We start from the raw sequence: 55,219 nt of genomic DNA on the forward strand, positions 1-55,219 counted from the left end.
TCGCCACCATGCACAACCTCGCCCTCGCCGCATGAACCAGCAGACCAGCCGCCCACTTCGCGCTGGGTGACCACGGCCTTCTGCAACACCCTTTACAGGCCGTCTCAGAACGCCAGCTGCGCGATCTCCTCCGCGACCACCGCGCACGCGTCCGCCGCCGGGTCGATCAGCGGGAAGTGCCCCACGTCTTCGAGGAGGGTGAGACCCACGACCTCGCCCGCCCTGGCCGCCGCGTCGGCGTACGCCTCGGCCACGGCGTGCGGCACGGTGATGTCGGCGCGGCCCTGTACGACGGTCGTGGCGATGCCCGTCGGGAGCAGCGCGGCCGGATCGGCGTACGGCAGCCGCTCCACGAACTTCTCCTCGCCCCCGAGGAGTTGGCCACAGGCGCCGCCGCAGACCTCCAGCTCCTCGGCGACCGCGAAGTCCGCGATCGGCGCGAGCGCGACGACACCGCGCAGCGGGGCCGGGCGCCCGGTGCGCCAGGGCGCGTCGGCGGGCAGCAGGTGCCGCGCCGCCGCCCACAGCGCGAGGTGGCCGCCCGCGGAGTGCCCGGTGACGACCGTGCGGCGCGGGTCGGCCGACGGGAGGGCACCGCGTACGAGCGAGGGAAGCGCGTCGAAGGCGGCGGCCACGTCGTCGAAGGTCTCCGGCCAGCGCCCGGCCACCGGGCTCGTACCGCCCTGGGCGGGGATGGGACGGCCCCTGCGGTACTCGACGTTGGCGACCGCGAAGCCGCGGCGCGCGAGGAAGTCGGCGAACGGCGTGAGGTGCCGCCGGTCGTACGGCGCGCGCCAGGCGCCGCCGTGCAGGGCGACGACCAGCGGCGCGGGCCGGGGCGTGTCGCCCCTCGGCGCGTAGAAGTCGATGACCTGGTCGGGGTGGTCGCCGTACGTGGCGGTGGCGTCCGGCTCCACGGCGGGATGCGAGAAGGCGGCTTCGGCCTCGGCGGCATCGCGGGCCACGGCGGCGTCGTCCGGCATGCGGCAACCTCTCGACAGCGGTTCGACAGCGGTGGGCGGTGGGCGGATCCGTCCCGTCCTCCGCAGTTTACGGAGGACGGGAACGGCATCACCGCACCGGCGTCACGCGTCCAGGATCTCCGCGAGGACGCGGGCCGCCCGCTCGGCGTCGGCGAAGGAGACGTACAGCGGGGTGAACCCGAAGCGCAGCACGTCCGGGGCGCGGAAGTCACCGACCACGCCCCGCTCGATCAGCCGCTTCATCACCTCGCCCGCACCCTCGCAGCGCAGTGCGACCTGGCTGCCGCGCTCGGCGTGCGCGTCCGGGGTGAGCGACTCCACCCGCCCCTTCGGTACGTACGCCTCGACGCACCGCAGGAAGAAGTCGGTCAGGGCGAGCGACTTGGCCCGCACCGCCTCGATGGAGACGCCCTCCCAGACGTCGAGCGCCGCTTCCAGGGCGAGCATCGACAGGATGTCGGGCGTACCGACGCGACCGCGCGCCGCGCCCCGCGCCGCCTCGAACTCGGGGCGCATCCCGAAGGGCTCGGCGTGCGAGTTCCAGCCGGGCAGCGGCGAGTCGAAGCGCTCCTGCAGCTCCTCGCGCACATAGAGGTACGCGGGCGAACCGGGGCCGCCGTTCAGGTACTTGTACGTACAGCCGACCGCCAGGTCCACGCCGTGCTCGTCCAGGCCGACCGGCAGGGCGCCCGCCGTGTGGCAGAGGTCCCAGACGGCGAGCGCGCCCGCCGCGTGGACGGCCGCCGTCAGACCGGGCAGGCCGTGCAGGCGGCCCGTGCGGTAGTCGGCGTGGTTGAGCAGCACGGCGGCCGTCCGGGGGCCCAGCGCCGCGGGCACCTCGGACGGGGCGAGCGGGATCAGCCGGCAGCCGGTGAGGCGGGCCGCCGACTGGGCGATGTAGCCGTCCGTGGGGAAGGTGGTGGCGTCGACGATGATCTCGTCGCGCGCCCCATCCGGGTTGCCCCGGCTCTCGCCCTCGCCCGCGCCGCGCGCCATACGTACGGCCGCCACCAGCGCCTTGAAGACGTTCACGCTCGTCGAGTCACCGACCACGATCCGGCCCGGACCGGCGCCGACCAGCGGCGCGATGCGGTCGCCGACGCGCTCGGGCGCCGTCCACCAGCCGCTCTCGCCCCAGGAGCGGATGCGCAGCTCGCCCCACTGGCGGGCGACGACGTCCGCGACGCGGCCCGGCACGTTGGCGGGCAGGGCGCCCAGGGAGTTGCCGTCCAGGTAGACGGTGTCGTCGAGGACGAACTCCGCCCGCTTGTCGCGCAGTCCGTCCCCGGCATCCAGAATTCGCGCCTGCTCACGCGGGTCGGTCGGGTGGTCACTCAGGTCAGACATGGCTCCTCGCCGTCCACAGCTCGGGGAACACGTTCTTCGTCGCGCGCTTCTCCAGCCAGGCCACGCCGGCGGAGCCGCCCGTGCCCGTCTTGGAGCCCATCGCGCGGCGCGTGGCGACCAGGTGGTCGTTGCGCCAGCGCCAGACCAGCTCGGCCACGTCCGTCAGCGTCTCGCCGAGGCGGGCCAGGTCACCGCTCTCGTCGCCGGAGTAGAGCTCCGTCCAGACGGCCTCGACCTCGGGCGACGGCTCGTACTTCTTCGAGAGGTCGCGCTCCAGGACGCCCGCCGGGACCGCGTGGCCCCGGCGGGCGAGGAGCCTGAGCACCTCGTCGTACAGGCTCGGCTCGTGCAGGGCCTTCTCCAGCTCCGCGTGGACGCGCGGCGCGCCCCGGTGCGGGACCAGCATGGACGCCGACTTGTCGCCGAGCAGGAACTCCATGCGGCGGTACATCGCCGACTGGAAGCCGGAGCCCTCGCCGAGCGCGCCGCGGTAGGAGTTGAACTGCGCGGGGGTCAGCTGGGCGAGCGGCGTCCAGGAGTGGTTCAGGGCCTCCAGCTCGCGGACGCTGCGCTTGAGCGCGGCCACGGCGACCGGGATGTCGTCGCGGCGCAGCGCCTGCGCGGCGGTCTCCCACTCGTGGACGATCACGGTGAACCACAGCTCCATGACCTGGGTGGTGACCAGGAAGACCATCTCGCCGGGATCGTCCGAGCGCAGATGCTGGAGGTGGGTGAGCACGTCCGCCTGGACGTAGTCCTCATACGGGGTGGTGCCCGCGAAGTCGAGGTTCGGACTCTCGGCCTCATGCGCTTCTGGGGACATCGCTGTCTCCTTGATACGTACTCCGGGTAGCGGTCCGCCCCTGCCGTTACCGGCACGGGGGCCCCGGTCCCCACCGGAATCCTCTGCAACTTTCCCCGAAACGGCAAGGCACACCCGTTCGGAAACAGCTCCTAACGCCTCACACTGCTGTCATCCCCGTACTTACTCCTGTACGCGGCGACGCTCCCGACAGGCTCGCAGGTGGGCGGCGTTCCCGCAGCCGCGCACGGAGTGCCAGACGCCGCTGTTGTTGCGGGAGCGGTCGTAGAACGCGGCGGCGCAGGACGCGTTGCGGCAGATCTTCAGGCGGCGCCAGACGCCCGAGGCCTGGGCGAGCAGCGCCTCGGCGAGCACGGCGGAGGCCAGCCAGCGGGCGCCCGCGCCCTCCGGCTCCACGGTCAGCGTGCCGTCGCCCGCGAGCCCGACGACGACGGGCGCGGAGGTGAAGCGCACCGCGTCCCCGCGCCGGTCGCCCGCGGCGAGCGCGCGCCGCACCTGGTCCCGCAGACAGCGCAGCTTCGGCAGATCCTCGTCCGTCAGGACGAGCTGCACGTCGGGCCGCCCCGTCTCGCGGGCCCAGCCGCGCACGGCCCGGTCGGCCCACTCCTGGGCGCCGCCGAGCGCGCCGTCACCCAGGAGATCGGGCAGGTCGGCGGTGCCCGGCCGGGCGGCGGGCGCGGTGTTCAGGAGCTCCTGGACGAGGGAGAGGCCGCCGGGCGCGGGGCTCAGGCAGTGGCGCTCGGTCGCTGGCCAGTTCATGCCTCTCAAGGTACCCGCCCTGAAGGAGACATTAGTAAAGGGCTTACATTGCTGTCAGCGTCGTAGGACGTCATGCGTACCGAGAGCCCGATCAAGAGCTCACCCGATTGCCAGGAGGCCCCCATGGAAGCCACGGAAGCCACGGAAGCAACGCACGCGACGGGGACGGACACCTCACGTGCCGCACGGATACTCGGCCGCCCCTTCGACATCAACGGCCTCACCCTCCCCAACCGGATCGCCATGGCTCCCATGACCCGGGAGTTCTCGCCCGACGGCGTGCCCGGCTCGGACGTCGCGGAGTACTACGCGCGCCGCGCGGCGGGCGGCGTCGGCCTGATCGTCACCGAGGGCACCTACGTCGACCACCCCTCGGCGGGCAGCAGCCACCGCGTCCCGCACTTCCACGGCGAGGCCGCGCTCGCGGGCTGGCAGCGGGTCGCCGAGGCCGTGCACACGGCGGGCGGGAAGATCGTCCCGCAGCTCTGGCACGTCGGCACGGCCCGCGACGAGGGCCAGGGCCCGATCCCCTCGGCGCCCCCGGCGGGTCCCTCCGGCATCGGCCTGGACGGCGGCGCCAAGGGCCGGGCGATGACGGGCGCCGACATCGACGCGGTGATCGCCGCCTTCGCGGACAGCGCGGCCGCCGCCGAGCGGATCGGCTTCGACGGGGTCGAACTGCACGGCGCCCACGGCTACTTGATCGACCAGTTCCTCTGGGGCACCACCAACCGCCGCACCGACGGCTACGGCGGCGACCTCGCGTCCCGCACCCGTTTCGCGCGCGAGATCGTCGAGGCGGTGCGCGCGGCCGTCTCGCCGTCCTTCCCCGTGATCTTCCGGCTCTCCCAGTGGAAGGCGTACGCGTTCGACGCGAAGCTGGCGGCGGACCCCGCCGAGCTGGATTCCCTGCTGGCCCCGTTGGCGGCCGCGGGCGTCGACGCCTTCCACGCCTCCACGCGCCGCTACTGGCTTCCCGAGTTCGAGGGCGACGACCTGAACCTCGCCGGCTGGGTCAAGAAGCTCACCGGCAAGGCCACGCTGTCCGTCGGCTCGGTCGGCCTCGACAAGGAGTTCGTGGGCCCGCAGGGCTTCGCCAAGGAGACCGCGTCCACCGGCATCGACCTGCTTCTGGACCGCATGGAGCGGGACGAGTTCGATGTGATCGCGGTGGGCCGCGCGCTGATCGCGGACGCGGAGTGGGCGAACAAGGCGCTCACTGACCGCCTTGCGGAGGCGGCGCCCTACGACGCGGGGCTGCTGGGCGAGCTGCGCTGACTGGTTCTTCTCTGCGGGCTGACTTCGGCTGGGCGCGCAGTTCCCCGCGCCCCTGTGGGGCGCGGGGACCACGTCAGTTCAGCGTCTCCGCCGCCGTCGCGGAGGAGTCCCGCAGGAAGCCCGCGCAGCGCTCGTACTCCTCCTGCTCGCCGATCGCCTGCGCCGCCCGCGCGAGGGCGTGCAGCGCCCGCAGGAAGCCCCGGTTGGGCTCGTGCTCCCACGGCACCGGGCCGTGGCCCTTCCAGCCGCTGCGGCGCAGGGAGTCCAGGCCGCGGTGGTAACCCGTACGGGCGTACGCGTACGACTCGACGACGCTGCCGCGCTCGAACGCGTCGTCGGCGAGCTGCGCCCACGCCAGGGAGGACGTGGGGTACTTGGCGGCGACGTCGGCGGGCGCCGTGCCGTTCGCCAGCAGCTCGCGCGGCTCCGGGTCGTCGGGCAGGTGGGTCGGGGGCGGTCCCCCGAGCAGATCCTTGTGAATGGCCATGGGTCCAAGTCTGCGGCATGCCGGTACGGCGAAGACCCCGGGTGCACGTCGAAGGCCCCGGGTCGGGTGACCCGGGGCCTTCACCTCGTACGCCTTCGCCTCGTACGCGAAGCCGCTGAAGGACTACTTCAGCTTCGTACCCGAGGAGCGCAGGTTCGCGCACGCCTCGGTGACGCGCTTGGCCATGCCCGCCTCGGCGAGCTTGCCCCACGTGCGCGGGTCGTACGTCTTCTTCGAGCCGACCTCGCCGTCGACCTTCAGGACGCCGTCGTAGTTGCGGAACATGTGGTCCGCGACGGGCCGCGTGAAGGCGTACTGCGTGTCGGTGTCGAGGTTCATCTTGACGACGCCGTTCTCCAGGGCGGTGGAGATCTCCTCGGCGGTGGAGCCGGAGCCGCCGTGGAAGACGAAGTCGAACGGCTGCGCGCCGGCGGCCTTGTTGTACTTGGCGGCGACGCCCTCCTGGAGATCCTTGAGTAGCTCGGGACGGAGGACGACGTTGCCCGGCTTGTAGACGCCGTGGACGTTGCCGAAGGACGCGGCCAGGAGGTAGCGGCCCTGCTCGCCCAGGCCCAGCGCCTCGGCGGTGCGCAGCGCGTCGTCGACGGTGGTGTACAGCTCGTCGTTGATCTCGTGCGTGACGCCGTCCTCCTCGCCGCCGGTCGGGGTGATCTCGACCTCAAGGATGATCTTCGCGGCGGCGGCCTTCGCGAGCAGCTCCTGGCCGATGGCCAGGTTGTCGGCGAGGGTCTCGGCGGAGCCGTCCCACATGTGCGACTGGAAGAGCGGGTTCAGGCCCTTGGCGACGCGCTCGGCGGAGACGTCGATCAGCGGACGGACGTACGTGTCCAGCTTGTCCTTGGGGCAGTGGTCCGTGTGCAGCGCGACCGTGACGTCGTACTTCGCGGCGACGATGTGCGCGAACTCGGCGAGCGCGACCGCGCCGGTCACCATGTCCTTGCTGTACTGGCCGCCCAGGAACTCCGCGCCACCGGTCGAGATCTGGATGATGCCGTCGCTCTCGGCCTCCGCGAAACCGCGCAGCGCGGCGTGCAGGGTCTGCGAGGAGGTCACGTTGATGGCCGGGTAGGCGAACTTGCCTGCCTTCGCCCGGTCGAGCATCTCGTTGTAGACCTCGGGAGTTGCGATGGGCATGTGTCCGCTCCTTGTGATGTGCGGGTGGGGTGCTGTGCTGCTTGACCCTGACCTGGGGGCGACGACATCGTCGCCCCCATCTTTCCAGACTCGGCCGCCGACCGGACTGGGACGTCGGCCGGCGGTCCGGACCGGTCGTCAGTCCAGTCCGAGATCGTCCTTCGAGTACGCGAAGAGGTACGGCACGCCCGCGCCGTCGGTGATCTTCTCGCCCGCCCCGGTGGCACGGTCCACGATGGTCGCGACGCCGACGACCTCGGCGCCCGCCTCGCGCACGGCCTCGACGGCGGTGAGCGGGGAGCCACCGGTGGTGGAGGTGTCCTCGACGACGAGAACGCGGCGCCCCTTGATGTCCGGGCCCTCGACGCGGCGCTGCATGCCGTGCGCCTTGGCGGCCTTGCGGACCACGAAGGCGTCCAGGCGCCTGCCGCGCGCGGCGGACGCGTGCAGCATCGCGCCGGCGACGGGGTCGGCGCCCATGGTCAGGCCGCCCACGGCGTCGAAGTCGAGGTCGGCGGTGAGGTCCAGCAGCACCTGGCCGACCAGGGGGGCGGCCTCGCCGTCGAGGGTGATGCGGCGCAGGTCGATGTAGTAGTCGGCCTCAAGACCCGAGGAGAGGGTCACCTTGCCGTGCACCACGGCCTTGTCCTTGATCTGCTGCAGCAGCGCGCCACGTACGTCGTCAGTCATGCCTGCCAGCTTAAAGCCGCGTCCAGGTCCAGGTCGTCGACGTCTCCAGGGGCTCGATGGGCGTGACCAGGCGGGGCGCGGTGTTGAGCCCGTTGGGCGGACCGGTCTGCGGCTCCACGCACACGGCGGGCTCCTGCTCGTCGTAGACGACGACCCACTGCTCGCGGCTCTTGACGTTCACGGCGAGCCGCTCGGGCCACGTCAGCGTCACGTCGACGCCCTCGGGCATGCCGAAGCAGTCGTCCCAGGGGCCCGGCTTCGGGTCGATGCGGCGGCCGGTGGGCAGGTGGTCGCCGCCGCGCTCCTCCTGCCAGGAGGGGGTGAAGTCGATGCGCACGGGGTCGCCGCCGCCGTCCAGGGCCCGGTTGAACCACGGGTGCCAGCCGGCCTGCGCGGGGAAGGAGTCGCCGTACGTCTCGACGCCGAGGCGCAGCGTCAACGCGTCGTCGGTGAGTTCCACGATCTGGGTGACGCGCCCCGGGTAGGGCCACGGGTCGGTGAGGTCGTACGTGAAGACGGCCTCGGTCCTCGAGACGCGCGCCGTGCGCCACTCGGCGTCGCGGGCGAAGCCGTGGATGGCGTGGGGCGGGGAGTTCAGCGGCATCTGGTGGACGGCCGCCCCGTCGCGGAACCGGCCGTTCTCGACGCGGCCGCACCACGGCACCATCGGGAAGCAGCCGTACCGCTCCCCCTGCCTCAGCAGCTCCACGCCGTCGATGCGCAGGCTTCCGATGCGGCAGCCGTTGCCCGGCTGCACGGTCACTTCCGCGGCGCCCGCGGTCAAGGTCACGTCTTTGGTACTCACGGGGCCGACCCTACGGCGTACGCGGTCAGCGGCGGCGGCGCAGGGCCCTGCCGACCACGATCGCCGAGGCGAGCGCGAGGGCGGCGGCGGGCGCGGCCCAGCGCAGGGTGGCGCCGGCGGACAGCGCCTCCGGGGCGGGCGCGGGGGCGTACCGGCCGCGGGGCGGGGCGTGGTCGACCTCCTCGGCGCTGCGGCCGATCATCGTGCGGCGGGCGTGCGCGGCCTCGGCGGGTGGTACGTCGATGTCGCTCACGTCGTCGTCGATGCCGTCGACGCCGTCGATGTCCTCGTCCTCGTCCATGTCGAGCACGTCGACGGCGTCGTCCACGTCATCCAGGTCCTCGGCGTCGTCCGCGTCGTCGACGTCGTCCGCCTCGTCGCTCAGCGGGTCCAGGGACGGCGGTGGCACCTCCGTCTCGAAGACGGTGGGCGCCGGGCGCCGCTCATCGGGCTCGGCCGGTCCGGAGTCCGCGGGCGCCACCGCCGCGAGCCCCTCCGCGAACCGTTCGAGGAGTCTGCGCACAGCGGATTCCACAGCCTGTGGAGAACTCTCCGTGATCCGGCCGTCGGCGGCGGCCGTCCCGCCGAAGACGACGGTCGTCCCCGCGACGGCCGGCACGAGCCGCACGGTCAGCGAGAGCTTCACGGAACCGGAGCCGCGCGCCTCCGTCCCCTCGCCCTCGATGACGTACGTCCCGTCGGCGCGGCCCTCGGCCCTCGCCGCACCCCGGTACGTGATGGTGTGCCCCCCGACGCGCACCTTGAGGCGGCCGGAGAGCGGCCCCGCCTTCTCCTCGACGTCGCGCTGGAGCGCGGGCACCGCCCCGGCGACCCGCACGGGGTCTGCCAGGACCTGCCGGAGACGCTCTGCCGAAACCGGAACGAACACCTCATGCTCCATGGCAGTCGAGCCTACCCACGCACTCGCCACTATGTGCGGCGGTTCGCCGGACTATGTGCGGCGGTTCGCCGGACCGCGTGCGTCAGTTCGCGTAACGCGGGTGCACCAGGGTGGACGCCGGGAGCCCCGCCACCCGGGTCCGCTCGGCCGGCCGCACCCCGGCGCGCACCACCTCGGACCGGGCCGCGCGCAGCACCGACGGACGCGTCCGCGAGGCCACCACGAACCCCCAGTCGCGCGGCGCCCGCGCACCCTCCGACGTGCGGTCGGGCCCGGCCGCGAACCCGGACCGCCGCCCGCCCAGGCGGTACGGCACGGTCTCGAGGCCCGCCGCCCGCAGCGTCGCCTCCACCGTCCAGAAGGCCCGCGGCCGCGCCAACACCGAGCCCCCGTGCACGGCGAGGCGGCCGCCGGGGGCGAGGACGCGGGTGACGAGGCCGTAGAACTCCTGGGAGTACAGCTTCGCGCTGGCGGTGATGCCCGGGTCCGGCAGATCGGAGACCACCACGTCGTACGTCGCGCGCGCCGAGCGCAGCCAGCCGAACGCCTCGGCGTTCACCACCCGCGCCCGGCGGTCCTCGAAGGCGTGGCCGTTCAGCTCGCTCAGGGCCGGGTCGTGCCGCGCCAGGTCGATGACGCCCGCGTCCATCTCGACGACGTCGACGCGGCGCACGCCCCGGTGGCGCAGGACTTCGCGCGCCGCGAGTCCGTCACCGCCGCCGAGGACGAGCACGCGCGCGTGGGGGCCTCGCATCGCCGGCCGGACGAGCCCCTCGTGGTAGCGGTGCTCGTCGCGTCCGCTGATGCGCAGGCGCCCGTCGATGAAGAGGTCGAGGGAGCGCAGCCGCCCTCCGGTGAGGACGACTTCCTGTACGTCCGTCTGCACGGCTACGCGGACCTCCGCGCCGTACACCGCCCGCCGCGCGGCCCGCTCGAAGTCGTCGACGAGCACGGCGGCCGAGGCGAGCAGGGCGAGCACCGCGGCGTTCGCGACGAGCAGCGCCCAGCGGCCGCGCACGCTCAGGTCCCGCCCGAACAGGCCGAGGACGAGCGCGCCGCCCGCCACCGCGTTGACCGCGCCGGTGAACAGGGCGCCCGTGAGCTGCCCGAGCACCGGAAGGAGCAGGAAGGGGAAGGCGAGGCCGCCGACCAGCGCGCCCACGTAGTCGGCGGCGAACAGGTCGGCGACGGCGCCGCCCGCGTCCTGGCGCCGGATGCGCTGGATGAGGACCATCAGGAGCGGCACCTCGGCGCCGATGAGGACGCCGATGGCGAGGGAGAACGCGACAAGGAGGTAGCGCGAGCCGCCCGCCCAGACCTCGCCCCGGTCACCGGTCCACGCGAACGCCGCGTACAGCGCCATGGCGCTGCCCCCGCCCACCAGCGCGAGCGTCGCCTCGACGACGCCGAACCAGACGGAGGCGCGGCGCCGCAGCCGCTTGGCGAGCAGCGAGCCGATGCCCATGGCGAAGACCATCACGGAGAGCACGACGGAGGCCTGGGTGACCGAGTCACCGATCAAGTACGCGGCGAGGGCGACGAGTTCGAGTTCGTAGACGAGCCCGCAGGCAGCGCAGACGAACACGCCCACCAGAACGAGGAACCGTCCTGCTCGGGGCGAGACCGGCAACCGCACCGTCGACTCGAGCACCCAAGAACGCTACGTCACCGCGCACTCACGCCGGGTCCCCCACAAGGGTGCAAAAGGACCGCCCGTCGCGGCGCGTCCCCCCGGTCACGCGTCACCGGTCACAGCGTCGCGGGCAGCGGCGTCCGCACGCCCACACGCGTCCGCGTGGCCACCAACTGGCCGTCCTGCGGATACGCGTGCCACGTGCGCCACATCACCGATGCCTCGTGCCGCTGCGCCAGCATGGCCGTGAAGGCGTGCGGGCTGCCGGGGAAGACTCCGGCCAGGCCATGCGGGTGCTCGGCGACCAGGGCGAGCAACTCCTGCGCGCGTCCGGCGAATTGGCCGGGCGAGAGGGTCTCGACGCGTGCGGCGAACTCGTACTCCCACTCGCCGAGCCGCTTGGAGACGCCGAGTGGCAGCGGCGTGCTGCTGCCGGGGATGCAGGCCACGGTCTCGGAACAGCTGCCCTGCTCGTCCTCAAGGAGCACTTGGTGCGAGGCCCCGAGGAGTCTCAACTGCATGGTGGCGTGGGTCAGTTCCACATCGAGCGTCGCCAGCGCGGGCAGGGGCTCGCGCCCCAGGGCCCAGGCCAGGTCCGCGGCGCGCGTGTCGGTATAGACAGTCTTCAGGGTCGTGAGCATGGGTCGGCTCCGCTAACACGCAATGGAGGTGGGGCCGGCGCACCCGGATCGGACACCGGGAGGTCGGAATACCGGCTCGTGCCCACGTGCACGTCACTTACGGGTCTCCAGACTTCGGCTGGCCAAACCCGTGACGGACGTCCGAGGGCGGTACTGACGTATAAGAGGGAATCATGGTAGACGGCAGTGCCACAGCGTTTTTACCCAACTTCGTAGGGTTTCCATCCCCCTGGGGGCCGCACAGTTCAACTGTTCAATGCCGCACAACGCCGAAGCACCCGGCGGGAGTTGTATCCCCGCCGGGCGCCCACTGGAATCGGTGGACCAGCTGCCCCGTGTCAGCTGCCTCCGCCGCATCCGCCCCCGCCACCACCGCACGAGGAGCCGCCGCCCCCGCACGAGGAACCACTGCCGCACGAGGAGCTGCCGCCACCGCACGAGGAGCCGCCGCTGTCGCCGCCCCCGGCCCACCAACTGCCCCCGCCCGCCGTGCTCGACGCGGTGCCCGAGCTCCAGCCCGAGCGGCCGCGGCGCCTGCGGCGCGCCCCGAAGTTGCCCGCCGCGACCACGGCGAAGATGAGTACCGCGACGAAGATGAAGGCCACGAACATGACCACCACGCCCCTTCCGTTCCCCCGAAGCGCGGTCCCCCGTGGGCCTCGCTTCCTGCGTGACAGGGGGATGCCCCCGGGCACGGCGGCCCAAAGCAGAGTTGAGGAAGTCCAGAGGTTCGGCGCAGGATGGCGGCCATGACCTCCACTTCCGGGAGCGGGCGCCCGCTGCTCAACCGCCGCCTCGCCGAGTTCGGTACGACGATTTTCGCCGAGATGTCCGCGCTCGCGGTCTCCACGGGCGCGATCAATCTGGGCCAGGGCTTCCCGGACACGGACGGCCCCGAGTCCGTGCGCGAGGCGGCCGTACGGGCGCTGCGCGACGGCCGCGGCAACCAGTACCCGCCGGGGCCGGGCGTCCCGGAGCTGCGCGAGGCGATCGCCGCCCACCAGCTCTCCCGTTACGGCCTCGCCCACGACCCCGACCGCGAGGTCCTCGTGACGGCGGGCGCGACCGAGGCGATCGCGGCGTCCCTGCTCGCCCTCGTCGAACCGGGCGACGAGGTCATCGCGCTGGAGCCGTACTACGACTCGTACGCCGCCTCGATCGCGCTGGCGGGCGGCGCCCGGGTCCCCGTCACGCTGCGCCCCGGCGACGGCCGCTTCCGCCTGGACCTCGACGAGCTGCGCGACGCGGTGACGCCCCGCACCCGGCTGATCCTCCTCAACACCCCGCACAACCCGACCGGCACCGTCCTCACCCGCGCCGAGCTGGCCGAGATCGCGAAGCTGGCGGTCGAGCGCGATCTGCTCGTGGTCACCGACGAGGTCTACGAGCACCTCGTCTTCGACGACGCCGAGCACATCCCGCTCGCCTCCTTCCCCGGCATGCGCGAGCGCACGGTCACGATCGGGTCCGCGGGCAAGACGTTCTCGTTCACCGGCTGGAAGGTCGGCTGGCTGACCTCCACGCCGGAGCTGGTCGCGGCGGTCCGCTCGGCGAAGCAGTTCCTCACGTACGTGTCCTCCGGCCCCTTCCAGTACGCCATCGCGGAGGCGCTCGCCCTCCCGGCCTCCTACTTCGACGACTTCCGCGCGGACATGCGGGCCAAGCGGGACCTGCTCTCCGAGGGTCTGGCGGCGGCGGGCTTCGACGTCTACCGCCCGGCGGGCACGTACTTCGTGACGACCGACATCACCCCTCTGGGGACGACCGACGGCTTCGCCTTCTGCCGCGCGCTCCCGGAGCGGGCCGGCGTCGTCGCCATCCCGAACGCGGTCTTCTACGACCACCGCGACGCGGGCGCCCCCTTCGTCCGCTTCGCCTTCTGCAAGCGGACCTCCGTACTTGAGGAGGCCGTGGACCGCCTCAAGTCACTGGCGGCCTGAGGCCCCCCGGCACGCCGAGAGCCCGGCCGGGGCGATGTGCCGCCCCGGCCGGGCTCTCGTGCGCGCAGGGACCCTCAGGCCTCGTCGTCGCCCGGCTTCTCGCCGGTCTCGCCCTCCGCGGAGTCGACCTCGGACTCAAGGCCCAGCTGCTCGACGAGCCAGCGGTCGAACTCGATCGCGGCGCGCACCCAGCTGACGGTCGACGACACGAAGTGCTCCAGGGAGACTCCGGTGCCGATCAGCATCTGGGCCTCGCCAATGAGGCGGACCGTGCCGTCGTCGTGCGTGTGGCTGTAGACCTTCGGCCACAGCGTGCGGCGGTTCCAGTCGTCGATCGACTCCAGAAGCTGCTGCTTCTGCTCGATCTGGTGGGGCCGGTCGTAGAACGTCCGCACCGAGAAGACCTGCTGGTCGTCCTCGCCGCGGAACATGAAGTACGTACGGAACTCCTCCCACGGCGCCGCGAGGTCACCCTCGTCGTCGACGACGTGCTTGAGCTCCATCTGGTCCAGGAGCTGCTTCACCAGGTCCTGGTCGGGGACGACGGGGCCCGCCGGTCCTGCGCCCTGCTGCGGTTCGGGCTGTCCCCCGAAATTCGGAATCGAGGACGGGTCGATGCTCACGTGCTTTGTCCCTTCGTACGGATTCCCGCCATCCTCCCCCACGATGGGGTGCCTCTAGCAACCCCGGCACCGCGTCTGCCCGGTTTCCGCCGTCGGCCGGGCAGACGGGACACCGTTACAGCGACTTACCCGTGGGGGGCTCTGTCGCCGGGCCCACGATCAGGCCGTTCTCGAAGCGGTCCACCCGGACCACGTCGCCGTCCTTCACCTCGCCCGCGAGGATCTCCTTCGCGAGGCGGTCGCCGATCGACGTCTGGATGAGGCGCCGCAGGGGACGCGCGCCGTAGGCCGGGTCGTTGCCCTCGTCGGCCAGCCAGGTCAGCGCCTCGGGGGTGATGTCCAGGGTGAGGCGGCGCTCGGCGAGCCGCTTGGCGAGGCGGTCGATCTGGAGCCGGGCGATGTGCGCCAGCTCGTCCTTGGTGAGCGCGGAGAAGACGACCAGGTCGTCGAGCCGGTTGAGGAACTCGGGCTTGAAGGACGCTCGTACGACCTCCAGGACCTGCTGCTTCTTCTCCTCCTCGGAGGTGAGCGGCTCCACCAGGTACTGGCTGCCCAGGTTGGACGTGAGGACCAGGATGGTGTTGCGGAAGTCCACCGTCCGCCCCTGCCCGTCGGTGAGGCGCCCGTCGTCGAGGACCTGGAGCAGGATGTCGAAGACCTCGGGATGCGCCTTCTCGACCTCGTCGAGGAGTACGACGCTGTACGGGCGCCGCCGCACCGCCTCGGTGAGCTGGCCGCCCTCCTCGTACCCGACGTAGCCCGGAGGGGCGCCGACGAGCCGCGCGACGCTGTGCTTCTCGCCGTACTCGCTCATGTCGATGCGGACCATGGCCCGCTCGTCGTCGAAGAGGAAGTCCGCGAGGGCCTTGGCCAGCTCGGTCTTGCCGACGCCGGTGGGGCCCAGGAAGAGGAACGAGCCGGTCGGGCGGTCGGGGTCGGCGATGCCGGCGCGGGTGCGGCGTACGGCGTCGGAGACGGCGCGCACGGCCTCTGCCTGGCCGATGAGCCGCTTGCCCAGCTCGTCCTCCATGCGCAGCAGCTTCTGCGTCTCGCCCTCCAGGAGGCGCCCGGCGGGGATGCCGGTCCACGATCCGACGACGTCGGCGATGTCGTCGGGGCCGACCTCCTCCTTGACCATGGTGTCCTTGGCCTGGACGGCCTCCTCCTCGGCCTCGGAGGCGGCTTCGAGGTCGCGCTCCAGGGTCGGGATCTCTCCGTAGAGCAGCTTGGACGCGGTGTCGAAGTCGCCGTCCCGCTGGGCGCGCTCGGCCTGGCCGCGCAGTTCGTCCAGCTTCTCCTTCAGCGCGCCGACGCGGTTGAGGGACTCCTTCTCCTTCTCCCAGCGTGCGGTGAGCCCGCGCAGCTCCTCCTGCTTGTCGGCGAGGTCGCGCCGCAGCTTCTCCAGGCGCTGCTTGCTCGCCGGGTCGGTCTCCTTGCCGATCGCCAGCTCCTCCATCTTCAGGCGGTCGACGGCGCGCTGGAGCTCGTCGATCTCGACGGGTGAGGAGTCGATCTCCATACGGAGCCGGGACGCCGCCTCGTCGACGAGGTCGATGGCCTTGTCGGGCAGGAAGCGGGAGGTGATGTACCGGTCGGAGAGGGTGGCGGCGGCCACCAGGGCGCTGTCGGCGATCTGGACCTTGTGGTGCGCCTCGTACCGCCCCTTGAGTCCACGCAGGATCGCGATGGAGTCCTCGACGGACGGCTCGGCGACGAGGACCTGCTGGAAGCGCCGCTCCAGGGCGGGGTCCTTCTCGATCCGCTCGCGGTACTCGTCGAGGGTGGTGGCGCCGACCATGCGCAGCTCGCCGCGGGCGAGCATGGGCTTGAGCATGTTGCCCGCGTCCATGGCCGAATCGCCGCCGGCGCCCGCGCCGACGACGGTGTGCAGCTCGTCGATGAACGTGATGATCTGCCCGTCGCTCCCCTTGATCTCGGAGAGGACGGTCTTGAGCCGCTCCTCGAACTCGCCGCGGTACTTGGCGCCCGCGACCATCGCGCCGAGGTCGAGGGAGACGAGCCGCTTGTTCTTCAGCGACTCCGGTACGTCGCCCTTCACGATGCGCTGGGCGAGACCCTCGACGACGGCGGTCTTGCCGACGCCCGGCTCGCCAATGAGCACGGGGTTGTTCTTGGTGCGGCGGGACAGCACCTGGACGACCCGCCGGATCTCCTGGTCCCGTCCGATGACGGGATCGAGGCGCCCTTCGCGGGCCGCCGCGGTGAAATCGGTGCCGAACTTCTCCAGCGCCTTGTACTGACCCTCGGGGTCGGGTGTGGTCACCCGGCGCCCTCCCCTTGTCGTCTCGAATGCGTTCAGCAGCTTCTTGTCGGTGGCCCCGTGCTTGGCGAGGGCCTCCCCGGCCCGGCCGCCCTTGGCTGCGATGCCGATGAGCAGGTGCTCGGTGGAGAGGAACTCGTCGCCCAGCTCCTTCGCGCGCTTGGCGGCGTCGGCGATGACGGCGAGCAGCTCGCGGTTGGGCTGCGGCGGCGCGACGGTGGACCCGGTCACGCTGGGCAGCGCGGCAAGGACCCGCTCGGTGTCCGCGCGCACGCCGGCCTGGTCGGCCTCGACCGCGGCGAGCAGGTCGGTGATGTTCTCGTTGTCCTGGCCCTCCAGCAGGGCGAGCAGCAGATGCCCCGGCGTCAGATCAGGGTGCCCGTCCTGTACGGCCCGGTCACCGGCCGCGTTGATCGCGGCCCGGCTCCTGTTGGTCAGCTCTGCGTCCACGTGCGCTTGTCCTCCTTACGGAATCCCACCACTGGTCGGGGGTCGGGTTCCCCTGACGCTGACTTCATCAACCTACACAAAGTTGAGTCTATTCCACTCAAGGAGAGCCCCGGAAGGCAGGGCGGCTATGTTCCGGTCCATGAGCCCGAACGCATCGCCACCGATCGACCCGCGCGATCCGCCCGCTTCCTACCTCAGCTTCTGGCGCGAACGGCACCTGTGCACCTTGACCACGCTGCGCCCGGACGGCACTCCGCACGTGGTGCCGGTCGGTGTGACGTACGACCCGGAGGCCGGGGTGGCCCGCGTCCTCGCGCGCAAGACGAGCCGGAAGGTCGTGCACATCCTCGCGGCGGCCGGCACGGCGGACGGGCCGGGGGCGCGGGTGGCGGTCTGCCAGTTCGCGGGCCGGCGCTGGGCGACGTTGGAGGGCCGCGCGACGATCAGGACGGAACCTGCGGCGATCGAGGCGGCGGAGCTGCGCTACGAGGCGCGCTACGAGCGGCGCCCCTCGCCGAACCCGGACCGCGTCCTGATCGAGATCGAGGTGACGCGGGCGCTGGGCAAGGCGTGAGCGCGAATGGCCGGGCACGGGCTTCGGCGCGGGTCTTCCGTGCACACACCACAGCGGCGCCACCGTGTTCAGGTCCACGGTGACGCCGCTGCTGGGGGAAGTGCCTGCGCGATTTACAACGACGGGGGAATCGCGTCAGGCACTGCGGGGGGTGGCTGTGATGCTGTCCGGGGCGCTCGTCATGGCGCCCGGATCCTGCTGTTCCTGCTCTCCGACGAGCTGGTGGTCGCGCCGGTCGAGATTGACGAACACCATCCCGTACCGGATGGCACACCGCACGGGCTGCGGCGCGCCTCGCGGCCGCCGCAGGCACCGGTAGGCCCGGATCTCCTCCTCGTCGTCACGGGTGACGACGATCGGCTCACCGAGAAGGGTCACCATCAACGAGTCGCCGCGATGGGGGATCGCGGTCACGAGATCGATGAAGTGCCATCCGGAGCGGTAGGCGGTGGCCATTTCCCGGCGGAAGGTGCGGTCGTCAGGAGGGGTACTCATGCCTCGACAACTCCCGTCCCGGAGAGACCGGCGTTGCTGTCGGCGCTGTCGGCGGGCACCGCGTTCCAGACGATGTCGTCCGTCGACAGGGCGCCCCAGACGATGTCGTCCGTCGAAGTGGAGGCCCAGACGATGTCTCCCATCGGCGTGGAGGACCCGACAATGTCCGGCGGCGCCGGCTTGGACTCCTGAACGACCGCCGTCGCGTTCCCGGTTTCCGCACCCAGTTCAAGACCACTGAACGCGCTGATGGCCAACCCGACGGAGAAGGCACCGACAAGTACCGAGCGAAGCTTTCCCTTGCACATAGCGGGCTTCGTCCTCACTTCCATAGCGACTCTCCCCCGGCCTTCCAAGACGATGGCTCATTCAGCCATCCGAACACCACAGAAGAGATGCATCATGTTCCTGCACGTTCAGGACCCTGGGGGGTGGAGGAATGACAATAAAAAGCCCAATTGGGACACATCCACACTCCGTGGTCGCACTCTGCGCCGAAGGCAAGCGTCTCTACGCCAGCGCACTGCGCTCCGGACGGGTCCGCCGCAGCGAAGCGGAGGCCGCACCATGTCTGATGGAGTTCGCCCTCCTGCACCCTGATCCGGAGGATGCCGACTGGCTCCTTCCGGCTCCGCCCACCTCGGTGTTGGCGCAGCGCCTCCATCCCCTCGAACGGGAGATCCTGGAGCGCAGGACGCTCGCCATCGAACTTACCGACGCTTTTGAGCCATTCATGGCCATCAGTGCCCAGGACCGGCCGACCGACCACGCGATCACGGTCCTGGAGGGCGCCACCCGCATCAACGCGGCGATAGACGCCGCCACCGCGGAGTGCCAGTCGGAGATCCTCACCGTGCAGCCCGGCGGCGGACGCAGCGAAGCGGTGCTCACCGAGGCCGTCCAGCGGAGCCAGGGCATCATCGAGCGCGGCATCACGATGCGCACGCTCTATCAGCACACCGCCCGGCACAGCCAGGGAACCATCGCCTACGCCGAGTACATGAGGCAGGGCAAGGTCGAGGTGCGCACCCTGGAAGAGCTCATCGAACGACTGATGATCTTCGACCGGACGGTCGCCTTCATACCTGCCCAGGACGACCGCCAGGTCGCCCTGGAGCTCCGCCACAGCGGCCTGGTCGGATATCTCGCCAAGGTCTTCGAACAGCTCTGGCGGCGCGCCTCCCCGCTCCTCGACGAGGCCCCCTACGACCCGCCGACCGGCGGCATCACGGGCGTGCAGCGCTCCATCGCCAAGCTCCTCGTCGAAGGCCACGTCGACGAGGCCATCGCCCGCCGCCTCGGCATGAACGTCCGCACCTGCCGCGCCCACATCGCCAAGATCGCCGCCGCCCTCGGCAGCGGCAGCCGCGCCCAGCTCGGCTACCTCATCGCCCAGTCGGGAATTCTCGACCACGACCGCCCGAGGTGACGATCCCCGCCCCACCACTGGACAGCCCCGCACGGAAGTAGACACTTCAATGAGGGGCCGTCCTCCCCTCCGCGTCCCCCTGCATACAATCGCCGCGCTTCAACTGAGCGGGAGGGAGCGCACATGACCAGCGAGCACGCGCCGCACACCGTGGAGGAACCCTGCGAACCCACCGCCACGGCCGCCCCTGAGATCACCGTTCTCGACGGACTGGAACGCATCAACTCGGCCATCGACCGCGCCATGAGCGAGGTCACCGGGGAGTTCCTCGCCATCCAGCCCGGCGGCACCCGCCCGCCCGAGACCTTGGCCGAAGCCTTTCCCCGTGACCAGTCGATCCTCAGCCGGGGCTGCCGGATGCGGACCCTCTACCAGCACACGACGCGCCACTCCCTGCCCGTGCTCGCGTACTTCGAGCAGCTCGACGGCGACGCCGAGGCCCGCACCCTGGACGAGGTGACCGACCGCCTCTTCGTCTTCGACCGGACCGTGGCGTTCATCCCGGCGAGCAGGGACCGCAGCGTCGCCCTGGAGCTGCGCCACCCGGCCCTCGTCGAGTACTTCGCCACCACCTTCTGGCGGCTGTGGCGGCTGGCCACGCCCATGTGGCCCCAGGCCGCCCCGCAGGTCTCCGAGGGCGGCGTAACACCCCGCCAGCGCGCCATCGCCGGCCTCCTCGTCGAAGGCCTCACCGACGCCGAGATCGCCGACCGCCTCGGCATGAACATCCGCACGGCCCGCGTCCACATAGCCAAACTCGCGGCCACCCTCGGCAGCGAGAGCCGGGCCCAACTGGGCTACCTCATCGGCCAGTCCGGCGTCCTCGACCCCGACCCCGACCCCGCCCCCGACCGGGACCGGGACCGGGACCGGGACCGGGACCGGGACCGGGACTAGCGTCTCAGGCGTCGGCCGCCGCCAGCCACTCCCTCAGCAGCGCCTCCCTGACGGCCGCCCGGGGAGAAGCCCCCTCATGGCGCCGCCCCCACTCCGCCATCGCCGCCAGCGTCGTCAGGAGCGTGCCCGCGCCCTGCGTGAGGCGGGCCAGGAGCGCGCGGGAAAGGTCGTACTCCGTGGTGGAGTAGCCGACCGCCGCCGCGGTGTACGCCGTCAGCTCCGCCTCCCCCTCGGCGCCGCCGACCCGGACCGTCATCGTCGGGGCCTCGTCCGAGCCGCCCAGGCCGACCGTCAGCACCAGATCGACGGCCACGCCCACATGGCGCTTGAGCGACTTCACCGGAACGTCCTCGATGGCGAGGGAGCGTACGTCCTCCCACGGCCAGAACCCGGACTGCCTGTCGCCGAGGGCCGCCACGCCCTCCGGCGTCAGCCGCACCCCGGGAGCCAGTCCGGACGGCTTCGCGCCCACGTACACATCGCCCTCGGCGATCCAGAACAGCCCCACCATGGCCATGGCAAACCACTTCCCCCGGAACAGACACACGACAAGCACTTCAGGTCGGCCACCACAACGTCCGAAGGGGCCGGGAGGTTCCCCTCCCGGCCCCTTCGCGACCAAGCCGACAGACGGACAGGCTCGCGGTTCTCAGTCCGTCGCCCTCTTCGGGCGCCAGACCACCAGCGCACTCGCCTGCTGCACGTCCTGGTACGGGACGAGGTCGCGGCGGTACGAGGCGTGCACCGCCGCTTCACGTTGCTGCATCGCGGTGGCGGCTCCCTCCACGGCCGCGGAGAGCTCCGCGACACGGGACTGGAGCGCGGCGACCTGGTTCTCCAGCTCGATGATGCGCTTGATGCCGGCGAGGTTGATGCCCTCCTCCTGCGACAGCTGCTGCACGGTGCGCAGCAGTTCGATGTCGCGGGCGGAGTAACGGCGGCCGCGGCCCGCCGTGCGGTCCGGGGAGACCAGGCCCAGGCGGTCGTACTGCCGCAGGGTCTGCGGGTGGAGGCCGCTCAGCTGGGCGGCCACCGAGATGACGTACACCGGCGTCTCGTCGGTGAGTTGGTACGCCCTACTGAATCCGGACTGTCGACGACGGCCGTCCATCTCATGCTCCCTTCGCGGCCTGGAACAGTTCTGCCCGCGGGTCGTCGCCCGCGGTCGCCTCGCGGTAGGACTCCAGGGCTTCCTTCGCCCCGTCGCTCAACGACGTCGGGACCGACACCTCGACCGTCACCAGAAGGTCGCCCCGCGTGCCGTCCTTGCGGACCGCGCCCTTGCCGCGGGCCCGCATTGTACGGCCGTTGGGCGTGCCCGGGGGCAGCTTCAGGGTGACGGCCGGGCCGCCGAGCGTCGGGACCTTGACCTCGCCGCCCAGTGCCGCCTCGGGATACGTCACCGGCACCGTGACCGTGAGGTTGTCGCCCTTGCGGCCGAAGACGGGGTGCGTGTCGACGTGCACGACCACGTACAGATCACCGGCCGGGCCGCCCCGCTCGCCGGGCGCGCCCTTGCCGCGGAGCCTGATCCGCTGGCCGTCGCTCACCCCCGCCGGGATCCGCACCTGCATGGTGCGGGAGGACTTCGCGCGTCCCGAGCCGGCGCAGACCTCGCACGGGTCCTGGGCGATCAGGCCCCGGCCCTTGCAGTCCACGCACGGGTCGGTCAGCGAGAAGCCGCCGCCGCCGCCCCGCGAGACCTGGCCCGTGCCGACGCAGGTCGGGCACACGCGCGGCGTGCCGTTCTTGTCGCCGGTGCCGGAGCAGGCCTTGCAGGCGGCCTGGGAGGACATGCGCAGCGGCACCGTCGCGCCGTCCACCGCCTCCGTGAAGCTCAGCGTGACCTCGGACTCGATGTCCTGGCCGCGCCTCGGCTGCGTACGCGTGCCCGTACCGGCACCCGCGCCGCCACGGTTGAACAGGCCCCCGAAGACGTCACCGAGACCGCCCCCGAAGCCGCCGCCGGCCGCCCCACCGCCACCCGGGGCGCCGCCTCCGAAGAGGTCGCCCAGGTCGAAGTTGAACGATCCGCCGCCGCCGGCTCCGGGACCCTGCCGGAATCCGCCGTTGCCGAAGAGAGCACGCGCTTCGTCGTACTCCTTGCGCTTCTTGGGGTCACCGAGGACGTCGTTCGCCTCGGAGATCTCCTTGAAGCGCTCCTCCGCCTTGGCGTTGCCCTTGTTGGCGTCCGGGTGGTTCTCGCGGGCGAGCTTCCGGTACGCCTTCTTGATCTCGGCCTCGGTGGCGTCCTTGGGGACGCCGAGGACCTTGTAGTAGTCCTTCTCGATGAAGTCCTTGGTGCTCATCCCCGACGCCCCTCCTCACTCGTCTCGCTGCCGTCAGCCCTTGTCCGGGCCACCGGTCTCCTTCTCGTCCGAGCCCTCCGCGGGAGCCGCGGGACCCTCGGCACCCTCAGCGGATTCGTCGCCCTTGACCGTCTGCGCGCCGGGCTGCGGCTCGGCGACGGCCACCCGCGCGGGGCGGATGGTGCGCTCGCCGATGCGATACCCCGGCTGCAGGATCGCGACGCACGTCGTCTCCGTGACGTCCGGTGCGTAGCTGTGCATCAGGGCCTCGTGGATCGTCGGGTCGAAGGGCTCGCCCTCCTTGCCGAACTGCTGGAGGCCCAGCTTGGCGACGACGGTCTCCAGAGACTCGGCGACCGACTTGAAGCCGCCCACCAGCTCGCCGTGCTCACGGGCGCGGCCGATGTCGTCGAGGGTCGGCAGCAGCTCGGAGAGGAGGTTCGCCGAGGCGATCTCCTTCACCGTCACCTTGTCCCGCTCCACCCGGCGGCGGTAGTTCTGGTACTCGGCCTGCAGCCGCTGGAGGTCCGCCGTGCGCTCGTTGAGCGCGGTGCGCACCTGGTCCAGCTGGGCGGTCAGGCCCACGTCCTGGGCGGACGTCTTGCTGTCCGCGTCCCCGGCCGGGGCCGCCGGGCCCTCCTCGACGGAGGGCTCGGCGGCCTTCGGCGCCGCGTCATCAGGGGTGGCGCCAGAGGGGACGTCAGGCTTGTCGGCGCTCTCGCCGAAACCCGGGGTCTCCTCGGTCATCAGGCGGCGCCACCCTTCTGGTCCTTCTCGTCGTCGACGATCTCGGCGTCGACGACTCCGTCATCTTCCTTGGCCTGCTCGCCACCGGGGGCCGCGCCCTCGGGGCCGCCCGCGGCCTGCGCGCCCTGGGCGTCGGCGTACATGGCCTCGCCCAGCTTCTGCGAGACGGCGGCGACCTTCTCAGTGGCGGTGCGGATCTCGGCCGTGTCCTCGCCCTTGAGCTTCTCCTTCAGCTCACTGACGGCGTTCTCGACCTCGGTCTTGACCTCGCCGGGGACCTTCTCCGCGTTGTCCGCGAGGAACTTCTCCGTCTGGTAGACGAGCTGCTCGCCCTGGTTGCGGGACTCGGCGGCCTCGCGGCGGCGGTGGTCCTCGTCCGCGTACTGCTCGGCCTCCTGGCGCATGCGGTCGACCTCGTCCTTCGGCAGCGAGGAGCCACCGGTGACGGTCATCTTCTGCTCCTTGCCCGTGCCCAGGTCCTTCGCGGTCACGTGCATGATGCCGTTGGCGTCGATGTCGAAGGCGACCTCGATCTGCGGGACACCGCGCGGGGCCGGCGGCAGGCCCGTCAGCTCGAACATGCCGAGCTTCTTGTTGTACGCCGCGATCTCGCGCTCGCCCTGGTAGACCTGGATCTGGACGGACGGCTGGTTGTCCTCGGCCGTCGTGAAGATCTCGGAGCGCTTGGTCGGGATCGTGGTGTTGCGCTCGATGAGCTTCGTCATGATCCCTCCCTTGGTCTCGATACCGAGGGACAGCGGGGTCACGTCGAGGAGCAGGACGTCCTTGACCTCGCCCTTGAGGACACCGGCCTGGAGAGCGGCGCCGATGGCGACGACCTCGTCGGGGTTCACACCCTTGTTGGCGTCCTGGCCGCCGGTCAGCTCCTTGACCAGCTCCGCGACGGCGGGCATACGGGTCGAGCCACCGACGAGAACGACGTGGTCGATCTCGGAGAGCTGGATGCCCGCGTCCTTGATGACGTTGTGGAACGGCGTCTTGCAGCGCTCCAGGAGGTCGGACGTGAGCTGCTGGAACTGGGCGCGCGTGAGCTTCTCGTCCAGGTGCAGCGGGCCCTCGGCGGAGGCCGTGATGTACGGAAGGTTGATCGTGGTCTCCGTGGAGGAGGACAGCTCGATCTTGGCCTTCTCGGCCGCCTCGCGCAGGCGCTGGAGCGCCATCTTGTCCTTGCCCAGGTCCACGCCGTGGCCGTTGTTGAACTGCTTGACCAGGTAGTCGACGACGCGCTGGTCCCAGTCGTCACCACCGAGGTGGTTGTCGCCGTTCGTGGCCTTCACCTCGACGACGCCGTCGCCGATCTCAAGAAGCGAGACGTCGAAGGTGCCGCCACCGAGGTCGAAGACCAGAATGGTCTGGTCGTCCTTGTCGAGGCCGTAGGCCAGGGCGGCGGCCGTCGGCTCGTTGACAATACGCAGGACGTTCAGACCCGCGATCTCACCGGCCTCCTTGGTGGCCTGGCGCTCCGAGTCGTTGAAGTACGCCGGGACGGTGATGACCGCGTCCGCGACCTTCTCGCCCAGGTACGCCTCGGCGTCGCGCTTCAGCTTCTGGAGGATGAACGCGGAGATCTGCTGGGGGTTGAACCCCTTGTCGTCGATGTCCACCTTCCAGTCGGTGCCCATGTGGCGCTTGACCGACCGGATGGTCCTGTCGACGTTGGTGACCGCCTGACGCTTGGCCACCTCGCCGACCAGCACCTCGCCGTTCTTGGCGAAGGCGACGACGGACGGCGTGGTCCTGGCGCCTTCGGCGTTGGTGATGACGGTGGGCTCGCCGCCTTCGAGAACGCTGACGACGGAGTTAGTCGTGCCCAGGTCGATGCCGACCGCACGTGCCATTTCGGTTCCTCCAGATGTACTTCTTGAGTGGATCTGGCTCAAGGATGCATGAGCGCCTCGCCGGAGTCAACAGAGCTGAGTCGGGGAGGCTCAACTCTTATCCGGCCCTTACGCGCAAGTCGACCCCACACCGAGGGACGCCCACCTGCGGGCGCGCCGGGGCTGGTCGCGCGGTTCCCCGCGCCCCTGCGCGGCGCCTTGCGGCAAGGGTTGCCTGAGCGACACAGATCACCGCCGGGCTGGCTACAGTGCGGCGGAGTAAATGGGTAGTCTCAGACGGACTGCATAAGTTACCGCTTAGTAATCACTCGTAGTCCGCTACGAGGAACCGCCTCGCAGGCCCGAGGAGCCCCCGAATGCAACTCGCCGCGATCATCGTGTCGCTGGTCCTGACCGTGGTCGGCGTAGCGCTGCTCGCACGCGCCATCGGCCAGTTCGTCCGGTACTTCAAACTCGGACAGCCCGTACCCGCAGGAAGCAGGACCGAAAACCCGTACCAGCGAAGCGTCACGCTGGTCAGGGAGTTCCTCGGTCATACGCGCATGAACCGGTGGGGCATCGTCGGCTTCGCCCACTGGTTCGTCGCCATCGGCTTCCTGACGCTGCCGCCGACCATCATCACCGCGTACGGCCAGCTCTTCCAGGCCGACTGGACGCTGCCGGTCATCGGCGGCTTCCTGCCGTACGAGCTGTACATCGAGTTCATCGCCGCCATGACGACGCTCGGCATCGCCACGCTGATGGTCATCCGGCTGCTGAACCTGCCCTCGCGCCCCGGGCGGAAGTCCCGCTTCGCGGGCTCCAAGATGGGCCAGGCGTACTTCGTCGAGTACATCATCCTCACCATCGGCCTGGCGATCTACGTCCTGCGCGGCCTCGAGGGCGCCCTGCACCACGTCGACGGCTACGAGCCCGCGTACTTCGCCTCGTACCCGCTGGTTCTGCTCTTCAAGGGCATGAGCCTCGCGACGCTCCAGACGCTCGTCTACCTCACCGCCATGATCAAGCTCGGCACCACCATGATCTGGATGATCACGGTGAGCCTGAACACCAACATGGGCGTCGCCTGGCACCGCTTCCTCGCCTTCCCGAACATCTGGTTCAAGCGCGACGCGGACGGCTCCACCGCGCTTGGCGAGCTCCAGCCCATGACGTCCGGCGGCAAGCCCATCGACTGGGAGGACCCGGGCGAGGACGACACCTTCGGCGTCTCCCAGGTCGAGCAGTTCTCCTGGAAGGGCCTGCTGGACTTCTCCACCTGCACCGAGTGCGGCCGCTGCCAGTCGCAGTGCCCGGCCTGGAACACGGGCAAGCCGCTCTCCCCCAAGCTCCTCATCATGTCGCTGCGCGACCACGCGCACGCCAAGGCGCCCTACCTGCTCGCGGGTGGCGGCAAGACGATGGAGGGCGAGGAGAAGGCCACGCCCGAACAGCTCGCCGACGTCCCCGCCGCCGCTCTCGCCGAGGCCGAGCGCCCCCTCATCGGCACCCTCGAAGAGAACGGCGTCATCGACCCCGACGTCCTGTGGTCCTGCACCACGTGCGGCGCCTGCGTCGAGCAGTGCCCGGTCGACATCGAGCACATCGACCACATCGTCGACATGCGCCGCTACCAGGTGATGATCGAGAGCGCGTTCCCGTCCGAGGCGGGCACGATGCTCAAGAACCTGGAGAAGAAGGGCAACCCCTGGGGCCTCGCCAAGAAGCAGCGCGTGGAGTGGACCAAGGAGGTCGACTTCGAGGTGCCGATCGTCGGCAAGACGGTCGACGACCTCACCGAGGTCGACTACCTCTACTGGGTCGGCTGCGCGGGCGCCCTGGAGGACCGGGCCAAGAAGACCACCAAGGCCTTCGCGGAGCTGCTGCACATCGCGGGCGTCAAGTTCGCGATCATGGGCGGCGACGAGAAGTGCACCGGTGACTCGGCCCGCCGCCTCGGCAACGAGCCGCTGTTCCAGCAGCTGGGCCAGGAGAACGTCGCGATGCTGAACATGGCGTACGGCGAGGACGAGGACGACGAGTCGACTCGTAAGCCCAAGTCCGCGAAGAAGATCGTCGCCACCTGCCCGCACTGCTTCAACACCATCGCCAACGAGTACCCGCAGCTCGGCGGCGAGTTCGAGGTCATCCACCACACGCAGCTGCTCCAGCACCTCATCGACGAGGGCAAGCTGATCCCGGTGACGCCGGTCGAGGGTCTGATCACCTACCACGACCCGTGCTACCTGGGCCGTCACAACAAGGTCTACACGCCGCCGCGCGAGATCATGTCCGCCGTCCCCGGCCTGCGCCAGCAGGAGATGCACCGCCACAAGGAGCGCGGCTTCTGCTGCGGTGCCGGCGGTGCCCGGATGTGGATGGAGGAGCGGATCGGCAAGCGCATCAACACGGAGCGGGTCGACGAGGCGCTGTCCCTCAACCCCGACATCGTCTCCACCGCCTGCCCCTTCTGCCTGGTCATGCTCACCGACTCGGTCAACGGCAAGAAGAACGACGGCAAGGCGAAGGAATCCCTCCAGGTCGTGGACGTGGCGCAGCTGCTGCTCGACTCGGTGAAGACGCCGGTCGACCCGGCGGGCGAGGCGGAGTCCGTCGACGCGCCGGAGCCGGAGCCCGTCAAGTAGGGCTTGAGGTTCCGCTCTTCAGGCCGGTTCCGCCTCCCCGGGCGGGACCGGCCTTTCGCGTAGCTTTTCGCGTACGTCAAGCGGTACGGCGCCCAGGTCGCACCAGACGAGCTTGCCCTGCGGACCGCTGCTCGCCCCGGGGGCGCACCACCCCCACCCGTCGGAACACTCCCGTACGAGGCCGAGCCCTCTGCCCGCCTCGTCCGACGCGGCCGCCGGGGCCGGGCACGGCGGGGTGGGGTCGGTGTCCCACACGGCGATGCGGAGGATCGCGCCCGCGCAGTACAGACGGAGCGACGCGGGGCCCTTGGTGTGCTGCACGGCGTTGGCGACCAGCTCCGTCGCGAGGAGTTCGGCGGCCTCGGAGAGGTGAGGCAGTCCGTGTGCGCCCAGGATGAGGCGCAGTGCGTGACGGCTCACGGTGACGGACCGGGGGTCGTTGGGGACGGTGAGGCTGTACGCCCAGGGCGGCGGGGTCGCGCGGTCGGTTGCGTGGTCGGTTGCGCGGTCAGTCACTGGCATCGGTGCACTCCATTGTGCGGGGAGGGAGTTGGCGGTTTCACGGCGACCGTGCGGCGGTGGCTGTGTCGCGTCCGCCATGGCGTGGCGGGGCGGTGCGCTTCCGGGATCCGGTATCGCTGTGTGTGCGACGCGTCACCGACAGTAGAGACTAAGGTTAGTCTCGCGCAACCCGTTGTCGTACTCTGGTCAACCAACGGAGTGACCAACTCCCCGACACAAGGCCCGCCTTGGGCGGCGCGGAGGTTCAGTGCCACGGAAACAGCCCACCGCTCGGCAGGAGCGGCTCGGTCGCGAGCTGCGCAAGATGCGTGAGGCGGCCGGACTGACGGCACGCGAGGCCGCGCGATTGCTCGGGGCCGTTCCCGTGACGATGAGCCAGATCGAGTCCGGTGTCGCGGGCGTCAGCGAGGTGCGCGTACGGCGGTTGGCGTCGCACTATTCCTGCGCCGACCAGGAGTTGATCGACGCGTTGGTGGCCATGGCCACGGATCGGACGCGGGGCTGGTGGGAGGAGTACCGGGAGTCATTGCCACCCGTGTTCGCGGACTTGGCGGAGCTGGAACATCACGCCCGGTCCCTGCGAGTCGTCGCAACCGCACTCGTTCCGGGTCTCCTCCAGACACCCGACTACGCCCGTGCCGTCTTCGCCTTCTGGCAACCCGAACTCCCCGGCGCCGCACTCGATCTGCGGGTGGAGCATCGAATGCGTCGTGCAGAGGTGCTTTCCAGGAAGGCCCCAGTGCCGTACACGGCCATCCTGCACGAGAGTGTGCTGCGCACACACGTTGCCACCCGAGGCGTCACCCAAGCCCAGCTAGCCACACTGCTCGAGGAGTCGGAGCGGCCGAACACCACGGTGCGAGTCGTCCCCTTCGACGTGTTCGGATTCGCTGGGGCCGGAGCGTCGATGCTCTACGCGATCGGCACAGTGCCCGGCCTGGATACCGCGCAAAGGGATACGCCGAAGGGTTCGCTGCTCCTGGATTCCCCCGCCCAGCTTCTCGCCATGCGCAAGCTCTTCCGTAGGGTTGAGTCCATGTCCTTGGAGCCAGACGACTCAAGGAGTTTGATCCACCGAGTGTGGAAGGAGCTGTAAGGCATGCCTTGTTGGCAGAAGTCCTCATACTCCGACGGTGCCGACGGCAACGAGTGCGTGGAACTCGCGCGCGCCACCGGCACCATACTGCTCCGCGAAAGCGAGGCACCCGACCGCATATTGGCCCTCGACCCGCACGCCCTGACCGCCCTGCTCGGCAAGCTCCAGTCTCCGTGAACGCAAGGCCGGCCGCCCCCCGCGCGGGTGACGAGGGCTAGGCCCAGGGGGGAGAGCCGGGGGCTGGGCCACCTCATGGCCACCGCGCCACCCCCGTCGCACAACCCTTCGTACACCTCGCGAGTCACACACCCGGAAGCCAAGCCCTGCCCAAGGGCTCACGCAGAGCCGCAGATGCCCTGCCCCGCCCCACTTCTGGGAGTACCACGTGCGCGTAAGAAGCCCGGCCGTCACCGCCACCGTCGCGGCCCTCGCGGTCGCGGGGCTGACGCTGCCGCTGGCCGGTTCGGCGAGCGCCGCCTCCACCCTGAAGGACGACTTCAACCGCGACGGCTACCGCGACCTCGCGATCGGCTCGCCGAACACCAACTCCGTCACCGTCACCTTCGGTTCGGCGTCCGGCGTCGCGAGCGACCGGGCGACGACGCTCACCCAGAACTCCCTCCAGGTGCCCGGCGTGACCGAGCCCGAGGACGAGTTCGGCGAGAGCGTCACCACCGGTGACGTGAACCGCGACGGCTACGCCGACCTCATCGTCGGCGCCCCCGGCGAGAAGGTGGACGGCAAGCCCTCCGGCTCCGTCACCATCGTCTGGGGCGGCAAGGGCGGCTTCACCTCCGGCGGCCGCGTCGTGAACTCCCCGGCGGACACCGCGGGCCGCTTCGGCGAGGCCACCGCCTGGACCGACCTCGACTACGACGGCTCCCCGCAGCTCGCCGTGATCAGCGGCGACAACTGGTGGTTCTACAGCGACGGCAACGAGTTCGAGCGCCCATTGGGCCTGGAGGTCGACTTCATTCCCGAGGGCGCCCGCCTGGACGGCATGATCGCGGGCAACTTCAAGTACAAGGACGGCGTCGGCTTCGTCCTGTACGGCGAGCGCGCGGACGGCGGCGCCTGGACCGCCCACATGTACGGCGGCGTCGGCGACTACGGCTACCAGGCCGAGATCATCGCCGAGGGCGACGACCCGACCGCCACCCGCTCCGCGGCCACCGCCGGTGACGTCAACGGCGACGGCTACGACGATCTGATCACCGGGAACCCGCTCAACGGGCGCGGCGGCAAGGGCGGCTCCGTCAGCGTCCGGTTCGGCGGCGACCGCGAGTTCGGTGCTCCGGTGACGTACAACCAGGACAGCGCGGGCGTGCCCGGCGCCGACGAGGCCGACGACCACTTCGGCGCGTCCGTCTCCGCGGGCGACGTGACCGGCGACGGCCTGCCCGAACTCGCGGTGGGCGCGCCCGGCGAGACCGTCGACACGGTGGCCGACACCGGCAGCGTCACGCTCCTCAAGTCCTCGGGCGGCGCGTTCACCTCGGGCAAGGCCTGGCACCAGGAGACCGCGGGCGTGCCCGGCGTCGCCGAGCCGGGCGACCACTTCGGTACGTCCGTACGCCTGAAGGACATCAACAAGAACGGCAAGGCGGACCTGTCCACCGGTGCCACCGGCGAGGACATCGACACGACCCAGGACGTCGGCGCCGTGTGGGTCCTGCGCGGCACGGCGACGGGCCTGACCTCGTCGTCCGTGACGTCCTTCAACGGCAGGGACTTCGGCGTCGGCGGCCTGAACGCGGGCTTCGGACACACTCTGCGCTGACCCCGGCCCGCGCCGACTCCCTTCTCGGCGCAAGCCGCTCAAGCCGCTCAAGCCGCTCAAGCTACTCAAGTTGGAGAAATCTAAGTGACTCAGCACGTGCGGAAGCCCGCGCGGAACAGGCTCATCGCGGCCGGCGCCCTCTGCGCCGCCACCGCCCTCGGCATCACGGCCCTGACGGCGGGCGGCGCGTCCGCCACCGAGCCCGCGAAGCCCCGCGCCGACTACAACGGCGACGGCTACGCGGACCTCGCGGTCGGCGTGCCCGGCGCGACGGTCGGCGGCAAGGCCAAGGCCGGTTACGTCAACGTCGTCTGGGGCGGCGCGTCCGGCCTCGGACAGCACGGCTCGGTGACGGTCAGCCAGTCGACCGCGGGCGTGCCCGGCACGGTCGAGGCGGGCGACAAGTTCGGTACGGCCGTCGACTCGAACGACATGAACGGCGACGGTCTCGCCGACCTGATCGTCGGCACCCCCGGCGAGGCCATCGACGCCGCCCAGGGCGCGGGCACCGTCACGATCGTGTGGGGCTCCGCGAGCGGATTCAAGGGCGGCTTCACCGCGGCCTCCGGAGGAGACGACGAATCCCGGGGCTACGGGGCGCTGCTCACCACCGGCGACTTCGACAAGGACGGCGACAAAGACATCGCCCTGAACACCCACTTCGACGAGAGCAGCTCGCTCGCGATGCGGGCGGGCCCGTTCACCGCGGGCTCCTCCTCCGCGCTCACCCGTATCGAGAGCTGGCACTTCGCCGGTCCGACCCTCGTGACCAGCGGTGACTTCGACGGTGACGGCGGCGACGACATCGCCCTGGGGTACGACGGCATGGAGGTCAGCGGCACCGCGGTGCTCAGCAGGGCGTCCGGCGAGTGGAAGCGGACGTGGGCCACCGGCGACAGCAGCAACACCTCGCTGGCCGCCGGTGACTTCGACGGCGACGGCACGGACGACCTCGCCATCGGCAACGTCCAGCCCAACCCCGAGTCCGAAGGGACCGCCTGTGAGGACCGTCTCGGCGGTGCCATCCTCACCGTCTACGGCAAGAAGGACGGCGCGCTCGGTGACGGCGGCTCCTCCTGCACCACGCAGGCGAGCCCGCAGGTCGGCGGCGACGCTGAGGCCGACGACAACTTCGGCGCGCACCTCGCGTCCGCCAACCTCGACAAGGACGGCGTCGACGAGCTGATCGTCGGCGCGGACACCGAGGCCATCGGCACCGCGAAGAGCGCCGGCTCCTACTGGGTCCTCGCCTCGCTCGGCACCGGCCAGGGCCTCGTCGGCCCCTCCTTCAGCCAGAACTCCACGGACGTCGCGGGCACCGCGGAGGCGGGCGACCGCCTCGGCGCGGCCGTCACCACCGGCGACTACAACGGCGACACCTACCCGGACATCGCGGTGGGCGCGCCGGGCGAGGACGGCAAGGGCGGCGTCTGGTACGGCGCGACCCCGAAGGACGGCCCGAACCCGCCGGTCACGTCGGTGACGCCGGGCAAGCTGGGGCTGGCGGGGGCGGTTGAGTACGGGGCTGTGCTGGGCCGGTAAATCACCGGTTTCGGTATCTCACCGGTTTCGGTGAGATACCCGTTTCGGTGACCCACCGGTTCCGGTAACCCACCGGTTCCGCCGAGTTCATCCTCAAACGCCGGACGTGCTGGAGGCAATCCAGCCCGTCCGGCGTTTGCGCTTCCCTGCCAAATCCCCCCAACTCCGGCAACCTCCCCCAACTCCCTGCCGCAGTACAACCGTTGAGCCCCTCCGACGGTCTCCCCTTCGCCGACCACGGCGTGACGCCAGGGCCAATGCCCGGTGAACGCACTGGCTCCGCACCCCATCGAACGCGGATGCCCGCCAGGCATCCCCGCATGCCGCAGGAGACCCGCATGGCCCAGCACAAGCGCTCCACCCCCGCCAGACCCGGCCGCATACGCCTCGCCGCGGCGACGGCCGTAGCGGCCGCGCTGTCCGGCGGGCTGCTCACCGCCACCGCGGCCACCGCGTCGGCCGTCGAGCCCGCCGCCGCCACGCAGCCCGACGACGCCGACTTCAACGGCGACGACGTCGCGGACCTCGCCACCTCCGCCTCGGGCGCCAACGTCGACGGCAAAGCCGGTGCCGGCCAGGTCACCGTGACGTACGGCGGTACCGAGCGGCACCACACCACGTACAGCCAGAACAGCGCGCGCGTGCCCGGCGACGCCGAGAAGAACGACCGCTTCGGCAGCGACACCGCGTACGGCGACTTCGACCGCGACGGGTACGACGACCTCGCGGTGGCCGCGATCGGCGAGGACGTCGGCTCGGACGTCGACGGCGGCACCGTACAGGTCCTGTGGGGCTCGAAGAACGGCCTGTCCGGCGGCACCACGCTGAAGGACCCTCGCCCCACCAAGCACGATTTCTTCGGCGGACCCATCCAGGCCGGTGACTTCGACGGGGACGGCAAGGACGACCTCGTCATGGGCTCCAGCTCGGGGGCGGCCACCCTCGACGTCTACAGGGGCGGCATCTCCCGCAGCGGCGCCACCCGCGGCCACTACACCGTCCAGCCGCCCATCCACAGCGGTGAGGGCGCGGGCCCCCTGAACCTCCACTCCGGTGACGTCAACGGCGACGGCAAGGACGACCTGATCGTCGACGGCTTCTCCGTCGCCGACGACTACAACGCCAACCTCTGGCTGCCCGGCAGCGCGAACGGCATCACGACGACCGGCGTGCAGCGGCTGCCGGGCGGTCACATCACCGACGTGGGCGACACGGACAGTGACGGCTACGGCGACATCATCATCGGCCTGACCTGGGACGACGGCATCGACGGCGCTCACAAGGGCGGCAGTGTGTACGTCGTGAAGGGCAAGTCGACCGGCCCGTACGGCGGCAGCCAGGTCATCACCCAGGACAGCGAGGGCGTGCCCGGCGCCGGCGAGACCGGCGACGCGTTCGGCTCCGAGCTGGACCTCGGCGACATCAACGGCGACGGCCACCTCGACCTGGTCGTGGGCACCCCCGGCGAGAACCTGGACGGCGTCAGCGACGCGGGCTCGATCACCGTCGTCTACGGCGCGGCGGACGGCTCCGGCCTCTCCACGGCGGGCTCCGTCCTGCTCAGCCAGAACACCCCCGGCGTCCCCAACGCCGACGAGAAGAACGACTTCTTCGGCTCGGACGTCCACATCGACGACCTCGACGACGACGGCCGCGGCGACATCGCGGTGGGCGCGGCCGGCGAGAACGGCTCCAACGGCGCGCTCTACCTCCTGGACTCCAAGGCGGACGGCACGCTCTCCGGCACGGCCGGCGTCTACACCTCCACGGTGGGCATCTCGGGCTCGGGCACGCCGCGCCTCGGCGCCAACTTCGCCGACTGACCGTCGCGTCCCCGCACTCCCGTCACGGATCATCGGGCCCGCACACCAAGCGCGGGCCCGGTGTCCCATACCTCCGGAGCCTCCATGCGCACACGCACCCGCACCCTCGCCCTGGCCTCGGCCACCGCCCTCGCCGCGACCGGCCTCGCTCTCCCCCTCGCGACCACCGCGACCGCCTCGGTCACCTCGGTGGCCTCCGAGCCGACCGAACCCACCCGCCTCACCAGCGACTTCGACGGCGACGGCTACGCGGACCTCGCCGTCGGCGTGCCCTCCGGCACCGTCGACGGCAAGGCCAAGGCCGGTTACGTGAGCGTCGTCTTCGGCGGCGACGGCGGCCCCGGCTCCAGCAACGTACGCCGCATCACGCAGGCCACCGTCGAGGTGCCCGGCACCCCCGAGACCGGCGACCGCTTCGGCGGCGCGGTCACCAGCGCGTACGTGGACGACGACAAGTACGCCGACCTCGTCATCGGTGCCCCCGGCGAGGACATGGACGGCAAGGCCGACGCGGGCTCCGTCACCGTCCTGTACGGCACCGGAGACGGCTTCGCCCTGGCCAACACCGCCGGCCGCGGCGGGAGGGCCGGCGACGCGTACGGAAACTCCCTGGTCGCCGCCGACTTCACCGGTGACACGGACGTCGACCTGGCGATCGGCGGCAAGGACAAGGTCGTAGCCAACCTCAACCCGTACGCGGCCCGCACCGAGCCCGTCATGGCCAAGCCCATGGGCGGCCGCGCCCCCGTCATGACGTCCGGCGACTTCGACTCCGACGGCCGCCCCGAGCTGGCCGTCGCGTACTACACGGAGAACGCGCCCGACATCCAGTCCCACGTCCTGCTCTACCGCTACAGCACGGACGAGCGCCGCTTCGACCTGACCTGGAGCAGCGACAACAGCGCCGCGAACGCGCTCGCCACCGGCGACTTCAACGGCGACGGCCACGACGACCTCGCGCTCGGCAACTGCCGCGAGATCGCCGACGAGAACATCGACGACCCGTGCGGGCCCGAGGAGATCGCCAAGGGCGGCGGCATCCACATCCACTACGGGGACGGCGACGGCCTCGTATGGGAGGGCCAGACCCTCAACCAGGACACCCCGGGCGTCCCCGGCGTCGCCGAGACGGGCGACGACTTCGGCAACGCCCTCGCCGTCGCGGACATCGACGCCGACGGCAAGGACGACCTGATCGCGGGCGCCCCCGGCGAGGCGATCGGCGGCGCGGCGCGCGCGGGGGCCGTCACCGTCCTGAAGGGCGGTACGAAGGGCATCCTCGACGCGTCGGGCGCGGCGAACGCGGTCGCGTACCAGCAGGACTCCCCCGGCATCCCCGGCGCCGCCGAGAAGGGTGACCTCTTCGGGGCGGCGCTCGCCACCGCCGACCGCAACGGCGACGGCCGCCCCGACCTGGCCGTCGCCGCCCCGGGCGAGAACGCCTCGGCGGGCGGCGTCTGGAACCTGCCCTCCGTCACGGCGCCCGGCACCGCGGCCGTCACCCCGAACTCCATCGGGCTGCCCGCCTCTTCGCACCCGTACGTGTATGGAGCGGTGCTGGGCCGCTGATTCCGCCCTGCCCCGTCGGCCGGCCTCGGCCTGTGGCAAACCGCCCTGTGGACCCGCCTATGGCCCGGCCTGTGGCCCGCCTATGGCAAACCCCTCAGGGTTCCCCTAGGGGTTGTCACAGGTCGGCCGCAAACCCTCTCTCCTCCCAAGGAGGGACGACCCGACCCCGTAAGACCAGGTACGTTCGATTCGTGGCTGGATTCAGGATCGGACGCGGCCGGGACAACCGCGCCCCGCAATCGCGACCGCAACAACAACCGCGGCAGCAGCCGTACGGGCAGCAGGCCCCCCAGGGGCAGCAGCAGCCGTACGGCTACCCACCCGTGCCGCCGAACCCGCAGCAGCGGCAACAGCAGTACGGCGGGGGCGGCCCCCACGGAGGCGGCCCCCCGTACGGCGGTGGCGGCCCCCAGTACGGGGGCGGCGGCCAGCGGCAGGGCGGCGGTGGCCAGCAGTGGCCGCAGGCCGGCGGTGGTGGCGGTGGCGCTCACGGCGAGCCGGAGTACTTCGGCGGCCCCGACGGCCAAGGCCATGGTCAGGGCGGCCACGGCCACGGCCCCCAAGGCGGCTACGACCCCTACGCGGCCAACAACCCCGGGCACACCCAGGCCTTCTCCATCGGCGAGGACCCCTACACCCAGGGCGACACGTACCGCGCGGGCCAGGCCCCCGCGCCGCCCATGGGCCCACGCCTGCACTGGAAGGACCTGCTGCGCGGCATCGTGCTGCGCCCGGGTCCGACCTTCCTCCAGATGCGGGACTACGCGATGTGGGCCCCGGCCCTCGTCGTCACGTTCCTCTACGGCCTGCTCGCGATCTTCGGCTTCGACGACGCCCGCTCCGACGCGATCAACGCCACGCTGTCGTCAGTGGTCCCGTACGTCCTCACCACCGGCGTGGCGATCACCATCAGCGCCTTCGTCCTGGGCGTCGTCACACACACCCTCGCCCGCCAGCTCGGCGGCAACGGCGCCTGGCAGCCGACGGTCGGCCTCTCCATGCTGATCATGTCCCTGACGGACGCGCCCCGCGTGATCGTGGCGCTGTTCCTGGGCGGCGGCCAGACGTTCGTCCAGCTCCTCGGCTGGGCGACCTGGCTCGCGGCGGGCGCGCTGCTCACGACCATGGTGAGCAAGTCACACGACCTGCCGTGGCCGAAGGCGCTGGGAGCGGCGTCGATCCAGCTGCTGGCGATCCTGTCGATCATCAAGCTGGGCACGTTCTAGACGACGTACGTACGTACATACACAGGAGAAGGGCCCGGAGAACCATCACTCCTCCGGGCCCTTCTCTCACGTACAGACCAGTACAGACCAGCACAGACCAGTACAGACGGATCAGGCGTCGAGAACCTGACCCTCCCGCTTCACGACGGGCGGCTCGACGCTCCAAGGGAAGTTGATCCACTCGTCGGTCCGCTTCCAGACGTACTCGCACTTCACGAGCGAGTGCGACTTCTCATAGATGACGGCGGACCGCACCTCGGCGACATGATCGAGGCAGAAGTCGTGCACGAGCTTCAACGTCTTCCCGGTGTCGGCGACGTCATCGGCGATGAGCACCTTCTTGTTGGTGAAGTCGATGGCGTTGGGCACGGGAGAGAGCATGACGGGCATTTCGAGGGTCGTACCGACGCCCGTGTAGAACTCGACATTCACCAGATGGATGTTCTTGCAGTCGAGTGCGTACGCGAGGCCGCCGGCGACGAAGACACCACCGCGGGCGATGGAGAGCACCACATCCGGCTGGTACCCGTCGTCGGCGACGGTCTGCGCGAGTTCGCGCACGGCGCGGCCGAACTTCTCGTACGTAAGATTCTCGCGCACAACACTCATACCGCTGCTCACACCACTGCTCACATCACTGCTCACATCACTGCTCACGCCGCTGCTCACACCTGTGTCCGATGGAAATTGAGGAAGGAACGGGAGGCGGTCGGCCCGCGCTGCCCCTGATAACGCGACCCGTACCGCTCCGAGCCGTAAGGCGACTCGGCGGGCGAGGTCAGCCGGAACATGCACAGCTGCCCGATCTTCATGCCCGGCCAGAGCTTGATCGGCAGGGTCGCCAGATTCGACAGCTCCAGGGTCACGTGCCCGGAGAACCCGGGGTCGATGAACCCGGCGGTGGAGTGCGTGACGAGCCCGAGCCGCCCGAGGCTGGACTTCCCCTCCAACCGACTCGCCAGGTCATCGGGAAGGCCGATGACCTCGTACGTCGAGGCGAGCACGAACTCCCCGGGGTGCAGGATGAACGGCTCGTCGCCCTCGGGCTCCACGAGCCGCGTCAGGTCGGCCTGCTCGACGGAGGGGTCGATGTGTGGGTAGCGGTGATTCTCGAACACCCGGAAGTAGCGGTCCAGCCGCACGTCGATGCTCGAGGGCTGCACCATGGATTCGTCGTACGGGTCGATCCGCACCCGTCCGGAGTCGATCTCGGCCCGGATGTCCTTGTCTGAGAGAAGCACGCACCGAGGATACGCAGAGCGCGCGGGCCCACCACAATCTCATCGACTGTGACGGCCCGCGCGCCTGTACCGGATGCCCCCGTGCCCGTCCCCGTGCCTGTCCCCCTGACTACCGCTTCTGCAGGGTCACCGGCACCGCGTGCCGGAGCCGGGCGCAGCGCGGGCAGCGGATGAGCCGTCCGGGACCGAGCCGGCCGGCCTGCTGCATCGGGAACGACGCGGTGCTGAACACGTGCCCTTCGGCACATCGGACGACGGTGCGCTCCATCAAGTCCTCGAGTCCCTTCCCCAAAGCCGTCTCTGAACCAGTGCGCCGGAGGCTCATTCCCTCTCCGCCCCTCAACGCACGAAAGCCCACATTACGACACCAAAGGGACGCCACTCCAAGCGGCACGACCACGGCCCACGACCCGCCTGCGGCCCGTCCACGGTACGCCCCAACTCCCTCCCGCCGCACGGCGCATCCACCTCCCGGACAGCACACGGGCCCCGCGGCGAGAGCGCCCGGGGCCCGTGATGAGGTAGAGTGTGCGACGTTACGACACCGCTTCTGGCGGCACGTTTCGCGGGTGTAGTTTAGTGGTAGAACATCAGCTTCCCAAGCTGAGAGTGCGAGTTCGATTCTCGTCACCCGCTCCACAGTTGAGGCCCAGGTCAGCGACCTGGGCCTTCGTCGTTTCCAGGCTTCGGTCGCCGGGAAGCCTTTTTGCCAGGCATACAGGTATCCCTGTGTGCTGGTGGGTCCGACGCGTGCACGAGGTGGAGACAGTACGCTGAATCCAGCGGGATCGAGTCCGCCGCACAGTGTCCGGGAGGCATGTGGTGACTGCCGAGATGGTGGCCCCGGCGTGGATGCACGAGCAGATCACGGCGGAGGAATACGAGTCGTGGTCCGAGGAGCAGTGCGCCGGCATCGAGATCGTGGACGGAATGGTCGTCGTGAGCCCTAGCGCGTCCAAGCGGCACAACCGGCTGGCCAGGATCCTGGCGAATGCCCTGGACGCTGCCGCCGGCCCCGACTGGAACGCCGACACGGACTTCGACGTCCGCTTGCAGGACGTCCCGCTCACCAATCGCCGCCCCGACGTCATCGTCTACCGCGCGGACACGATCGACGTCACTCCCACCCGGCCTGAGCATGTCCTGCTGGTGGCCGAAGTGGTGTCGCCGGGCTCCGAGACCACTGACCGGATCGTGAAGGTCGACCAGTACGCCAAGGCCGGCATCGGCTTCTACTGGCGGATCGAGCAGGCCGCGACGGGCACGCCGCTGGTGTATACGTACCTACTCGACCCCGCGACGAGGACCTACCGGGACGGGGACGTGTTCACCGGGGCCGTGAAGGCCGCCGCCCCCTTCGCCGTAGAGATCGACCTCAGCCAGGTCTGAACCGTCCGCACCGCAGGCAGATGGCCTGCTCGGCCTACCACGTAGCTCAAGATGCATCAGTGACCTTCGAGGCGCGATCGGCGCGTGTCGGGAACGTCGAGCCGTCGTGCGCGAGAATGCCCCGCATGGTTGATGGCGGGGATTTCTTAAGCGGGTTCGCTGAGCGTGTCGCGCGCTTTGATCGGGAAGCGGCCCGGCAGCGCGCGGACCGGGCGGAGGACGAGCGGCGGCAGGTCATGGAGGACTTCCCGCTGGCGGGGTGGCCGGAGCTGCCGTTGGAGCGGTATGCGCTTGGGCCCGCGGGTTATGGCGGGCGGCAGTACTCCTTCTGCCGTCTGATGGAGTACGCCACCAACGCGCTGGGCAGCATCCGCGGCGGCAGCGCTGCCAAGCACATCGTGTACCAGCACCGGACAGGTGAATGGCGCATCGTGCCCAGCGCCCTGCGCGGGCTCGGTGTGCGCGACGCCTGGGGGGAAGTCCGCGCCGAGTTCGTGGCCGCCTTCGCGGCGGCGGCCGAGGGTGCGTACGAGCGTATCGACGAGCTGGAGTCGCTCTCGTACGGCCAGGCGCTGACCACCAAGGCCCTGGCGGTCTACTTTCCCGGCGACTTCCTGCCGATCTTCTCCGCCTCGCACGTCCGTCACTTCACCGCGCTTCTGGGCGGCCTGCCACGCCAGTACTCCTCGGGGGTACGCACCTGGCAGGCCAATCGCGAGCTGCTCGAACTCGTGCGGAAGACACCGGAGTTCGATGGGTGGCGGCCGCACGAAGTGATGCAGTACCTGTACGGCTTCCACGATCCGCGGCCGAAGGACCGGCTGGTCTGGAAGATCGCGCCCGGAGAGCGCGCCGGCCTCTGGGACGACTGCCTCACGAACCGTCGTATCCGCGTCGCCTGGGACGAGGTCGGCAGCCTCGGGCAGTACGAGAGCGACCAGGAGCTCAAGGACGCCCTGGACCAGTACTGGCCGCGCGGCGCCGGCGGGAATCTGCGGCTCGCACGGCAGTTGCTCGCCTTCCGCGACCTCGAACCCGGTGATCTGATCGTCGCCAACCGGGGCAAGTCCGAGGTGCTCGCGGTGGGTACCGTCGCCGACGGTTACTCCTACGACTCCGACGCGCAAAAGCACCGGCACACCGTGGGAGTCGACTGGGACACCTCCTACGCCCAGCTCTTCGACTCGCCGCGGCATGCCTGGCAGCAGACCCTCGCCAAGGTGCCCGCCACCCTGTGGCGCGAGATCCGGCAGGGCCGCGAGGCCGCCCTTGCCGGGTCCGTCGAGCCCGCGGCCGTCGGCGCGCAGGGTGATGCCCAGGCCGGCGCCGACGCCGACCTCCCCGATCTCGTACGGCAAGTGCGTGAGCTTCTCGACCACAAAGGGCAGGTCGTACTCCAGGGACCGCCGGGCACCGGCAAGACGCGGCTGGCGCTCAGCGTCGCGCTCGCCATGGCGGGGCGCGCCGACCGGATCGAGGCCGCGCCCGAGGAGCGCGCGACGGCTCTCGCCGAGCTGTCCAAGGTGCCCGAGGGGGCCAAGGCAGCCCGCCTGACGATGGTTACCTTCCATCCGTCCTACGGGTACGAGGACTTCGTCGAGGGGTTCAAGCCGAATACGGCTGCGGACGGCGCCGGCCTCAATCTGACGATGACGGACGGACTGTTCCGGCGTGTGTGCGAGGCGGCCTCGGCGGATCCCGACGGCACCTTTCTGGTCGTCGTGGACGAGATCAACCGCGGTGACCTGCCGCGCGTCCTGGGCGAGTTGATTACCCTGCTGGAGCTGGACAAGCGGGGCTCCGTCTCCGTCACCCTGCCCACCAGTGGCCGCCGGCAGACCGTCCCGCCGAACGTCCGCATCATCGGCACCATGAACTCCGCGGACCGCAGCGTGGGGCACATCGACGCCGCGATCCGCCGCCGGTTCGCGTTCATCGACGTACCACCGGATCTCGACGTACTGGACGGCGAGGTCGAAGGGCTCGGTCTGGCCTCCTTCCTGGAGGGGCTGAACGCCAAACTCGACGTCGCCTTCGGTCCCGACCACCTGCTCGGCCAGGCATATCTGCTCGTCGGCGACCGGCCGCTCGTCACCGTGGAAGAGCTCTCCCGCGCCTTCCACCACGAGATCGTGCCGCTCGTGGCCGACTACTGCCAGGGGCAGCCCGAACTGCTCAGGTCCGTGCTGGGGACACTGGTGAGCCCCGGCACCGGCCGCGTCGTACAGACCAATCCGCAGGACCTGCCGGGAGTACTGGCGGACGAGTTCGTGGCCACCGAGGCCCCGGGCGATGAGCAGACAGGTAATAAGCAGACGGGTGATGAGGCCCGGAGCGACTTGGACTGGGACTAGCCGGATGCCCCGAAACGCCTTCCGGCATCAAGTGATCCTCAAGGAGCACACGTCCGTCACCGTCCCCCGCTCCCAGCTGCGGGGAGACGACCTCGACAAGCTCCGCGCCTCCCGTGTCGTCACCCTCACCGAGGTCCGCGGCGGTTACGCCCTGCGAGCCCGGGCGACCTGCGGAGTGCTCCAGCTCGACCGGATACGCCTGGTCCTTCAACCCAAGTTCCCGATCGAGGGAGAGCGCCTGATCGACTGGCTCTGCTACGCCAACAAGCGGCCCGAGCCCGACGAGGCGCTGCGGAACTGGCCGCTGGGCGGGGACGGTTACGCGGGGCTGGTGCCGGCCGCGCTGCTGCACGAATGCCGCCTGCTGCTCCGGCGCGGGCCTCGCAGGGACTACGTACGCAGACAGCGCGTCGACACCACCCTGCGGGGGCGGCTCGACGTGGAGGCGCAGGCGACCCGGTGTTACGGCGCGGTGGACCGGCTCCACCTCCAGACCTTCGAGTACGAGGACGGCGGCTGGGAGAACCTGGTGTGCGGGGCGGCGCTGACCGTCGCGGCCCGGCGGTCCTCCGATCCCCGGCAGACGCGGCTGCTGCTCGACGCCGCCGCGCAGTTCCCGTCCCCGAGGCGGCCGCGGGACGCGCTGCTCCTCCTGGCACGCGGGCGGTACAACCGCCTCAACAGCCACTACCGTGCGGCGCACGCCTGGGCCCGGGTGCTCCTCGGCGGGGGCGGGGTGGCCGACCTGCTGGACCCGCACGGCTTTGGGGCGAAGTGTCTGCTGCTCGATCTGAACGTCCTGTGGGAGAACGTCGTCAAACGGATGGCCGTCGACGCGGCCGCCGCGCTCGGTGGACGGCTCGCGCGGCGGGAGGAGGGCGCCATCCTGACGTACGGATGCCTCGGTGACCGGACGCCTCCGTCGTTCCGTCCCGACGGGCTGCTGGCCTTTCCGCCGGCGCCCGGGGAGCCCGGCCTGACGCGCTTCCTCACCGTGGACGCGAAGTACAAGGCTTACGCCAAGAAGAACGTCCTCTCGGACGACCGCCACCAGCTCCTCACCTACATCGCCGGGTACACCACCGCGGACGCGCCACTCGCCCTGGTGGTCTACCCCGCGCCGGGCGGCGCCTCCCCGCGTGAGCTGGTCGTCCAAGGGCCTCGCGGTGTTCTGGGGGTCATCGGGGTGCTCGGGCTCGACACCCGTCTGGGTCCGGAGAAGGCCGCCGGGCCGTTACGGGAGGCGATCGCCGGGTTCGCCGGTTCTGCCGGTTCTGGCGGCTCGGTGTAGCCGTTCGTCGTTGGGCGTTCCGGCTGGGTGGAGGCGTGGGTCAACCAGTGGCCCTGTACGGCGTCTCTTTAGGCTGACAGGTGGGGATTTGGGGCATGGCTCGTCGAGATAGCCGCGTGCGTTTGCCGATGATCGGCACCTTCCGGACTTCTTGAGGAAGGTGCGTGTCCGTCATGGTCCATCGCGTGTCCGACGTGGAATTGCCACCGCTCTACTGCCCGCTGGAATCCGCCGTTCATCCGCATGTCCGACGCATTGAGCGGCGTGCCGTGGAGTGGATCCGGGCGAGTGGCATGTGTGCCACCGAGCGGGAAGAGGCATGGGTCATCGCCACGCACAGCGCCGACTTCTTCGCGCGGTTCGCCCCGGACGCCGAGGACGACGACCGGCTGCTGGCGGCGGCCCTGTGGGTGTACTGGGGGTTCGCCTTCGACGACGCCCGCTGTGACTCAGGGCCGCTGAGCGGTCGGCCCGCGCAGTTCAACGCGCTGGCCGGTCAGGTGCAGCGGGCCTGCGAGGCGCCCTCGGCCGTGGGGCAGGATCCGTACATCGGCGCGCTGCGGGACATCGTCGGGCGGTTCCGTTCCTTCGCGCCGCCCACTCAAGTGCGGCGCTTCGCGCGGGGGCACCAAGCGTGGCTGGCGGGGGTCGCCTGGCAGGTCGGCAACCAGGCCGCCGGGCATATGCCGGGGCTCGACGACTTTCTCGCGATGCGGCTGCTGTCGTCCGGGGGCGAGCCGACGTACGCCCTGCTGGAGTTGGCGACCGGGGCCGAGGTGCCCGACCGCGAGATGCACCGGCCGGCCGTGCGGGCGCTGACGGAGATGGCGATCCTCGTCGCCGCGCTCGACAACGACCGGCACTCCTTGGTGAAGGAGCTCAGCCGCAACCAGGCCGACCAGAACCTCTACACGGTGCTGATGGCGGAGCGTTCCATGCCGTTGCGGGAGGCCGTGGAGGCCGCCAACGGGCTGCGGGACCGGGTGCTGCGGCGCTTCCTCGACCTGCACGACCAGGTCCGGCCGACGGCCGGCGCCGATCTCCGGTCGTATCTGCGAGGACTGCGGTACGGGATCCGCGGCAACAACGAGTGGGGGATGCGTGTGCCCCGTTATCTGAGCCTCGGGCACTGGCCGGACGACATGGAGTTCAGCGAACTGGCGTACGCGTCCGAGCCGTCCGACACGCGGTCGGGGCCGATCGAAGGGGCGCCGAGCGTCGCGTGGTGGTGGGATGCCGGGCTCTCCTGAGCAGAGCCGGTCAGCCGGTCGTCCTCACTGACCGCGCGCCATCGACGTCGTCGTCAGCCTCGCGCCGCCAGGTCCAGCGTCCACCAAGGGCCGCCCCCTCCGGGCTCCGCACCGACACCTACGTGCGTGAAGCCGCAGGTCAGCAGGGATTCGCGGTGTGCGGAGCTGTCCACCCATGCCCTCACCGCGGCCTCCGGGGTGTCCTGCCCGGCCGCGATGTTCTCCGCGGTGCTCCGGGCTCGGTACCCGGCGGCCCGTACGCGCTCGGCGGGGGTGCTGGAGCCCGCCCCCGTGTGGGTGAGGCGGCCTTGGCGGGCCATGTGCGCGCTGTGGGCCTCCGCGGCTCGGGTGAGCGCGGCGTTCAGGCGGACGGGCGGGCAGTCGGCGTCGGCGCGGGACTGGTTGACGGCGGCGACCATCCGGTGGGCCGTTCCCTTGGGGCGTGAGTCGGCCGTCCTCGAAGGTGGCGAGGACGCCTGCTGCCAGCCGCCGGGCGTCGGCGCCGGCCACGGCGGCACCCGGTACGGGATGGGCGGCGCCGGTACGGGCGGTGGGCCGGCCCACGCCGCGAACGCGCCGCCGCCCAGCAGCGCCAGGGAGAGCAGGACACCCCCCGTCACACTCCCCATCGCACCCCCCGTCGCACCCCGCATCGCCGCGGCCTCGTGCCGCGCGCGCACCGCCGCCCGGAGCGCCGAAAAAACCCGCCACCAAATTCCGGTCATACGCTTTAGCCTCCCGCTTCCCGCTTCTCCCTTTCGTAATCGGCGCTCACCGTACCGACAATTCGGCCGCCGCCTGACACAGCCGTAACACCCTGCACGTATTCATGCGCTTTTAGGCTGGTGTACCCGCGGGTTCGTTCGGGGGAATACGGCATTTACAGTTTTCCTGTGAGCGGTTGGCATCGATAGGCTGCAATGAGTTCCTTTTCCCTGCATTCACTGCAGGCTTCCCGGAGGTTTTCATGTTCTCTTCGTTTCTTCGCTCCGCGGCCGTGATGTCGCTGGCAGCGCTGGCTCTGACGGCGGGCGCGAGCGCGAGCACGGCGAGCGCCGCCCCCGCGCCGGCCAATGCAACGGCCCCGGCCCCGACCGTCGGCCACCTCGGCCACCCCGACCCTGACTTCCACCACCACCACCACCCGCCGCTGAACTTCGGGCCGTTCCAGGTCCCGAGCAACGGCTCCGTCTCCGGCGGCTTCGCATGGAACGCGCGGTAAGGACACGAGGAAACGTGCACGAATAGGGGGCCGCCCTGGCGGCCCCCTATTCGTACGCCACCGGCGACGCTCAACGCTTCAACGTCGCCGCACTCGCCACCAGCACCAAAATCACACACGCCAGGATCAGCAACGCGTCCCGCACGAACACACCCGTGATCCCGGCGTGATCGGCGGCCTCCCCCGCGGCCTGGACCGCGTACGTCATCGGCATCATCTTCGCGATGCCGGCCAGAGCGCCCTGCATGTCCTCGCGGGGCACGAACAGGCCGCACACCAGGAATTGCGGCAGCACACCCGCCGGCAGGAACTGCACCGCCTGGAACTCGTTGCGGGCGAATGCGCTCACCAGCAGGCCGAGCGCCAGTCCCAGCAGGGCGCCCAGCATGGCGATGACCATCAGCAAGTACGCGGGCCCCTTGATGTCGAGGCCGAGCGGCCCGACGGCCAGCAGCGTGGACAGCACCGCTTGCAGCAGGGCCAGGAAGGTGAAGGCGAGGCTGTAGCCGAGGACGATGTCGAGGCGTCGTACGGGCATCGTCAGGAGCCGCTCGGCGGTGCCGGTGGTGCGTTCCCGCAGAGTGGACACCGACGCGACCAAGTACATGACGATGACCGGGAAGATGCCGAAGACCTGCGGGCCGACGCGCTCGAACGTCGGCTCGGAGGTGTGGAACATCAGCTTCAGCAGCACCATCAGCATGCAGGGGATGCCGAGGACCAGGGCGGTGCTGCCCCGGTCACGGGAGACCTGCTGGAGCACCCGTACCGCCGTCGCGCCGGTGATGGTGGGCGAGAACGGCAGCCGTTCGGCCAGACCGGCGACGCTCACCGCAGGGATTCCATGGCGAAGAAGGACCCCTCGGCGGCCGGTGCGGTGGGCTGGTCGAACAGGGCGGGCAGCATCGTCTGTGCCGCGGGCCGCTGCCGGGCCCGTGCCTCGGCCACCGCGGCGGCCTCCACCAAGAACATGAACGCCTCTTCCACATCCGCGCAGGCCGTGTACCGCAGCAGGGTGTCCCGGTCCGTGCTGGCCAGCAGCCGGCCCGAACGCATCAGCAGGAGCCGGTCGCAGCGGTCGGCCTCGTCCATGACGTGGCTGGAGACCAGCAGCGTGGTTCCCTCGTCGGCCAGCCGTTGGAAGACCAGCCACAGCTCGCGGCGGACCATCGGGTCGAGGCCCACCGTGGGCTCGTCCATCACCAGCAGGTCCGGCCTGTTCAGCAGCGCGACCGCCAGCGACACCCGCGAGTACTGGCCGCCCGACAGGCGGGTGACCTGCTTGTCCGCGTACGAGGCCAGGTCGACCTCCTTGACCACGCGGACCACGGAGTCCTCCCGCCGCCAGCCCCGCATGCCGAGGGCGGCGGCGAAGTAGCGCAGGTTCTCCAGCACCGTCAGGTCCGCGTACACCGACGGGGCCTGTGTGACGTAGCCGACGCGCGTACGCAACTGCGCGGCGCCCGCCCGGTGTCCGAGGACCTGGACGTGCCCCTCGGTCGGCTGCTGTACGCCGACGACGGAGCGCAGCAGCGTGGTCTTGCCGCAGCCGCTGGGGCCGAGGACGCCGACGATGCAGCCGCGCGGCACGTTGAAGGAGAGGTTCTGCAGGACTCCGCTGCCGCCACGGACCACGTGCAGTCCGTAGACGGCCACCGCCGGCAGGTCGTCCGGAAGTGCCGCACTGGGCTCGGTCCGCTGCTCGGTCCGCTGCACGACTCCCCTGATTTTCCGTACGAATGTCCCGCCTCGGGCGGATACGAGCGTCCCGCCTCGGGCGGTTGGGGTACGGCCGGGCGGACATCGCGCGCGGCCACCGCCCAGACAAACGGCCCAGGTCGGTCGAAGTCACGCATCTGGCGCACACGAAACAAAAACGCCACCTCCAGGGCGTGCCCGCTCCACGACTTCCGCCCTCCGCCGATCTCCACACTCCCGGCGCATCACCGACCTCAGTACTTCCGGCGCACCACCGGCCTCAGAAATCCCGGCCCACCACCTACCTCAGAACTCCCGGCTCACCATCCCCCGCGCGATGTCCCGCAGTTGCTGGTACGCCTCCGGCGTCGGCTGCGCGCACGACAGGGAACGCAGCGCGGTGTTCACCTGGTGGTGCGCCTCCTCCTCGGCGGCCTGGCGGCCACCGGCCTCCTCCACCAACCGGGCCACCAGAGCGATGTCCTGCTCCTGGAACGGGGCCGGGGAGCCGTACAGGGCCTTCAGCCGCCGCGACGCGTCACCACCGCCCGCCAGCGCGGCCACCACCGGCAGGGACTTCTTGCGGGCCGCCAGATCCGCCCCGACGGGCTTGCCGCTGCGGGCGGTTCGGCCCCAGATGCCCAGTACGTCGTCCGCGCACTGGAACGCGACTCCGAGCCGCCGCCCGAAGTCCCGCAACCCACTGACCTGTTGGGCGTCCGCACCGGCCAGCACACCACCCAGCGCGCACGCGCATCCCATCAGCGCGCCCGTCTTGCCCTCGGCCATCGCCAGATACTGCGCCACGGACACCTCGCGTGCGCTTTCGAACGCGACGTCGTGGCTCTGTCCCTCGACGAGGTCGAGCAGCGTGCCCACGAGTTCCCTGAGCGCCGCCGCACCGCCCGTGGGCACGTCGGCCACCATCCGCAGCGCCGCCGCCAGCAGCGCGTCCCCCGTGAGGACGGCGGCCGGGGTGCCGAACACCGACCAGGCGGCGGGCCGGTACCGGCGCAGCGCGTCACCGTCGATGACGTCGTCGTGCAGCAACGTGAAGTCATGGACGAGTTCCACCGCCACCGCGCCCGGGACCGCGTCGTCGGGGGCGCCGCCGACCGCGACCGCGCAGAGCATGGCCAGCCGCGGCCGCACCGACTTGCCGCCGCCGCGCACCGCCGCCCCGCTCGGGCTGCCGTCGGCCTCGCACCAGCCGCGGTGGTACCCCGCCACCCGCGCCTCGGCCGCGGGCAGGGCGGCCACGGCCGCCTGTAGGGCAGGGGACAGCAGGCCGTCGATCCAGTGCCGCTGCGAGGACGCGCCGACGGGCGCCGAGTCGGCGATCTGCAACATGCACTGCTCCTCACGACGGCGCGACGAAACCGCGGCATCTGCGGGCCCCGGGCCCGGGGTCCACACCCCGTACTCCGGCCGCCGCCATCGCAATCCAATCGCTTGCACCGAGCCCGGAAAAGCCACGGCACGCGTCCGCCTCAGAGATCACCGAGGCGGCCCAGCCCTATTACGGTGCGCCCAGCCGACAATCACATTCCCCCGCGGCCCGCCGACCGCGGCGCGGAGCGTTCCATGGGCGGGGTCCGTCGAGGCGTCGGACGGTCCGTACAGCGGCAGGGCGGCAGCGGGACGTGAGCCGCGCGGCAGCGGGACGTGAGGGGGGAGGGCGAGACTCATGGATGTCAGCAGGTCAGGCGCGCGGTCGGTCAGGACCGGGCCGTCTCGCGCCTTCAGTTACGAGCCTTACCTCACGGGGGAATTCCCATGCGTACGTTCCGCAGCCACACCCGCGCCCGCACCACCGTTCTCGCCGCGGCCGGCGCCGCCGCGCTCGCCCTGTCCCTCACCGCCTGCGGCGGAGACGGCATGGGGGTGAAGTCGGGCGGGCCGGCCGGATCGGCCGGCTCCGATGGCTCCGTTTCCGTCTCCAATTCCTCGGCCAAGCCTTCGGCGTACGCCGGATCATCCGGGCCGTCGGGGTCGTCCGGGGCCTCGGAGCCGTCCAAGTCCGGTGGCTCCAGCTCCGGTTCGGGCTCCGCCGCGCCCGCCTGCACCACCAAGGACGTCTCCGTCAGCGCCGCCCGCCACAACGGCCCGCCCTACACCCACACCGTCCTGACCGCGAAGAACACCTCGGGTCACGCCTGCAGGATGACCGGCCACCCGGAGATCCAGTTCCTGGAGAGCCACCGCGAGAGCGTGCCGCCGGTCGCCAAGAGCAAGCCCGCCGCGCCCATCGTGCTGAAGGCGGGCGCACCTGCGTACGCCCTGGTGAAGCTGTCGGACGGTGGCGCTCACGAGGAGAGCGAGGTCGTCACCGACTTCTCCGTCACGTTGCAGGGCGGCGGCGGCACGACCGCCGTCCACGCCCCGGGCGAGGGCGGCATCGCCGTGGATCCGGCGAAGTGGGCGACGGGCTACTGGACGTACGAACTGCGCGACGGCGCCGACGACTTCTGATCCCGAAGCACCTGCTCTCAACTCGGTCCGAGCGCCGCCGAACCGCTCTCCCCGCCCCAGATGGCCGGCGCCTATCTCTCCGCCGTCTGCGCGCCGCTGACTCCGGCGGCGAGGCGGGCGAGCCCGGATGCCGCCTCCGTACCCTCCGCCGCACCGAACACGTGCACCACCAGGCCCGTCTCACCGGGTGCCGCCGGTACGTGAAGGGACTCGAAGTCCAGAGTGAGTACGCCGGTCACGGGGTGCCGCAGGCGTTTGCTGCCCGCGGCGCACATCACCACCTCGCCGCTGTCCCAGATGCGGCGGAACTCGGCGCTGCGCGACGTCAGTTCAGCGATCAGTGAGGCCAGATCCGCGTCGTCCGGGTGGCGTCCGGCGGCCACCCGCAGCTGGCCCACGGCTTCCGCCGCACGGTCGGGCCAATCCGGGTGTACGTCCCGGGAGGCGGGGTCCAGGAAGAGGTACCGGGCGTTGTTGCGGTCGCGGCGGGGTGCCGGGTCGGCCAGGCCGCCGAGCAGCTCGGCGCCGAGGTCGTTCCACGCCACGACGTCGAGACGGTGGTCCGTCGCGAACGCTGGGAAACCGTCGGCCACGGCGTCCAGGATCCGCCGCAGCAACGGGCTGACCCGTGCCTTCGGCGCCGGGCCGCGCTCGTTCCCGGCCAGGGTGGCGAGGTGTGTGCGTTCCGCCGTGTCCAGGGCGAGCGCCCGGGCGAGGGCGTCGAGGACTTCGGAGGACGGCTGGGTGGCGCGGCCCTGTTCGAGACGTACGTAGTAGTCGACGCTGATGCCCGCCAGCTGGGCCAGCTCCTCGCGGCGCAGGCCGCGCACTCTGCGCCGGGGGCCGCCGGGGAGACCGACGTGCTCCGGTGCGACGCGCGCCCGGCGGGCGCGGAGGAAGCCGCCGAGGTCCCGACCGGTGTCGCCGCTGCCACCGCCGTCACCGCTGCCGCCGCTGCTGTCCATGTGCTCAAGTATGGGTCCGCGCTCCCCTCAGGGCGGAGTGAGGGTGGTCCTGGGGGTACCAGGACTGCTGTTCCGCCGTTGAACAGGGTGCTGGCCGGCCGGGCACGCCCGGGAGAGCGTGGCGTCATGAACGCGAAGAAGGTCCTCGTCGTCAGCGCCCACCCCGAACCCCGGTCCCTCAACGCCGCCTTGACCGATTTCGCCGTCGATCACCTGCGTGCCGCCGGTCACGAGGTGCGGGTGTCCGACCTCTACGCCATGAAGTGGAAGGCGACGGTCGACGCCGACGACTTTCCGGACGACGCGTACGAGGGCGGGGCCGCCGAGCCTCGTCTGCATGTGATGGCCGCCTCGCAGGAGGCCACGCTCGCGGGGCGGCTGACGCCGGACGTCGCGGCGGAGCAGGAGAAGCTGCGCTGGTCGGACGCGGTGGTGCTGCAGTTCCCGCTCTGGTGGTTCTCCGTGCCGGCGATCCTGAAGGGCTGGATCGACCGGGTGTTCACCGCCGGGTTCGCGTACGGCCCCACCGTTCTCCCGCCCTACAGCGAGGGGACTCTCGCCGGGCGGCGGGCGCTGGTGTCGGTGACGGTCGGGGCCCGGGAGACGTCGTTCTCGGACCGGGGCATCCACGGGGAACTGTCGGACGTACTCCATCCGCTCCAGCACGGCCTGCTCTGGTTCACCGGCGTGGCGCCGCTCCCGCCGTTCGCGGTGTACGGCGCCAACGGCCTGTCCGAGGAGCGGTTCGCGACGGCTCGGCGGGAGTACGCGGCACGGCTCGACGGGCTCTTCACGGACGCGCCCCTTCCCTTCCGCACCCTCGTCGGTGGCGACTACGACCGCGACATGCGGCTGCTACCGGGCGTGGAGGGGCCGGGCGTCAGCGGTTTGGGGCTGCACAGCCGGCACACGCTCTAATCCCCGGAGCTGCTGCCGCCGCCGCGACGGCTCTTCTTGGTGGCCGAAGCGGCCAACTCCGCCGCCACCGTCGTGACCTTGGCCACGCCATGGACCCAGCGCGGGCCGCCCCGCGCCGCCCACACGACGGCGCATAGGCCCGCCGCCGCGATCAGTACCCCCACGCTGAGCAGCAACACCATCATCGACATCCCCACCCCACCCGGCCCGGACCTTCGCAGAACCGTTCGTACGGGCCCCGATCATCTCAGACCTGTGGGCAGAGCTTTACAGTTCCGCGCCCGGCCGCTTCCCGGGGAAGCCGTGGGTCCGGGCGGCGAGGACCGCGAGCAGGGCCGGGATGAGGAGGAGCAGGATCGTCCAGGGGAAGGACGAGGTGCCGGAGAGGCCGAGGAGTACGCCGCCGAAGATGCCGCCGCCCGCCATGGCGAGGTTCCACAGGGTGACGAGCATGGCCTGGGCGGCGTCCGCGGCGTCGCCCCCCGCGTCGGCCGCGGCGGTCTGGAGCAGGGTGGGGGCGCCGCCCCAGCCGAGGCCCCACAGCGTCACGGCGGCGTATACGAGCGCCGGGGTGTCGGAGAACACCGCCAGCACGGCCGCCGCCACACCCACCAGGAGCACCGCGGCGAGCGTGAGCGCGCGCAGCCTGCGGTGGATCAGGGCGCCGACGATCCAGATGCTGACCAGCGAGGCGGCGCCGAAGACGAGAAGTACGACATCGGTGGAGCCGCCCATTCCGAGTCCGTCGAGGAACGTGGCGATGTAGGTGTAGAGGACCGTGTGTGCGAGTACGAAGACCAGGGTGACGGAGAGGACCGGCGTCACGCCCGGTACGCGCAGCGTCCGCAGGATCGGCGGCGTCGCGCCGCGCGGCTGACCGGGGAAGTCGGGGACGAGCGCGGCGATCCAGGCCAGCAGGCCCACCGTGAGGCCGGTCATGACCAGGAACGCCACCTGCCAGCTGAGCGCCTTGCCGAGGAACGTGCCGGCCGGTACGCCGAGCGAGAGCGCCACGGGGATGCCCGCCATGGCGATGGCGATCGCCTTGCCCTGGAGATGGACGGGCGCCATGCGGCGGGCGTACCCGGCGAGCAGCGCCCAGGCGAGGCCCGCGGCTACGCCCGCTACGAAGCGTGCGGCCATCGTGAGGGTGTAGTTGCCCGAGAGCGCCGTGACCGTGTTGGCGGCGGCGAAGCCCGCCATCGCCATCAGGAGCAGCCGCTTGCGGCGCCAGCCCGCGGTGGCCGCGGTCAGCGGTATCGCGGTGAGCGCGGTGCCGAGGGCGTAGACGGTGACGGTCTGTCCCGCCGCGGACTCACTGACGCCCAGGTCGGCGCTCATGGCGGGCAGCAGGCCCGCGGGCAGCGTCTCGGTCAGGCTGGTGATGAAGACGGCGGTGGCCAGGGCGAGGAGGGCGGCGAGGGGGAGTTTTTGGGGGCTGGGGTCGGGGCTGGGGTGGGGCGGGCGACGCACTGCTGCGGTGGACATTTCGGTTAGGGCCTTTCGGTGTGAGCGCGTTGGGTGTCTGTTGCCAGGTGGAGCGCCGTGCGGGCCGTTTCGTCGGTGGAGGCGCGACAACGGAGCAGTCGCGCGAGGGAGTTGACCACCGGGTCGGCTGTCGCGCCGGTGAGGACCACGGAGCCGCCGTCCCGGAGGAGTCCGAGCAGGGCGGGCGGGGGTGGCGCGGGGAGGTCTGCCTCTCCGTGTATGAAGAGGAGGTCGATCCCGCCCAGTTGTGCCGCGATGGCGGGGGCCAGGGTCTTGGCCTGTGCGTCGGCCCGCGTCGGGTTTGTCGGGTCCGTCGGGCCCGTCGGGTCCGTCGGGTCCGTCGGGTCCGTCGGGTCGCAGCGGATTATGTGGGCCCCGGGGCCCACCTCCGCGGCCGCTTCCGCCAGGTCCGCCGTGGGGCCGCCGGTCAGCAGGACCTCGGCGCCTCCCTCGACCAGGCGCTTGGCGATGGCCAGGCCGAGGCCGGTCGCGCCGCCGATGACTACGGCTTTGCGGCCCGTGTACTTGGGCATGTGTGCCTCCCCTTTTGCCGTGCCGTGTGGTGGGTGCGGTGCGGTGCGGTTGTGTTCTGGTGGGGACGACTCTGTCCATGGGGGCTTCGGGGGTGCTGATGGTTCGCTGATGGGCTCGCTGATGGCACCGACTCGGTTTCGGGGGGTGTGTACGGTGATCCACATGCGGTTCGGGGTGCTCGGTCCACTTGCGGTGTGGGACGGCGAGGGGGAGCTGGTAAAAGTTCCCGAGGCGAAGGTCAGGGCGCTGCTCGCCGATCTTCTGGTGTACGAGGGGCGGCCGGTCTCCGCCGACCGGCTCATCGACGACCTGTGGGGCGACGAGCCTCCGGGCAACCCCGCCAACGCCTTGCAGTCCAAGGTCTCCCAGCTGCGCCGGGCCATCGGCCGTGACCGCGTGGTGCGTCAGGCGCCCGGTTACCGGTTGCGGGTGGACGCGGGGGCGGGGGACGAGGTGGATGCGTTCCGCTTCCTGGATCTGGTGGGCGGGGCGCGCCGTGAGGACGATCCAGGTGTGCGGGCCGAACTTCTGACCTCGGCGCTTCAGTTGTGGCGGGGGCCCGCGTACGCCGATTTCGCCGATGAGGCTTTCGTACGGGGGGCCGCGCGGCGGCTGGGTGAGCAGCGGCTTGCCGTGCTGGAGGAGCAGGCGGAGGCGCGGCTCGCCTCGGGGGACCGTACGTTGCTGACCGGGGAGTTGGCGGACCTGGTGGCTCGGCATCCTCTGCGGGAGCGGCTACGGGGGGTGCAGATGCGGGCCCTGTATCTGGCGGGGCGGCAGAGTGAGGCGCTGGCGTCCTACGCGGGGCTGCGGGAGCGGCTGGCCCGGGAGTTGGGGGTGGATCCTGGGCCTGAGCTGAGTGCGCTGCACGAGGCGATTCTTCGGCAGGACACTGTGCTGGACGGGGTTGCTCCCTGGTCCGCCGCCTCGCGGCGGGTATCTCCCACCCACCCACCCGTCTCGTCGCAGCCGACGCCTGGACGTAGGAGCGAGGACCTGGCCCCCGGGCCCGATGCCGCCTCACCGCGGCCGTCCCCGCGACGTACGCACCAGGACCCGGAGCCGGGGCCTGCCGCCGGCTCGCCGCAGCCGACACCACGACCTGACGC

Annotated in this window: 53 protein-coding genes, 1 tRNA gene and 1 pseudogene (1 of these 55 cut by a window edge); 22 read left to right on the top strand and 33 right to left on the bottom strand. The window is 71.0% G+C overall.

From position 1 onward, the window contains the following. Positions 1–104 precede the first annotated feature (104 nt). From ACWDZ7_RS33345 to ACWDZ7_RS33360, 4 genes are all read right to left on the bottom strand, one after another. Positions 105–983: an alpha/beta hydrolase gene (locus ACWDZ7_RS33345; protein ID WP_451802203.1), complete on the bottom strand. Its 879-nt coding sequence runs from the start codon at positions 981–983 to the stop codon at positions 105–107. 102 nt (positions 984–1,085) lie between these two features. Then, positions 1,086–2,330 carry a kynureninase gene (gene kynU, locus ACWDZ7_RS33350; RefSeq protein WP_451802205.1) on the bottom strand — a complete coding sequence of 415 codons (1,245 nt, stop codon included), beginning with the start codon at positions 2,328–2,330 and terminating at the stop codon, positions 1,086–1,088. Beyond that, complete coding sequence (locus ACWDZ7_RS33355) at positions 2,323–3,153, bottom strand: tryptophan 2,3-dioxygenase family protein (RefSeq protein ID WP_451802207.1); 831 nt, start codon at positions 3,151–3,153, stop codon at positions 2,323–2,325. Before ACWDZ7_RS33355 ends, kynU begins: the two co-directional genes overlap by 8 nt. Before the next feature lie 162 nt (positions 3,154–3,315). After that, positions 3,316–3,912 (bottom strand): CGNR zinc finger domain-containing protein, encoded by a 597-nt coding sequence (locus tag ACWDZ7_RS33360; protein ID WP_451802209.1) that lies wholly within the window; start codon positions 3,910–3,912, stop codon positions 3,316–3,318. 123 nt (positions 3,913–4,035) lie between these two features. On the opposite strand from ACWDZ7_RS33360, the gene ACWDZ7_RS33365 reads away from it, so the two are divergent. Further along, entirely contained in the window at positions 4,036–5,190 is a 1,155-nt protein-coding gene (locus ACWDZ7_RS33365) for an NADH:flavin oxidoreductase (RefSeq protein WP_451802210.1), read from the top strand. A 73-nt stretch (positions 5,191–5,263) separates the two neighbouring features. On the opposite strand, the gene ACWDZ7_RS33370 is transcribed toward ACWDZ7_RS33365, so the two are convergent. From ACWDZ7_RS33370 to ACWDZ7_RS33405, 8 genes are all read right to left on the bottom strand, one after another. Beyond that, positions 5,264–5,677, bottom strand: a complete 414-nt coding sequence (locus ACWDZ7_RS33370; protein WP_451519581.1) for a DUF3151 domain-containing protein — start codon at positions 5,675–5,677, stop codon at positions 5,264–5,266. A gap of 123 nt (positions 5,678–5,800) precedes the next feature. Continuing rightward, complete coding sequence (gene fbaA / locus ACWDZ7_RS33375) at positions 5,801–6,832, bottom strand: class II fructose-bisphosphate aldolase (RefSeq protein WP_451802212.1); 1,032 nt, start codon at positions 6,830–6,832, stop codon at positions 5,801–5,803. 138 nt (positions 6,833–6,970) lie between these two features. Beyond that, positions 6,971–7,522 carry an orotate phosphoribosyltransferase gene (gene pyrE, locus ACWDZ7_RS33380; RefSeq protein WP_451802213.1) on the bottom strand — a complete coding sequence of 184 codons (552 nt, stop codon included), beginning with the start codon at positions 7,520–7,522 and terminating at the stop codon, positions 6,971–6,973. A 10-nt stretch (positions 7,523–7,532) separates the two neighbouring features. Then, positions 7,533–8,327 (bottom strand): aldose epimerase family protein, encoded by a 795-nt coding sequence (locus tag ACWDZ7_RS33385; RefSeq protein WP_451802215.1) that lies wholly within the window; start codon positions 8,325–8,327, stop codon positions 7,533–7,535. 25 nt (positions 8,328–8,352) lie between these two features. Beyond that, complete coding sequence (locus ACWDZ7_RS33390; protein WP_451802217.1) at positions 8,353–9,228, bottom strand: SRPBCC family protein; 876 nt, start codon at positions 9,226–9,228, stop codon at positions 8,353–8,355. Positions 9,229–9,310: 82 nt separating this feature from the next. Beyond that, complete coding sequence (locus ACWDZ7_RS33395; protein ID WP_451802218.1) at positions 9,311–10,879, bottom strand: polyamine aminopropyltransferase; 1,569 nt, start codon at positions 10,877–10,879, stop codon at positions 9,311–9,313. Between the two features lie 98 nt (positions 10,880–10,977). Continuing rightward, on the bottom strand, positions 10,978–11,502 hold the full coding sequence (locus ACWDZ7_RS33400) for a DUF2617 family protein (RefSeq protein ID WP_451519587.1): 525 nt from the start codon (positions 11,500–11,502) through the stop codon (positions 10,978–10,980). Positions 11,503–11,840: 338 nt separating this feature from the next. Further along, positions 11,841–12,113 carry a hypothetical protein gene (locus ACWDZ7_RS33405; RefSeq protein WP_451802219.1) on the bottom strand — a complete coding sequence of 91 codons (273 nt, stop codon included), beginning with the start codon at positions 12,111–12,113 and terminating at the stop codon, positions 11,841–11,843. A 129-nt stretch (positions 12,114–12,242) separates the two neighbouring features. On the opposite strand from ACWDZ7_RS33405, the gene ACWDZ7_RS33410 reads away from it, so the two are divergent. Next, the gene (locus tag ACWDZ7_RS33410) at positions 12,243–13,442 is read left to right on the top strand and encodes a pyridoxal phosphate-dependent aminotransferase (RefSeq protein WP_451802220.1); all 1,200 of its coding nucleotides are present in this window, start codon (positions 12,243–12,245) and stop codon (positions 13,440–13,442) included. Positions 13,443–13,516: 74 nt separating this feature from the next. Here the strand turns inward: ACWDZ7_RS33410 and ACWDZ7_RS33415 are convergent, their stop codons facing one another. Further along, positions 13,517–14,065 (bottom strand): YbjN domain-containing protein, encoded by a 549-nt coding sequence (locus tag ACWDZ7_RS33415; RefSeq protein ID WP_451802222.1) that lies wholly within the window; start codon positions 14,063–14,065, stop codon positions 13,517–13,519. 115 nt (positions 14,066–14,180) lie between these two features. Then, positions 14,181–16,796, bottom strand: a complete 2,616-nt coding sequence (clpB, locus tag ACWDZ7_RS33420) for an ATP-dependent chaperone ClpB (protein ID WP_451802223.1) — start codon at positions 16,794–16,796, stop codon at positions 14,181–14,183. A gap of 139 nt (positions 16,797–16,935) precedes the next feature. Here clpB and ACWDZ7_RS33425 point away from each other — a divergent pair, with 139 nt between their 5' ends. Continuing rightward, positions 16,936–17,370 carry a pyridoxamine 5'-phosphate oxidase family protein gene (locus tag ACWDZ7_RS33425; protein ID WP_451802225.1) on the top strand — a complete coding sequence of 145 codons (435 nt, stop codon included), beginning with the start codon at positions 16,936–16,938 and terminating at the stop codon, positions 17,368–17,370. A gap of 135 nt (positions 17,371–17,505) precedes the next feature. On the opposite strand, the gene ACWDZ7_RS33430 is transcribed toward ACWDZ7_RS33425, so the two are convergent. Both ACWDZ7_RS33430 and ACWDZ7_RS33435 read right to left on the bottom strand, forming a co-directional pair. Beyond that, positions 17,506–17,865 (bottom strand): hypothetical protein, encoded by a 360-nt coding sequence (locus ACWDZ7_RS33430; protein WP_451802227.1) that lies wholly within the window; start codon positions 17,863–17,865, stop codon positions 17,506–17,508. Further along, entirely contained in the window at positions 17,862–18,197 is a 336-nt protein-coding gene (locus ACWDZ7_RS33435) for a hypothetical protein (RefSeq protein WP_451802228.1), read from the bottom strand. The genes ACWDZ7_RS33430 and ACWDZ7_RS33435 overlap by 4 nt, the downstream gene beginning before the upstream one ends. Positions 18,198–18,304: 107 nt before the next feature. Here ACWDZ7_RS33435 and ACWDZ7_RS33440 point away from each other — a divergent pair, with 107 nt between their 5' ends. Together ACWDZ7_RS33440 and ACWDZ7_RS33445 are read left to right on the top strand one after the other, a co-directional pair. Continuing rightward, a complete protein-coding gene (locus ACWDZ7_RS33440; RefSeq protein ID WP_451802230.1) occupies positions 18,305–19,294 on the top strand; it encodes a helix-turn-helix transcriptional regulator in 990 nt (329 codons plus the stop codon). Between the two features lie 186 nt (positions 19,295–19,480). Further along, positions 19,481–20,191: pseudogene (locus ACWDZ7_RS33445) on the top strand (helix-turn-helix transcriptional regulator); the annotation flags it as partial. A 4-nt stretch (positions 20,192–20,195) separates the two neighbouring features. Here ACWDZ7_RS33445 and ACWDZ7_RS33450 read toward each other — a convergent pair. The 5 genes from ACWDZ7_RS33450 to dnaK all read right to left on the bottom strand — a co-directional run bounded on the left by ACWDZ7_RS33450 (position 20,196) and on the right by dnaK (position 25,106). Continuing rightward, positions 20,196–20,708: a hypothetical protein gene (locus ACWDZ7_RS33450; protein WP_451802231.1), complete on the bottom strand. Its 513-nt coding sequence runs from the start codon at positions 20,706–20,708 to the stop codon at positions 20,196–20,198. Positions 20,709–20,840: 132 nt separating this feature from the next. Further along, a complete protein-coding gene (locus tag ACWDZ7_RS33455; protein WP_451802232.1) occupies positions 20,841–21,302 on the bottom strand; it encodes a heat shock protein transcriptional repressor HspR in 462 nt (153 codons plus the stop codon). Between the two features lies 1 nt (position 21,303). Continuing rightward, entirely contained in the window at positions 21,304–22,500 is a 1,197-nt protein-coding gene (dnaJ, locus tag ACWDZ7_RS33460) for a molecular chaperone DnaJ (RefSeq protein WP_451802233.1), read from the bottom strand. Positions 22,501–22,533: 33 nt separating this feature from the next. Further along, complete coding sequence (gene grpE / locus ACWDZ7_RS33465; protein ID WP_451802235.1) at positions 22,534–23,247, bottom strand: nucleotide exchange factor GrpE; 714 nt, start codon at positions 23,245–23,247, stop codon at positions 22,534–22,536. Further along, positions 23,247–25,106, bottom strand: coding sequence for a molecular chaperone DnaK (dnaK, locus tag ACWDZ7_RS33470; RefSeq protein ID WP_451802236.1), 1,860 nt, complete (start codon positions 25,104–25,106; stop codon positions 23,247–23,249). The genes grpE and dnaK overlap by 1 nt, the downstream gene beginning before the upstream one ends. A 356-nt stretch (positions 25,107–25,462) precedes the next feature. On the opposite strand from dnaK, the gene ACWDZ7_RS33475 reads away from it, so the two are divergent. Continuing rightward, positions 25,463–27,730, top strand: coding sequence for a heterodisulfide reductase-related iron-sulfur binding cluster (locus tag ACWDZ7_RS33475; protein WP_451802238.1), 2,268 nt, complete (start codon positions 25,463–25,465; stop codon positions 27,728–27,730). A gap of 18 nt (positions 27,731–27,748) precedes the next feature. Here ACWDZ7_RS33475 and ACWDZ7_RS33480 read toward each other — a convergent pair whose 3' ends face one another. Further along, positions 27,749–28,246 carry an ATP-binding protein gene (locus ACWDZ7_RS33480; protein WP_451802239.1) on the bottom strand — a complete coding sequence of 166 codons (498 nt, stop codon included), beginning with the start codon at positions 28,244–28,246 and terminating at the stop codon, positions 27,749–27,751. 253 nt (positions 28,247–28,499) lie between these two features. On the opposite strand from ACWDZ7_RS33480, the gene ACWDZ7_RS33485 reads away from it, so the two are divergent. The 7 genes from ACWDZ7_RS33485 (at position 28,500) to ACWDZ7_RS33515 (ending at position 37,288) form a co-directional block, all read left to right on the top strand. Next, positions 28,500–29,348: a helix-turn-helix domain-containing protein gene (locus ACWDZ7_RS33485; protein ID WP_451802241.1), complete on the top strand. Its 849-nt coding sequence runs from the start codon at positions 28,500–28,502 to the stop codon at positions 29,346–29,348. 3 nt (positions 29,349–29,351) lie between these two features. After that, positions 29,352–29,525, top strand: coding sequence for a DUF397 domain-containing protein (locus ACWDZ7_RS33490; protein WP_451802243.1), 174 nt, complete (start codon positions 29,352–29,354; stop codon positions 29,523–29,525). Between the two features lie 208 nt (positions 29,526–29,733). Then, entirely contained in the window at positions 29,734–31,128 is a 1,395-nt protein-coding gene (locus ACWDZ7_RS33495) for an FG-GAP repeat protein (RefSeq protein ID WP_451802245.1), read from the top strand. A gap of 84 nt (positions 31,129–31,212) precedes the next feature. Next, complete coding sequence (locus tag ACWDZ7_RS33500; RefSeq protein WP_451802247.1) at positions 31,213–32,670, top strand: FG-GAP repeat protein; 1,458 nt, start codon at positions 31,213–31,215, stop codon at positions 32,668–32,670. A 338-nt stretch (positions 32,671–33,008) separates the two neighbouring features. Then, positions 33,009–34,493 (top strand): FG-GAP repeat protein, encoded by a 1,485-nt coding sequence (locus ACWDZ7_RS33505; RefSeq protein WP_451802248.1) that lies wholly within the window; start codon positions 33,009–33,011, stop codon positions 34,491–34,493. An 84-nt stretch (positions 34,494–34,577) separates the two neighbouring features. Continuing rightward, the gene (locus tag ACWDZ7_RS33510) at positions 34,578–36,062 is read left to right on the top strand and encodes an FG-GAP-like repeat-containing protein (RefSeq protein ID WP_451802250.1); all 1,485 of its coding nucleotides are present in this window, start codon (positions 34,578–34,580) and stop codon (positions 36,060–36,062) included. A 191-nt stretch (positions 36,063–36,253) separates the two neighbouring features. Then, positions 36,254–37,288 (top strand): Yip1 family protein, encoded by a 1,035-nt coding sequence (locus tag ACWDZ7_RS33515; protein WP_451802251.1) that lies wholly within the window; start codon positions 36,254–36,256, stop codon positions 37,286–37,288. 111 nt (positions 37,289–37,399) lie between these two features. Here ACWDZ7_RS33515 and ACWDZ7_RS33520 read toward each other — a convergent pair whose 3' ends face one another. The 3 genes from ACWDZ7_RS33520 to ACWDZ7_RS33530 form a co-directional block, all read right to left on the bottom strand. Beyond that, the gene (locus ACWDZ7_RS33520; protein WP_451802252.1) at positions 37,400–37,897 is read right to left on the bottom strand and encodes a phosphoribosyltransferase; all 498 of its coding nucleotides are present in this window, start codon (positions 37,895–37,897) and stop codon (positions 37,400–37,402) included. A 56-nt stretch (positions 37,898–37,953) separates the two neighbouring features. After that, entirely contained in the window at positions 37,954–38,529 is a 576-nt protein-coding gene (dcd, locus tag ACWDZ7_RS33525; RefSeq protein WP_451802254.1) for a dCTP deaminase, read from the bottom strand. Between the two features lie 109 nt (positions 38,530–38,638). Further along, positions 38,639–38,797, bottom strand: a complete 159-nt coding sequence (locus ACWDZ7_RS33530; protein ID WP_451802256.1) for a hypothetical protein — start codon at positions 38,795–38,797, stop codon at positions 38,639–38,641. Between the two features lie 297 nt (positions 38,798–39,094). On the opposite strand from ACWDZ7_RS33530, the gene ACWDZ7_RS33535 reads away from it, so the two are divergent. The 5 genes from ACWDZ7_RS33535 to ACWDZ7_RS33555 all read left to right on the top strand — a co-directional run bounded on the left by ACWDZ7_RS33535 (position 39,095) and on the right by ACWDZ7_RS33555 (position 44,813). Further along, positions 39,095–39,168: transfer RNA gene (locus tag ACWDZ7_RS33535), tRNA-Gly, on the top strand. Between the two features lie 183 nt (positions 39,169–39,351). After that, positions 39,352–39,918, top strand: coding sequence for a Uma2 family endonuclease (locus ACWDZ7_RS33540; RefSeq protein WP_451802257.1), 567 nt, complete (start codon positions 39,352–39,354; stop codon positions 39,916–39,918). Positions 39,919–40,043: 125 nt separating this feature from the next. Further along, on the top strand, positions 40,044–42,272 hold the full coding sequence (locus ACWDZ7_RS33545; RefSeq protein WP_451802258.1) for an McrB family protein: 2,229 nt from the start codon (positions 40,044–40,046) through the stop codon (positions 42,270–42,272). Positions 42,273–42,276: 4 nt separating this feature from the next. Beyond that, on the top strand, positions 42,277–43,563 hold the full coding sequence (locus tag ACWDZ7_RS33550; protein WP_451802259.1) for a 5-methylcytosine restriction system specificity protein McrC: 1,287 nt from the start codon (positions 42,277–42,279) through the stop codon (positions 43,561–43,563). 173 nt (positions 43,564–43,736) lie between these two features. Continuing rightward, entirely contained in the window at positions 43,737–44,813 is a 1,077-nt protein-coding gene (locus ACWDZ7_RS33555; protein ID WP_451802260.1) for a terpene synthase family protein, read from the top strand. A gap of 53 nt (positions 44,814–44,866) precedes the next feature. On the opposite strand, the gene ACWDZ7_RS33560 is transcribed toward ACWDZ7_RS33555, so the two are convergent. Further along, complete coding sequence (locus ACWDZ7_RS33560) at positions 44,867–45,442, bottom strand: CAP domain-containing protein (protein ID WP_451802262.1); 576 nt, start codon at positions 45,440–45,442, stop codon at positions 44,867–44,869. 338 nt (positions 45,443–45,780) lie between these two features. Here ACWDZ7_RS33560 and ACWDZ7_RS33565 point away from each other — a divergent pair, with 338 nt between their 5' ends. Beyond that, positions 45,781–46,035, top strand: a complete 255-nt coding sequence (locus tag ACWDZ7_RS33565; protein WP_451802263.1) for a hypothetical protein — start codon at positions 45,781–45,783, stop codon at positions 46,033–46,035. Between the two features lie 70 nt (positions 46,036–46,105). On the opposite strand, the gene ACWDZ7_RS33570 is transcribed toward ACWDZ7_RS33565, so the two are convergent. From ACWDZ7_RS33570 to ACWDZ7_RS33580, 3 genes are all read right to left on the bottom strand, one after another. Beyond that, positions 46,106–46,867 (bottom strand): ABC transporter permease, encoded by a 762-nt coding sequence (locus ACWDZ7_RS33570; protein ID WP_451802264.1) that lies wholly within the window; start codon positions 46,865–46,867, stop codon positions 46,106–46,108. Further along, the gene (locus ACWDZ7_RS33575; protein WP_451802265.1) at positions 46,864–47,751 is read right to left on the bottom strand and encodes an ABC transporter ATP-binding protein; all 888 of its coding nucleotides are present in this window, start codon (positions 47,749–47,751) and stop codon (positions 46,864–46,866) included. The genes ACWDZ7_RS33570 and ACWDZ7_RS33575 overlap by 4 nt, the downstream gene beginning before the upstream one ends. Positions 47,752–48,039: 288 nt before the next feature. Beyond that, positions 48,040–49,083: a polyprenyl synthetase family protein gene (locus ACWDZ7_RS33580; protein WP_451802267.1), complete on the bottom strand. Its 1,044-nt coding sequence runs from the start codon at positions 49,081–49,083 to the stop codon at positions 48,040–48,042. A 426-nt stretch (positions 49,084–49,509) separates the two neighbouring features. Here ACWDZ7_RS33580 and ACWDZ7_RS33585 point away from each other — a divergent pair, with 426 nt between their 5' ends. Then, positions 49,510–50,205, top strand: coding sequence for a DUF4232 domain-containing protein (locus ACWDZ7_RS33585; protein ID WP_451802268.1), 696 nt, complete (start codon positions 49,510–49,512; stop codon positions 50,203–50,205). A gap of 71 nt (positions 50,206–50,276) precedes the next feature. Here the strand turns inward: ACWDZ7_RS33585 and ACWDZ7_RS33590 are convergent, their stop codons facing one another. After that, positions 50,277–51,170, bottom strand: coding sequence for an MmyB family transcriptional regulator (locus tag ACWDZ7_RS33590; RefSeq protein ID WP_451802270.1), 894 nt, complete (start codon positions 51,168–51,170; stop codon positions 50,277–50,279). 126 nt (positions 51,171–51,296) lie between these two features. On the opposite strand from ACWDZ7_RS33590, the gene ACWDZ7_RS33595 reads away from it, so the two are divergent. Next, positions 51,297–52,088 carry an NAD(P)H-dependent oxidoreductase gene (locus ACWDZ7_RS33595; protein ID WP_451802272.1) on the top strand — a complete coding sequence of 264 codons (792 nt, stop codon included), beginning with the start codon at positions 51,297–51,299 and terminating at the stop codon, positions 52,086–52,088. Here the strand turns inward: ACWDZ7_RS33595 and ACWDZ7_RS33600 are convergent. The 3 genes from ACWDZ7_RS33600 to ACWDZ7_RS33610 all read right to left on the bottom strand — a co-directional run bounded on the left by ACWDZ7_RS33600 (position 52,085) and on the right by ACWDZ7_RS33610 (position 54,109). Beyond that, positions 52,085–52,279, bottom strand: a complete 195-nt coding sequence (locus tag ACWDZ7_RS33600) for a hypothetical protein (protein ID WP_451802273.1) — start codon at positions 52,277–52,279, stop codon at positions 52,085–52,087. The two genes, ACWDZ7_RS33595 and ACWDZ7_RS33600, sit on opposite strands and share 4 nt — an antisense overlap. Before the next feature lie 76 nt (positions 52,280–52,355). Beyond that, positions 52,356–53,576, bottom strand: a complete 1,221-nt coding sequence (locus tag ACWDZ7_RS33605) for an MFS transporter (protein WP_451802275.1) — start codon at positions 53,574–53,576, stop codon at positions 52,356–52,358. A 5-nt stretch (positions 53,577–53,581) separates the two neighbouring features. Next, positions 53,582–54,109 (bottom strand): SDR family NAD(P)-dependent oxidoreductase, encoded by a 528-nt coding sequence (locus tag ACWDZ7_RS33610; RefSeq protein ID WP_451802277.1) that lies wholly within the window; start codon positions 54,107–54,109, stop codon positions 53,582–53,584. Positions 54,110–54,272: 163 nt separating this feature from the next. Between ACWDZ7_RS33610 and ACWDZ7_RS33615 the strand changes: the two genes are divergently transcribed. After that, a protein-coding gene (locus ACWDZ7_RS33615) for an AfsR/SARP family transcriptional regulator (RefSeq protein ID WP_451802278.1) crosses the window boundary here: on the top strand, positions 54,273–55,219 show its 5' portion. The gene runs 2,911 nt beyond the window's last position; the window shows 947 of its 3,858 coding nt (coding positions 1–947); it begins with the start codon at positions 54,273–54,275; the stop codon falls past the right edge of the window.

The organism is Streptomyces sp. NPDC003032 (genome assembly GCF_053591415.1).

What these genes read in the sequence shown, in the direction of transcription:
- ACWDZ7_RS33345 (WP_451802203.1), bottom strand. Translation starts at nt 983, where the DNA reads ATGCCGGACGACGCCGCCGTGGCCCGCGATGCCGCCGAGGCCGAAGCC.
- kynU (WP_451802205.1), bottom strand. Translation starts at nt 2,330, where the DNA reads ATGTCTGACCTGAGTGACCACCCGACCGACCCGCGTGAGCAGGCGCGA.
- ACWDZ7_RS33355 (WP_451802207.1), bottom strand. Translation starts at nt 3,153, where the DNA reads ATGTCCCCAGAAGCGCATGAGGCCGAGAGTCCGAACCTCGACTTCGCG.
- ACWDZ7_RS33360 (WP_451802209.1), bottom strand. Translation starts at nt 3,912, where the DNA reads ATGAACTGGCCAGCGACCGAGCGCCACTGCCTGAGCCCCGCGCCCGGC.
- ACWDZ7_RS33365 (WP_451802210.1), top strand. Translation starts at nt 4,036, where the DNA reads ATGGAAGCCACGGAAGCCACGGAAGCAACGCACGCGACGGGGACGGAC.
- ACWDZ7_RS33370 (WP_451519581.1), bottom strand. Translation starts at nt 5,677, where the DNA reads ATGGCCATTCACAAGGATCTGCTCGGGGGACCGCCCCCGACCCACCTG.
- fbaA (WP_451802212.1), bottom strand. Translation starts at nt 6,832, where the DNA reads ATGCCCATCGCAACTCCCGAGGTCTACAACGAGATGCTCGACCGGGCG.
- pyrE (WP_451802213.1), bottom strand. Translation starts at nt 7,522, where the DNA reads ATGACTGACGACGTACGTGGCGCGCTGCTGCAGCAGATCAAGGACAAG.
- ACWDZ7_RS33390 (WP_451802217.1), bottom strand. Translation starts at nt 9,228, where the DNA reads ATGGAGCATGAGGTGTTCGTTCCGGTTTCGGCAGAGCGTCTCCGGCAG.
- ACWDZ7_RS33400 (WP_451519587.1), bottom strand. Translation starts at nt 11,502, where the DNA reads ATGCTCACGACCCTGAAGACTGTCTATACCGACACGCGCGCCGCGGAC.
- ACWDZ7_RS33405 (WP_451802219.1), bottom strand. Translation starts at nt 12,113, where the DNA reads ATGTTCGTGGCCTTCATCTTCGTCGCGGTACTCATCTTCGCCGTGGTC.
- ACWDZ7_RS33410 (WP_451802220.1), top strand. Translation starts at nt 12,243, where the DNA reads ATGGCGGCCATGACCTCCACTTCCGGGAGCGGGCGCCCGCTGCTCAAC.
- ACWDZ7_RS33425 (WP_451802225.1), top strand. Translation starts at nt 16,936, where the DNA reads ATGAGCCCGAACGCATCGCCACCGATCGACCCGCGCGATCCGCCCGCT.
- ACWDZ7_RS33430 (WP_451802227.1), bottom strand. Translation starts at nt 17,865, where the DNA reads ATGAGTACCCCTCCTGACGACCGCACCTTCCGCCGGGAAATGGCCACC.
- ACWDZ7_RS33435 (WP_451802228.1), bottom strand. Translation starts at nt 18,197, where the DNA reads ATGGAAGTGAGGACGAAGCCCGCTATGTGCAAGGGAAAGCTTCGCTCG.
- ACWDZ7_RS33440 (WP_451802230.1), top strand. Translation starts at nt 18,305, where the DNA reads ATGACAATAAAAAGCCCAATTGGGACACATCCACACTCCGTGGTCGCA.
- ACWDZ7_RS33450 (WP_451802231.1), bottom strand. Translation starts at nt 20,708, where the DNA reads ATGGCCATGGTGGGGCTGTTCTGGATCGCCGAGGGCGATGTGTACGTG.
- ACWDZ7_RS33455 (WP_451802232.1), bottom strand. Translation starts at nt 21,302, where the DNA reads ATGGACGGCCGTCGTCGACAGTCCGGATTCAGTAGGGCGTACCAACTC.
- dnaJ (WP_451802233.1), bottom strand. Translation starts at nt 22,500, where the DNA reads ATGAGCACCAAGGACTTCATCGAGAAGGACTACTACAAGGTCCTCGGC.
- grpE (WP_451802235.1), bottom strand. Translation starts at nt 23,247, where the DNA reads ATGACCGAGGAGACCCCGGGTTTCGGCGAGAGCGCCGACAAGCCTGAC.
- dnaK (WP_451802236.1), bottom strand. Translation starts at nt 25,106, where the DNA reads ATGGCACGTGCGGTCGGCATCGACCTGGGCACGACTAACTCCGTCGTC.
- ACWDZ7_RS33475 (WP_451802238.1), top strand. Translation starts at nt 25,463, where the DNA reads ATGCAACTCGCCGCGATCATCGTGTCGCTGGTCCTGACCGTGGTCGGC.
- ACWDZ7_RS33490 (WP_451802243.1), top strand. Translation starts at nt 29,352, where the DNA reads ATGCCTTGTTGGCAGAAGTCCTCATACTCCGACGGTGCCGACGGCAAC.
- ACWDZ7_RS33505 (WP_451802248.1), top strand. Translation starts at nt 33,009, where the DNA reads ATGGCCCAGCACAAGCGCTCCACCCCCGCCAGACCCGGCCGCATACGC.
- ACWDZ7_RS33510 (WP_451802250.1), top strand. Translation starts at nt 34,578, where the DNA reads ATGCGCACACGCACCCGCACCCTCGCCCTGGCCTCGGCCACCGCCCTC.
- ACWDZ7_RS33520 (WP_451802252.1), bottom strand. Translation starts at nt 37,897, where the DNA reads ATGAGTGTTGTGCGCGAGAATCTTACGTACGAGAAGTTCGGCCGCGCC.
- ACWDZ7_RS33530 (WP_451802256.1), bottom strand. Translation starts at nt 38,797, where the DNA reads ATGGAGCGCACCGTCGTCCGATGTGCCGAAGGGCACGTGTTCAGCACC.
- ACWDZ7_RS33545 (WP_451802258.1), top strand. Translation starts at nt 40,044, where the DNA reads ATGGTTGATGGCGGGGATTTCTTAAGCGGGTTCGCTGAGCGTGTCGCG.
- ACWDZ7_RS33550 (WP_451802259.1), top strand. Translation starts at nt 42,277, where the DNA reads ATGCCCCGAAACGCCTTCCGGCATCAAGTGATCCTCAAGGAGCACACG.
- ACWDZ7_RS33555 (WP_451802260.1), top strand. Translation starts at nt 43,737, where the DNA reads ATGGTCCATCGCGTGTCCGACGTGGAATTGCCACCGCTCTACTGCCCG.
- ACWDZ7_RS33560 (WP_451802262.1), bottom strand. Translation starts at nt 45,442, where the DNA reads ATGGGGAGTGTGACGGGGGGTGTCCTGCTCTCCCTGGCGCTGCTGGGC.
- ACWDZ7_RS33565 (WP_451802263.1), top strand. Translation starts at nt 45,781, where the DNA reads ATGTTCTCTTCGTTTCTTCGCTCCGCGGCCGTGATGTCGCTGGCAGCG.
- ACWDZ7_RS33580 (WP_451802267.1), bottom strand. Translation starts at nt 49,083, where the DNA reads ATGTTGCAGATCGCCGACTCGGCGCCCGTCGGCGCGTCCTCGCAGCGG.
- ACWDZ7_RS33585 (WP_451802268.1), top strand. Translation starts at nt 49,510, where the DNA reads ATGCGTACGTTCCGCAGCCACACCCGCGCCCGCACCACCGTTCTCGCC.
- ACWDZ7_RS33590 (WP_451802270.1), bottom strand. Translation starts at nt 51,170, where the DNA reads ATGGACAGCAGCGGCGGCAGCGGTGACGGCGGTGGCAGCGGCGACACC.
- ACWDZ7_RS33595 (WP_451802272.1), top strand. Translation starts at nt 51,297, where the DNA reads ATGAACGCGAAGAAGGTCCTCGTCGTCAGCGCCCACCCCGAACCCCGG.
- ACWDZ7_RS33600 (WP_451802273.1), bottom strand. Translation starts at nt 52,279, where the DNA reads ATGTCGATGATGGTGTTGCTGCTCAGCGTGGGGGTACTGATCGCGGCG.
- ACWDZ7_RS33605 (WP_451802275.1), bottom strand. Translation starts at nt 53,576, where the DNA reads ATGTCCACCGCAGCAGTGCGTCGCCCGCCCCACCCCAGCCCCGACCCC.
- ACWDZ7_RS33610 (WP_451802277.1), bottom strand. Translation starts at nt 54,109, where the DNA reads ATGCCCAAGTACACGGGCCGCAAAGCCGTAGTCATCGGCGGCGCGACC.